General features: G+C 72.7%; 48 protein-coding genes. 29 read left to right on the top strand and 19 right to left on the bottom strand.

The window, feature by feature from the left end; translation table 11 throughout:
* The first annotated feature begins 198 nt into the window (after positions 1-198).
* The 11 genes from ADK86_RS28050 (at position 199) to ADK86_RS28000 (ending at position 9,183) form a co-directional block, all read left to right on the top strand.
* Entirely contained in the window at positions 199-399 is a 201-nt protein-coding gene (locus ADK86_RS28050; RefSeq protein WP_004571893.1) for a hypothetical protein, read from the top strand.
* A gap of 281 nt (positions 400-680) precedes the next feature.
* Positions 681-1,724 (top strand): Rossmann-like and DUF2520 domain-containing protein, encoded by a 1,044-nt coding sequence (locus ADK86_RS28045; RefSeq protein WP_053699127.1) that lies wholly within the window; start codon positions 681-683, stop codon positions 1,722-1,724.
* Positions 1,721-2,746 (top strand): pantoate--beta-alanine ligase, encoded by a 1,026-nt coding sequence (gene panC / locus ADK86_RS28040; protein WP_053699126.1) that lies wholly within the window; start codon positions 1,721-1,723, stop codon positions 2,744-2,746. The genes ADK86_RS28045 and panC overlap by 4 nt, the downstream gene beginning before the upstream one ends.
* Entirely contained in the window at positions 2,743-4,551 is a 1,809-nt protein-coding gene (locus tag ADK86_RS28035) for an L-aspartate oxidase (RefSeq protein WP_053699125.1), read from the top strand. Before panC ends, ADK86_RS28035 begins: the two co-directional genes overlap by 4 nt.
* Positions 4,548-5,582, top strand: a complete 1,035-nt coding sequence (nadC, locus tag ADK86_RS28030) for a carboxylating nicotinate-nucleotide diphosphorylase (protein ID WP_053699124.1) — start codon at positions 4,548-4,550, stop codon at positions 5,580-5,582. Before ADK86_RS28035 ends, nadC begins: the two co-directional genes overlap by 4 nt.
* Positions 5,583-5,587: 5 nt before the next feature.
* Positions 5,588-6,385, top strand: a complete 798-nt coding sequence (locus ADK86_RS28025) for a type III pantothenate kinase (protein ID WP_003982973.1) — start codon at positions 5,588-5,590, stop codon at positions 6,383-6,385.
* Positions 6,386-6,639: 254 nt separating this feature from the next.
* Positions 6,640-7,236: a hypothetical protein gene (locus ADK86_RS28020; RefSeq protein WP_053699123.1), complete on the top strand. Its 597-nt coding sequence runs from the start codon at positions 6,640-6,642 to the stop codon at positions 7,234-7,236.
* A gap of 46 nt (positions 7,237-7,282) precedes the next feature.
* Complete coding sequence (locus tag ADK86_RS28015) at positions 7,283-7,462, top strand: hypothetical protein (protein ID WP_003982975.1); 180 nt, start codon at positions 7,283-7,285, stop codon at positions 7,460-7,462.
* A gap of 245 nt (positions 7,463-7,707) precedes the next feature.
* A complete protein-coding gene (locus ADK86_RS28010; protein WP_053699122.1) occupies positions 7,708-8,166 on the top strand; it encodes a BlaI/MecI/CopY family transcriptional regulator in 459 nt (152 codons plus the stop codon).
* A gap of 9 nt (positions 8,167-8,175) precedes the next feature.
* On the top strand, positions 8,176-8,694 hold the full coding sequence (locus ADK86_RS28005) for an amino-acid N-acetyltransferase (protein WP_030600525.1): 519 nt from the start codon (positions 8,176-8,178) through the stop codon (positions 8,692-8,694).
* Positions 8,695-8,850: 156 nt separating this feature from the next.
* Positions 8,851-9,183 carry a histone-like nucleoid-structuring protein Lsr2 gene (locus ADK86_RS28000; protein WP_003982978.1) on the top strand — a complete coding sequence of 111 codons (333 nt, stop codon included), beginning with the start codon at positions 8,851-8,853 and terminating at the stop codon, positions 9,181-9,183.
* Here the strand turns inward: ADK86_RS28000 and ADK86_RS27995 are convergent.
* The gene (locus tag ADK86_RS27995; RefSeq protein WP_043978339.1) at positions 9,114-9,812 is read right to left on the bottom strand and encodes an SCO3374 family protein; all 699 of its coding nucleotides are present in this window, start codon (positions 9,810-9,812) and stop codon (positions 9,114-9,116) included. The genes ADK86_RS28000 and ADK86_RS27995 overlap by 70 nt on opposite strands.
* A gap of 509 nt (positions 9,813-10,321) precedes the next feature.
* Here ADK86_RS27995 and ADK86_RS27990 point away from each other — a divergent pair.
* Positions 10,322-12,841 (top strand): ATP-dependent Clp protease ATP-binding subunit, encoded by a 2,520-nt coding sequence (locus ADK86_RS27990; protein ID WP_003982979.1) that lies wholly within the window; start codon positions 10,322-10,324, stop codon positions 12,839-12,841.
* 345 nt (positions 12,842-13,186) lie between these two features.
* On the opposite strand, the gene ADK86_RS27985 is transcribed toward ADK86_RS27990, so the two are convergent.
* The gene (locus tag ADK86_RS27985) at positions 13,187-15,799 is read right to left on the bottom strand and encodes an NACHT domain-containing protein (protein ID WP_053699121.1); all 2,613 of its coding nucleotides are present in this window, start codon (positions 15,797-15,799) and stop codon (positions 13,187-13,189) included.
* Positions 15,800-16,376: 577 nt separating this feature from the next.
* Between ADK86_RS27985 and ADK86_RS27980 the strand changes: the two genes are divergently transcribed.
* Positions 16,377-17,066 carry a M23 family metallopeptidase gene (locus ADK86_RS27980; protein WP_053699120.1) on the top strand — a complete coding sequence of 230 codons (690 nt, stop codon included), beginning with the start codon at positions 16,377-16,379 and terminating at the stop codon, positions 17,064-17,066.
* 52 nt (positions 17,067-17,118) lie between these two features.
* On the opposite strand, the gene ADK86_RS27975 is transcribed toward ADK86_RS27980, so the two are convergent.
* A complete protein-coding gene (locus ADK86_RS27975; RefSeq protein WP_053699119.1) occupies positions 17,119-17,724 on the bottom strand; it encodes a TetR/AcrR family transcriptional regulator in 606 nt (201 codons plus the stop codon).
* A gap of 139 nt (positions 17,725-17,863) precedes the next feature.
* Here ADK86_RS27975 and ADK86_RS27970 point away from each other — a divergent pair, with 139 nt between their 5' ends.
* The 3 genes from ADK86_RS27970 to ADK86_RS27960 all read left to right on the top strand — a co-directional run bounded on the left by ADK86_RS27970 (position 17,864) and on the right by ADK86_RS27960 (position 20,683).
* Positions 17,864-19,477 (top strand): MDR family MFS transporter, encoded by a 1,614-nt coding sequence (locus ADK86_RS27970; RefSeq protein WP_053699118.1) that lies wholly within the window; start codon positions 17,864-17,866, stop codon positions 19,475-19,477.
* Positions 19,478-19,717: 240 nt separating this feature from the next.
* A complete protein-coding gene (locus ADK86_RS27965) occupies positions 19,718-20,158 on the top strand; it encodes a helix-turn-helix domain-containing protein (protein WP_053699117.1) in 441 nt (146 codons plus the stop codon).
* Positions 20,159-20,227: 69 nt separating this feature from the next.
* Positions 20,228-20,683, top strand: coding sequence for a VOC family protein (locus tag ADK86_RS27960; RefSeq protein WP_030600536.1), 456 nt, complete (start codon positions 20,228-20,230; stop codon positions 20,681-20,683).
* A 132-nt stretch (positions 20,684-20,815) separates the two neighbouring features.
* Here ADK86_RS27960 and cseC read toward each other — a convergent pair whose 3' ends face one another.
* From cseC to ADK86_RS27935, 5 genes are all read right to left on the bottom strand, one after another.
* On the bottom strand, positions 20,816-22,117 hold the full coding sequence (gene cseC / locus ADK86_RS27955) for a two-component system sensor histidine kinase CseC (RefSeq protein ID WP_003982986.1): 1,302 nt from the start codon (positions 22,115-22,117) through the stop codon (positions 20,816-20,818).
* Between the two features lie 8 nt (positions 22,118-22,125).
* A complete protein-coding gene (cseB, locus tag ADK86_RS27950) occupies positions 22,126-22,836 on the bottom strand; it encodes a two-component system response regulator CseB (RefSeq protein ID WP_030600538.1) in 711 nt (236 codons plus the stop codon).
* A gap of 9 nt (positions 22,837-22,845) precedes the next feature.
* Entirely contained in the window at positions 22,846-23,451 is a 606-nt protein-coding gene (locus ADK86_RS27945; protein ID WP_003982988.1) for a hypothetical protein, read from the bottom strand.
* A gap of 239 nt (positions 23,452-23,690) precedes the next feature.
* Complete coding sequence (locus tag ADK86_RS27940; RefSeq protein ID WP_030023568.1) at positions 23,691-24,242, bottom strand: SigE family RNA polymerase sigma factor; 552 nt, start codon at positions 24,240-24,242, stop codon at positions 23,691-23,693.
* A gap of 319 nt (positions 24,243-24,561) precedes the next feature.
* Positions 24,562-25,509: an A/G-specific adenine glycosylase gene (locus ADK86_RS27935; RefSeq protein ID WP_053699116.1), complete on the bottom strand. Its 948-nt coding sequence runs from the start codon at positions 25,507-25,509 to the stop codon at positions 24,562-24,564.
* Between the two features lie 205 nt (positions 25,510-25,714).
* Here ADK86_RS27935 and ADK86_RS27930 point away from each other — a divergent pair, with 205 nt between their 5' ends.
* A complete protein-coding gene (locus ADK86_RS27930) occupies positions 25,715-26,197 on the top strand; it encodes a pyridoxamine 5'-phosphate oxidase (protein ID WP_053699115.1) in 483 nt (160 codons plus the stop codon).
* A 55-nt stretch (positions 26,198-26,252) separates the two neighbouring features.
* Here the strand turns inward: ADK86_RS27930 and ADK86_RS27925 are convergent, their stop codons facing one another.
* Positions 26,253-26,837, bottom strand: coding sequence for a phosphatase PAP2 family protein (locus tag ADK86_RS27925; protein ID WP_053699114.1), 585 nt, complete (start codon positions 26,835-26,837; stop codon positions 26,253-26,255).
* A gap of 234 nt (positions 26,838-27,071) precedes the next feature.
* Here ADK86_RS27925 and ADK86_RS27920 point away from each other — a divergent pair, with 234 nt between their 5' ends.
* Both ADK86_RS27920 and ADK86_RS27915 read left to right on the top strand, forming a co-directional pair.
* Complete coding sequence (locus ADK86_RS27920) at positions 27,072-27,899, top strand: hypothetical protein (protein ID WP_053699113.1); 828 nt, start codon at positions 27,072-27,074, stop codon at positions 27,897-27,899.
* Positions 27,900-28,019: 120 nt separating this feature from the next.
* The gene (locus tag ADK86_RS27915) at positions 28,020-29,003 is read left to right on the top strand and encodes an NAD-dependent epimerase/dehydratase family protein (protein WP_053699112.1); all 984 of its coding nucleotides are present in this window, start codon (positions 28,020-28,022) and stop codon (positions 29,001-29,003) included.
* Between the two features lie 123 nt (positions 29,004-29,126).
* On the opposite strand, the gene disA is transcribed toward ADK86_RS27915, so the two are convergent.
* Together disA and radA are read right to left on the bottom strand one after the other, a co-directional pair.
* Positions 29,127-30,281, bottom strand: a complete 1,155-nt coding sequence (gene disA, locus ADK86_RS27910; RefSeq protein ID WP_030373403.1) for a DNA integrity scanning diadenylate cyclase DisA — start codon at positions 30,279-30,281, stop codon at positions 29,127-29,129.
* Between the two features lie 209 nt (positions 30,282-30,490).
* On the bottom strand, positions 30,491-31,933 hold the full coding sequence (gene radA, locus ADK86_RS27905) for a DNA repair protein RadA (RefSeq protein ID WP_053699111.1): 1,443 nt from the start codon (positions 31,931-31,933) through the stop codon (positions 30,491-30,493).
* A gap of 222 nt (positions 31,934-32,155) precedes the next feature.
* Here radA and ADK86_RS27900 point away from each other — a divergent pair, with 222 nt between their 5' ends.
* On the top strand, positions 32,156-33,991 hold the full coding sequence (locus ADK86_RS27900; protein WP_053699110.1) for a hypothetical protein: 1,836 nt from the start codon (positions 32,156-32,158) through the stop codon (positions 33,989-33,991).
* Between the two features lie 38 nt (positions 33,992-34,029).
* On the opposite strand, the gene ADK86_RS27895 is transcribed toward ADK86_RS27900, so the two are convergent.
* On the bottom strand, positions 34,030-34,863 hold the full coding sequence (locus ADK86_RS27895; protein ID WP_030373400.1) for a hypothetical protein: 834 nt from the start codon (positions 34,861-34,863) through the stop codon (positions 34,030-34,032).
* A gap of 91 nt (positions 34,864-34,954) precedes the next feature.
* On the opposite strand from ADK86_RS27895, the gene ADK86_RS27890 reads away from it, so the two are divergent.
* From ADK86_RS27890 to ilvD, 4 genes are all read left to right on the top strand, one after another.
* Complete coding sequence (locus ADK86_RS27890; protein WP_053699109.1) at positions 34,955-35,887, top strand: Ppx/GppA phosphatase family protein; 933 nt, start codon at positions 34,955-34,957, stop codon at positions 35,885-35,887.
* A gap of 57 nt (positions 35,888-35,944) precedes the next feature.
* Positions 35,945-36,757: a sugar phosphate isomerase/epimerase family protein gene (locus tag ADK86_RS27885; protein ID WP_033022812.1), complete on the top strand. Its 813-nt coding sequence runs from the start codon at positions 35,945-35,947 to the stop codon at positions 36,755-36,757.
* Positions 36,754-37,383 carry a TetR/AcrR family transcriptional regulator gene (locus ADK86_RS27880; RefSeq protein ID WP_234346067.1) on the top strand — a complete coding sequence of 210 codons (630 nt, stop codon included), beginning with the start codon at positions 36,754-36,756 and terminating at the stop codon, positions 37,381-37,383. The genes ADK86_RS27885 and ADK86_RS27880 overlap by 4 nt, the downstream gene beginning before the upstream one ends.
* 164 nt (positions 37,384-37,547) lie before the next feature.
* Positions 37,548-39,398 (top strand): dihydroxy-acid dehydratase, encoded by a 1,851-nt coding sequence (gene ilvD / locus ADK86_RS27875; protein WP_053699128.1) that lies wholly within the window; start codon positions 37,548-37,550, stop codon positions 39,396-39,398.
* 34 nt (positions 39,399-39,432) lie between these two features.
* Here ilvD and ADK86_RS27870 read toward each other — a convergent pair whose 3' ends face one another.
* The gene (locus tag ADK86_RS27870) at positions 39,433-41,808 is read right to left on the bottom strand and encodes a protein kinase domain-containing protein (protein WP_053699107.1); all 2,376 of its coding nucleotides are present in this window, start codon (positions 41,806-41,808) and stop codon (positions 39,433-39,435) included.
* 159 nt (positions 41,809-41,967) lie between these two features.
* On the opposite strand from ADK86_RS27870, the gene ADK86_RS27865 reads away from it, so the two are divergent.
* Positions 41,968-42,348: an SH3 domain-containing protein gene (locus ADK86_RS27865; protein ID WP_078952315.1), complete on the top strand. Its 381-nt coding sequence runs from the start codon at positions 41,968-41,970 to the stop codon at positions 42,346-42,348.
* 41 nt (positions 42,349-42,389) lie between these two features.
* Here ADK86_RS27865 and ADK86_RS27860 read toward each other — a convergent pair whose 3' ends face one another.
* Positions 42,390-43,133, bottom strand: coding sequence for a hypothetical protein (locus ADK86_RS27860; RefSeq protein WP_159393986.1), 744 nt, complete (start codon positions 43,131-43,133; stop codon positions 42,390-42,392).
* A 101-nt stretch (positions 43,134-43,234) separates the two neighbouring features.
* Between ADK86_RS27860 and ADK86_RS27855 the strand changes: the two genes are divergently transcribed.
* Positions 43,235-43,753, top strand: coding sequence for a hypothetical protein (locus ADK86_RS27855; RefSeq protein ID WP_053699105.1), 519 nt, complete (start codon positions 43,235-43,237; stop codon positions 43,751-43,753).
* Between the two features lie 17 nt (positions 43,754-43,770).
* Here the strand turns inward: ADK86_RS27855 and ADK86_RS27850 are convergent, their stop codons facing one another.
* From ADK86_RS27850 to ADK86_RS27835, 4 genes are all read right to left on the bottom strand, one after another.
* Positions 43,771-44,229: a nuclear transport factor 2 family protein gene (locus ADK86_RS27850; protein WP_053699104.1), complete on the bottom strand. Its 459-nt coding sequence runs from the start codon at positions 44,227-44,229 to the stop codon at positions 43,771-43,773.
* A 108-nt stretch (positions 44,230-44,337) separates the two neighbouring features.
* Entirely contained in the window at positions 44,338-45,747 is a 1,410-nt protein-coding gene (locus ADK86_RS27845; protein ID WP_053699103.1) for a M1 family metallopeptidase, read from the bottom strand.
* A 102-nt stretch (positions 45,748-45,849) separates the two neighbouring features.
* Positions 45,850-47,361, bottom strand: a complete 1,512-nt coding sequence (locus tag ADK86_RS27840; protein WP_053699102.1) for a SulP family inorganic anion transporter — start codon at positions 47,359-47,361, stop codon at positions 45,850-45,852.
* A gap of 169 nt (positions 47,362-47,530) precedes the next feature.
* Positions 47,531-47,926 carry a hypothetical protein gene (locus ADK86_RS27835; RefSeq protein WP_053699101.1) on the bottom strand — a complete coding sequence of 132 codons (396 nt, stop codon included), beginning with the start codon at positions 47,924-47,926 and terminating at the stop codon, positions 47,531-47,533.
* 211 nt (positions 47,927-48,137) lie between these two features.
* Between ADK86_RS27835 and ADK86_RS27830 the strand changes: the two genes are divergently transcribed.
* From ADK86_RS27830 to proC, 3 genes are all read left to right on the top strand, one after another.
* The gene (locus ADK86_RS27830) at positions 48,138-49,079 is read left to right on the top strand and encodes an ABC transporter ATP-binding protein (RefSeq protein ID WP_063789107.1); all 942 of its coding nucleotides are present in this window, start codon (positions 48,138-48,140) and stop codon (positions 49,077-49,079) included.
* Positions 49,076-49,834 carry an ABC transporter permease gene (locus ADK86_RS27825; protein WP_053699100.1) on the top strand — a complete coding sequence of 253 codons (759 nt, stop codon included), beginning with the start codon at positions 49,076-49,078 and terminating at the stop codon, positions 49,832-49,834. Before ADK86_RS27830 ends, ADK86_RS27825 begins: the two co-directional genes overlap by 4 nt.
* Positions 49,835-50,087: 253 nt before the next feature.
* Positions 50,088-50,897, top strand: a complete 810-nt coding sequence (proC, locus tag ADK86_RS27820; RefSeq protein WP_053699099.1) for a pyrroline-5-carboxylate reductase — start codon at positions 50,088-50,090, stop codon at positions 50,895-50,897.
* A gap of 86 nt (positions 50,898-50,983) precedes the next feature.
* Here proC and trpS read toward each other — a convergent pair whose 3' ends face one another.
* The gene (trpS, locus tag ADK86_RS27815) at positions 50,984-52,006 is read right to left on the bottom strand and encodes a tryptophan--tRNA ligase (RefSeq protein ID WP_053699098.1); all 1,023 of its coding nucleotides are present in this window, start codon (positions 52,004-52,006) and stop codon (positions 50,984-50,986) included.
* Positions 52,007-52,430 lie beyond the last annotated feature (424 nt).

The following is a 52,430-nucleotide window of genomic DNA, read 5'->3' as shown; positions in this document are numbered from 1 at the left end:
CCCCCACCCACCCCCCTCGTCGTGCCTTCATGCTGCTGTCTCGCGGCTGCTGTCCAGCGGCTGCGTCTCGCAGCCGCTGCCTCGCAGCCGCTCTCTCGCGACCAATAATGCGCACCCCCCTGACCTGCACCGCCCTCGTTTGACGGCTCCCGTCAAACGACGAGCCGTCAGCCGTCGGGCAGCCCCACTGTGGTGCCCATGAACGCATCCCAGCAGCACATGCTCGACGCCTACCGTGCCGCCCAGCGCGGCGAGCTCCCGCCCCCGCCGCCCGGCACCGGTGACCTCCAGGCCCTGCGTGAGATCCGCCAGTGGCTCCGCTTCCGGGCCGTTGTCACCCCGTCGGCGGACCGACCGCTGGCCCGCTTCCGGCGTGCCGTACGCCAGGCCCTCACCTGAAGGCTCGTACGTCCCGCATCACCTCACCCGATCCCTCCCCTCGATTCCGGCTCCCGCCCCGCTTCCACCCCAACCATGACGGGTCCCGACCCGCCCCTGCCACCCCTGTGGATAACTCGTCCGGGGCCGCCCGGCGGGCCTGTGGAAAACGTTCGGTGACGCGGTACGAGACGGCCATCTCACCCTGCGTACGACTCTGAAGGCCGCCGGAAGCACTCGCGTAGCATGGCCAGCGAATCGTCCGGTACCCCCCGCGGACTGGAACGGAAGGCCATCGCCGCGTGAACACAATCCCACCCACCGAGGCCCAGGACCGCCCCGCCCGGCTGACTGTCGGAGTCGTCGGCGCCGGCCGTGTCGGCCCTGCCCTCGCCGCGTCGCTGCAGCTCGCCGGACACCGGCCGGTCGCCGTGTCCGGCGTCTCCGACGCCTCCGTACGGCGCGCCGCGGCGCTGCTGCCCGACGTCCCGGTCGTCTCGCCGTCCGAGGTGCTGGAGCGCGCCGAGCTGGTGCTGCTCACCGTGCCCGACGACGCCCTCCCCGGGCTCGTCGCGGGCCTGGCCGAGACCGGCGCCGTACGGCCGGGGCAGCTGCTCGTGCACACCTCGGGCCGGTTCGGTACGGCCGTCCTGGACCCGGCCACCCGCGCCGGCGCGCTGCCGCTGGCCCTCCACCCGGCGATGACCTTCACCGGCACGCGCGTCGACGTACAGCGGCTGGCCGGCTGTTCCTTCGGGGTCACCGCGCCCGAACCGCTGCGGATGGCCGCCGAGGCGCTGGTCATCGAGATGGGCGGGGAGCCCGAGTGGATCGAGGAGGAGGCCCGCCCGCTCTACCACGCGGCCCTCGCGATCGGCGCGAACCACCTGGTCACCCTGGTGGCGCAGGCCATGGAACTGCTCCGGCGCGCCGGGGTCGGCGCACCCGACCGCATGCTCGGCCCGCTGCTGGGCGCGGCCCTCGACAACGCGCTGCGCTCGGGGGACGCCGCACTGACCGGCCCGGTCGCCCGCGGCGACGCCGGTACGGTCGCCGCCCACGTCTCCGAGCTGCGTAAACACGCCCCGCAGAGCGTCGAGGGCTACCTCGCCATGGCCCGTACGACGGCCGACCGCGCCCTCGCGCACGGCCTGCTGAAGCCGGAACTGGCCGAGGACCTGCTGGGCGTCCTGGCAAACATCGGCACCGGCCTCGCCAGCCCCCGCACCGGCCCCGCAAACCCCGGGACCGGCCCCGCGAGCGGCCACCAGGAGGGCCAGGGGCCCGATCACCCCGACGACCCCTCCTCCGGCTCTTCCGACCACCCCGAAGAAGGCGACCGATGACCGCCCCGCGCCCCCGCCTCGTGCACACCGCGGCCGAACTGCGGGCCCTGCCGGACCGCCCCGGGCAGCGGGCCGTCGTCATGACCATGGGCGCTCTGCACGAGGGGCACGCGACGCTGGTACGCGCCGCTCGCGAGCAGGTCGGGCCGGACGGGCTCGTCGTCGTCACCGTCTTCGTCAACCCGCTCCAGTTCGGCGCCGGCGAGGACCTCGACCGCTATCCGCGCACCCTGGAGGCGGACGTCGCGCTGGCCGGCGCGGCCGGTGCGGACGTGGTGTTCGCGCCGGGCGTCGACGAGGTCTACCCGGGCGGGGCGCCGCGGATACGGATATCCGCCGGCCCCATGGGCGACCTTCTGGAGGGCGCCAGCCGGCCCGGTCACTTCGACGGCGTCCTGACCGTCGTGGGCAAGCTGCTGCACCTCACGCGCCCCGACGTGGCCCTGTTCGGCCAGAAGGACGCGCAGCAACTGGCCGTCATAGAGCGCATGGTGAGCGACCTGAATTTCGGCGTACGGATCGTCGGCGTCCCCACCGTCCGCGAGGACGACGGGCTGGCGCTCTCCAGCCGCAACCGCTACCTCTCCGCCGCCGAGCGCCGTACCGCCCTGGCCCTGTCCCGGGCCCTGTTCGCGGCCCGCGACCGGCTCGCCGCCGAAGAAGCGCTGCGCGACCGCGCCTCCTGTACGGCGCGGACGGCGCACCGCGCGCACGACCGTTCCACGGCGCTCGCCGCCCTCGGTGAGGACCGCGCGGCAGCCGACGCGCACGCCCTCGCGCACGCCGTCGCCACCCCGCTGCGCGCCCCCGCGGTGGCCCGCGCGGCGGCCCACGCCGTCCTGGAGGACGCCGCCCGCCTCGACCCGCCGCTCGCGCTCGACTACGTGGCGCTCGTCGACCCGGCCGACTTCACCGAGGTCCCGGACACCTACGAGGGCGAGGCGGTCCTCGCGGTCGCCGCCAAGGTCGGCACCACCCGCCTCATCGACAACATCCGCCTCACGTTCGGAGCGCCCCGATGACCGGCACCGGCCCCACCGGCCCTGACACGCCCACCCGACGCGACACCCTCCGCCTCCAGGCCCCCGCCCCCGGCTGGTCCATCGAGGCCGACGTCGTCGTGGTCGGCTCGGGAGTCGCGGGCCTGACCGCCGCCCTGCGCTGCGCCGCCGCGGGCCGCCGCACCGTCGTGGTGACCAAGGCCCGCCTGGACGACGGCTCCACGCGCTGGGCCCAGGGCGGCATCGCGGCCGCGCTCGGCGAGGGCGACACCCCCGAGCAGCACCTGAGCGACACCCTCGTGGCGGGCGCCGGGCTGTGCGACGAGAACGCCGTACGCACCCTGGTCACCGAAGGCCCGGACGCCGTCCGCCGCCTCATCGCCACCGGCGCGCGCTTCGACACCACGCCCGGCGGCGACGAGATAGCCCTCACCCGCGAAGGCGGGCACCACCGCCGCCGCATCGCGCACGCGGGCGGCGACGCGACCGGCGCCGAGATCTCCCGCGCCCTGGTCGACGCCGTACGCGCCCAGGGCCTGCGCACCATCGAGAACGCGCTCGTCCTCGACCTGCTCACCGACGCCGAGGGGCGTACCGCCGGCGTCACCCTGCACGTGATGGGCGAGGGCCAGCACGACGGCGTGGGCGCCGTGCACGCCCCCGCGGTCGTCCTCGCGACCGGCGGCATGGGCCAGGTCTTCTCCGCGACCACCAACCCGGCCGTCTCCACGGGCGACGGCGTCGCCCTCGCGCTGCGCGCCGGCGCCGAGGTCTCCGACCTCGAATTCGTCCAGTTCCACCCGACGGTCCTCTACCTCGGCCCGGACGCGGAGGGGCAGCAGCCGCTCATCTCGGAAGCGGTACGCGGTGAGGGCGCCCACCTGGTGGACGCCGACGGCATCCGCTTCATGACCGGCCGGCACGAACTCGCCGAGCTGGCCCCGCGCGACATCGTCGCCAAGGCGATCATGAGCCGCGCCCAGGAACAGGGCGCCGAGCACATGTACCTGGACGCCCGGCACTTCGGCGCGCGCATGTGGGAGGAGCGCTTCCCGACCATCCTCGCCGCCTGCCGCGCCCACGGCATCGACCCGGTCACCGAGCCGATCCCGGTCGCGCCCGCCGCGCACTACGCCTCCGGCGGCGTACGGACCGACCTGTACGGCCGGACGACCGTGCCGGGCCTCTACGCGTGCGGCGAGGTCGCGTGCACCGGCGTGCACGGCGCGAACCGGCTCGCCTCCAACTCCCTCCTGGAGGGGCTGGTCTTCGCGGAGCGCATCGCGGACGACATCACGTCCGCCCCCGTCCGCCGCCCGGGACCGGCCGTCGAGCCCGCCGCCGCCCCCGTACCGCTGCTCGCCCCCGAGGCACGCACCACGATCCAGCGGATCATGACCGCGGGCGCCGGAGTGCTGCGCTCCGCCGCCAGCCTCACCGAGGCCGCCACCGCCCTCGCCCGCCTCCAGCGCGACGCGGCCGAAGCGGCCACCACAGCGGCCCAGGCCACCGCCCCGGGCCAGGCCGCCGCCCCGGAAGGCGCCCCCACCGACCGCCCCAAGCCGGCCGAGCCCGGTGTCGAGGCGTGGGAGGTCACCAACCTTCTGCTGGTCGCCCGGGTGCTGGTCGCCGGGGCGATGCGCCGGGAGGAGACCCGCGGCTGCCACTGGCGCGAGGACCACGCCGACCGGGACGATTCCCACTGGCAGCGGCACTTCCTCGTCACCCACCGCCCGCCGCACACCCTGCACACCCGTACGACCGACACCGCCGCGTTCCCCGCGACGACCGCCGCACCCGCGCCCGAAACGGAGCCGACCCAGTGAGCACTCCCGACGACCTCCCCCTGCACCAGATCGGCCGTCAGGACCAGGCCGCGCACCAGGAGGCCCCGGCTTCCGGCGGCGGCTGCGGCGACTCCTGCGGCTGCGGCGACGGCGACGGCGCGTACGAACTCGACCCGACGGCCTGCGGCCTCGACCCCGCCCTCGCCGCCCTCCTGGTCGAGGCCGGCCTGGACCCCGTACAGGTCGAGGACATCGCCCACGTGGCCCTCGCGGAGGACCTCGACCAGGGCGTGGACGTGACCACCGTCGCGACCGTGCCCGAAGAGGCCGTGGCCACCGCCGACTTCGCCGCCCGCCAGGCGGGCACCGTGGCGGGCCTGCGGATCGCCGAGGCCGTGCTGTCCCTGGTGTGCACCACCGAGTTCGAGGTGGAACGGCACGTCGAGGACGGCGACCGCGTAGCGGCCGGCCAGCAGCTGCTCAGCGTCACCGCCCGCACCCGCGACCTGCTCACCGCCGAGCGCACCGCCCTGAACCTGCTGGGCCGCCTGTCCGGCATCGCCACCGCCACCCGTGCGTGGGCCGACGCCCTGGAGGGCACCGGCGCCAGGGTCCGCGACACCCGTAAGACGACGCCCGGACTGCGTGCCCTGGAGAAGTACGCGGTGCGCTGCGGCGGCGGCGTCAACCACCGCATGTCGCTCTCCGACGCAGCCCTGATCAAGGACAACCACGTGGTCGCGGCGGGCGGCGTGGCCGAGGCGTTCAAGGCCGTACGCAGCGGCTTCCCCGGAGTGCCGATCGAGGTGGAGGTGGACCGGCTGGACCAGATCCCGCCGATCCTCGCCGAGGGCGCCGACCTGATCCTGCTGGACAACTTCACGCCCGGGCAGACGCGGGAGGCCGTGGCGCTGGTGGCCGGGCGGGCGGTCCTGGAGTCCTCCGGCGGGCTCACCCTGGACAACGCCCGCGCCTACGCCGAGACCGGCGTGGACTACCTGGCCGTGGGCGCGCTCACGCACTCCTCCCCGGTCCTCGACATCGGCCTCGACCTGCGCGAGGAGCGCTGACGCAGATGCTGCTGACCATCGACGTGGGCAACACCCACACCGTCCTCGGCCTGTTCGACGGCGAGGAGATCGTCGAGCACTGGCGCATCTCCACCGACGCCCGCCGCACCGCCGACGAACTCGCCGTGCTCCTCCAGGGCCTGATGGGCATGCACCCGCTGCTCGGCGAGGAGCTGGGCGACGGCATCGAAGGCATCGCCATCTGCTCCACCGTCCCCTCCGTCCTCCACGAGCTGCGCGAGGTCACCCGGCGCTACTACGGCGACGTGCCGGCCGTCCTGGTCGAGCCCGGCGTCAAGACGGGTGTGCCGATCCTCATGGACAACCCCAAGGAGGTCGGCGCCGACCGGATCATCAACGCGCTGGCGGCGGTGGAGCTGTACGGCGGCCCGGCGGTGGTGGTCGACTTCGGTACGGCCACCACGTTCGACGCGGTCAGCGCGCGCGGCGAGTACGTCGGCGGCGTGATCGCCCCCGGCATCGAGATCTCGGTGGACGCCCTCGGCGTCAAGGGCGCCCAGCTCCGCAAGATCGAACTGGCCCGGCCGCGCAGCGTCATCGGCAAGAACACCGTCGAGGCCATGCAGTCCGGCATCCTGTACGGCTTCGCCGGACAGGTGGACGGCGTGGTCCAGCGCATGGCGCGGGAGCTGGCCGACGACCCGGACGACGTGACGGTGATCGCCACCGGCGGACTGGCCCCCATGGTCCTCGGCGAGTCCTCGGTCATCGACGAGCACGAGCCGTGGCTGACACTGATCGGGCTGCGCCTGGTGTACGAGCGCAACGTTCCCCGGAGCTGATCCGTACGGGGCGGGCGGGCCCGGTCGTCGCGGGACCACCCGCCCCGTACAGGCCCGCCCCATTCAGGCCCGCCCCGAACCGCCCCGACTGGCCGGGCAAATTGCCCACTTGGTCCCTTGTTTAGGGAGAAGAGGCTTTTGCCCGTCAAGCCAAGCTCCGCGACACTTGCACCGTTCTAATCCCGTTAAGCGGATTTTGTCCGCCGGGGACGTAAGGTCGGGTCATGCCTACGCCATACGGATCCCGCGGCGGTATGGCCTTCAGCGCCGACGAGTTGCGCGTGCTGCGGCGCGCGCTCGCCGTCGCTCTCGGGCCGACGCGCCACACGACCGGTGCCCCGGACGCCCCGGCGGGCTATGACGCCGACGGCGCTCAGGAGGTCCAGGAATATCTGCGGCTGGCCGAGGCCGTGGACGAAGCGGTGCGCGAGGGCGGGCGGCTGCGCGCCTTCCTCCTGGCCGACCTCGTCCGCTACCGCGAAGCCCTGCCCGGCTCCGCCAGCGGCTACCTGGCGCATCTCCAGGAGGCCCTGGCGGTCGGCTACGACCCCGCCCCCGCCGATCTCGCCGCCCTGCGCTCGCTGGTCGCGGGCGCCCGGGGGCCGGCCGAAAGCGAGCGCCGCACCGCCCTGCTGCGCCGCTGCGAGAGCCTGGCCGAGCAGTTCGTACGGGCCCGGCTGCGCGCGCTCCCGGGCGGGAGGGGCGCCAAGGACCCCGAGCCCGCGCCCCGTCCCGCACCGGTGCGCCCGCAGCCGAAGGCGCCGCGTCCGGGCCGTCCCGTCCCCACGCCGGGCGAGGTGTTCCCGCCACGCCGCAAGCCCGCGCCGCCCCCCGCGGCCCGGACCGCCTGAGCGCTGCGTACTCTGGAAGCCTCACTCCCGAAGGAGGCCCCTGGTCATGGATTACGTCGCAGCGCTGGTACCGCCCGTGGTGATGGCCGTGGCGTTCGTCGCGCTCATCGTGACGATCGTGAAGAGCCAGGGCGGCGAGAACAAGTCCAAGGAGGACGCGGCGGTCGACGCCGCGCTGGCCCGCGCCGAGGGCGCCCGCCAGGAGCCCAAGGCCCACGGCGCCTGACCGCCGCCGGCCGGACCGCTCCGGCCGCTGCCGCCCGTCCCGGGCCGCCGACGGAATGCGTTTCTCCGTCCGGCGGCCGGACCGGTCGTGCGCACCGCATCCGTCCCGTACGGCCCGAGACCGCGTGTCCCGGGCCGTACGGCCTTTTTCCGGCGCAAATCAATCGGGTAAGAACCGGCATTCGCGACATCTCCCACTATTGTGCTGGTGTGCCACGACGCTTGGGTGATCTGGAAGACGCGGTCATGACGCGGGTGTGGGAGTGGAACCGCCCGGTCACCGTTCGGGAAGTCCTGGAAGACCTGCAGAAGGAACGGTCGATCGCCTACACGACGGTGATGACCGTATTGGACAACCTCCATCAGAAGGGCTGGGTGCGCCGGGAAGCCGAAGGGCGCGCCTATCGATATGAGGCGGTCTCCACTCGTGCCGCCTACGCGGCCGCACTGATGAACGAAGCGTGGTCCGCGAGTGACAACCCCGCGGCGGCTCTGGTGGCCTTCTTCGGCATGATGTCGCCGGAACAGCGCCATGCCCTACGGGATGCCGTACGGATGGTGCAGGGCGACGAACCGGCGGAACCCGCACCGCCCGCGCCACAAGCAGAGCGGGCGGAACCCGAAGCCGCCCCCGCACCTGCGGATGCGGGGGAAGCAGATGCGGGGGAAGTACCCGCGGCGGGTTCCGGCGACTCGGGGCGATAGCGTCGCCGCATGCCGCCGCTATCTAATGGAGTCACCGTCCGCCGCGCCAGGACCAGCGATGTACCGGCCGTACGCGGCCTCATCGACGCCTACTCGCAGGACGGCATCCTCCTCGACAAAGCCACCGTGACGCTTTACGAGGACATCCAGGAGTTCTGGGTGGCCGAGCGGGACGAGGACGCCGCGGTCGTCGCCTGCGGCGCCCTGCACGTCATGTGGGAAGACCTGGCCGAAGTGCGCACATTGGCCGTGGACCCGCGCCTGAAGGGCACCGGGGTCGGCCACCAAGTCCTCGACAAGCTGCTGCGCACCGCGGGCTGGCTCGGAGTGCGGCGCATTTTCTGCCTCACCTTCGAAGTGGACTTCTTCGCCAAGCACGGCTTCGTGGAGATCGGTGAGACGCCCGTCGACGGCGATGTCTACAGCGAGCTGCTGCGTTCCTATGACGAGGGCGTTGCCGAGTTCCTCGGTCTCGAACGAGTGAAGCCCAACACCCTGGGCAACAGCCGCATGCTTCTGCACCTGTGATCAGCGTTCTATGTCCGAATCGCGCCCCTATCTCATAGCTGTGGAAGCAAGCGTTCCCCGACTGCCGGCCAACTGAACCCTACCCAGGGGTTTGTGTTTTTCCCGGAAAAGCGGTTTGCTTTCCGTCGTAATCCACATTCGATGAAAGGGAAACCGGTGGCACAGAAGGTTCAGGTTCTTCTTGTCGACGACCTCAACGGCGGCGAGGCCCATGAGACCGTGACGTTCGCCCTCGACGGCAAGTCCTACGAGATCGACCTGTCCGACGACAACGCCCAGAAGCTGCGCGACTCGCTCGCCGAGTTCGTGAAGGCAGGCCGCAAGACCGGTGGCCGTTCCGGTGGCCGCGGCAAGGCACGGGCGTCTTCCGGCGGCAGCCAGGACACCGCGAAGATCCGCGCGTGGGCCAAGGAGAACGGCTACAACGTCAATGACCGCGGCCGGGTGCCCGCGGAGATCCGTGAGGCGTTCGAGAAGGCGAACGGCTGATCGCCGTACCCGCGATCTGTTTGTCTTCGAGCTTGACGACCGCGCAGCAATCGGGCCCGGTGGCATTCCGTGGCCGCCGCGCTCACGAGTCGTACGAGGTCGGGGGCGCGCCCCTGGCGATCAGCGAGGGGAATCCCGCGGCCCCCGTGCCCTGCCCCGGTCCCCGTGGTGGGCAGGCAAGCCTCGATCTCGTACCCCGGCTCGGGAGGCCGCACCCACCCCGCGGCCTCCCGCGGACCGGTTCCGCACGGCCATCGCGCGTGCGGCGCCGGCGGCGGTGACGGCGCGGGCATCCGGTCCCCGGTGCCGCGTGCGGTCAGATCCAGCCCCAGCGAGCCCCATTCCAGCCATTCCAGGAGACCGGCCAGCTCCTCGGCCGCACCGGCGGCCACGAGCATGAGCATCCTGGGGCCGGCGGTGCCGCTGCGGTCGATCGCCACGGGCCCGGTGCGGCCCACCCGCCCCAGCACGGCCCGGCCCGCGTCGGCGGGCAGGTCCAGGGCGTCGAAGCGCTCCCCGGTCAGCAGCTCCACCGGCTCCGTGCCGGTGGTCGGCCAGCGCAGCTCGTCCTCGTACCACTGCCGTACGGCGGCGAGGGGGAAGCGGGATCGCGGGATCGCGACGGGCATACCCGGAGCAACTCACCAAGCCCCGAGAAGTTACGCTGGGTTGACGTACGGGTACGTACTGTCGCCAGGGAAGGGGGTGGGCGGGGGCGTGACGGCGCATTGAACGGCGCTCGGGTGTTCGCCCGTAGCGGAGGGAAGAGGCCCGCGCCGCATGGAGTGTCAGTGGCGGCGGGTAAGACATTACCGGTGGGAAGAGACGGTGCAGCGGCGTGCGCAGCGCTTTTTCCGGAGCGGCGGCGGACTCCGGGCGGGCGTGTCGGTCAAGGGTGCGTTCGCCACGGGCGTACTGACCCGGGGCGTATATGCCTGGCCTGCGGGAACATCGTCTCGCACCATCGGGTTGGAGCAGATGTCGGCTGTTCGGCAGCAGATTTCCCCGCCGACGCGGGGGTGATCCGGACGGATGTCGGCAGTTGGAATGAGCTGTCCCGTCCCACGGGACTAGCATGCGGAAGGACAGGGAGGGGACCGACCCCTAACTGCCTGACCGCTCTGAGGAGCGATTAACGATGTTCGAGAGGTTCACCGACCGTGCGCGGCGGGTTGTCGTCCTGGCTCAGGAAGAAGCCCGGATGCTCAACCACAACTACATCGGCACCGAGCACATCCTCCTGGGCCTGATCCACGAGGGTGAGGGTGTCGCCGCTAAGGCCCTGGAGAGCCTCGGGATTTCGCTCGAGGCGGTCCGCCAGCAGGTGGAGGAGATCATCGGCCAGGGGCAGCAGGCCCCGTCCGGCCACATCCCCTTCACCCCCCGTGCGAAGAAGGTCCTGGAGCTGTCGCTCCGCGAGGCCCTTCAGCTCGGCCACAACTACATCGGTACGGAGCACATCCTGCTCGGCCTGATCCGCGAGGGCGAGGGCGTCGCCGCCCAGGTCCTCGTGAAGCTGGGCGCCGATCTGAACCGGGTGCGGCAGCAGGTCATCCAGCTGCTCTCCGGCTACCAGGGCAAGGAGGCCGCCACCGCAGGCGGCCCGGCCGAGGGCACGCCCTCGACCTCGCTGGTCCTGGACCAGTTCGGCCGCAACCTGACGCAGGCCGCCCGCGAGACCAAGCTCGACCCGGTCATCGGGCGCGAGAAGGAGATCGAGCGGGTCATGCAGGTGCTGTCCCGCCGTACCAAGAACAACCCGGTCCTCATCGGCGAGCCCGGCGTCGGCAAGACGGCGGTCGTCGAGGGCCTGGCCCAGGCCATCGTCAAGGGCGAGGTGCCCGAGACCCTCAAGGACAAGCACCTCTACACCCTGGACCTGGGCGCCCTGGTCGCCGGCTCCCGCTACCGCGGTGACTTCGAGGAGCGCCTGAAGAAGGTGCTCAAGGAGATCCGCACCCGCGGCGACATCATCCTGTTCATCGACGAGCTCCACACCCTGGTGGGTGCGGGTGCCGCCGAGGGCGCGATCGACGCCGCGAGCATCCTCAAGCCGATGCTGGCCCGCGGTGAGCTGCAGACCATCGGTGCGACGACGCTCGACGAGTACCGCAAGTACCTGGAGAAGGACGCGGCCCTGGAGCGCCGCTTCCAGCCCATCCAGGTCGCGGAGCCGTCGCTGCCGCACACCATCGAGATCCTCAAGGGCCTGCGCGACCGTTACGAGGCGCACCACCGCGTCTCGATCACGGACGAGGCCCTGGTGCAGGCCGCCCAGCTGGCCGACCGCTACATCTCCGACCGCTTCCTGCCGGACAAGGCGATCGACCTGATCGACGAGGCCGGCTCCCGGATGCGCATCCGCCGGATGACCGCGCCGCCGGACCTCCGCGAGTTCGACGAGAAGATCGCCGACGTGCGCCGGGAGAAGGAGTCCGCGATCGACTCGCAGGACTTCGAGATGGCCGCGGGCCTGCGCGACAAGGAGAAGCAGCTCCTGGCCGCGAAGGCGAAGCGGGAGAAGGAGTGGAAGGCCGGCGACATGGACGTCGTCGCCGAGGTCGACGGCGAGCTGATCGCCGAGGTCCTGGCCACGGCCACCGGCATCCCGGTCTTCAAGCTCACCGAGGAGGAGTCCTCGCGGCTGCTGCGGATGGAGGACGAGCTCCACAAGCGCGTCATCGGCCAGAAGGACGCCATCAAGGCGCTGTCGCAGGCCATCCGCCGTACGCGGGCCGGTCTGAAGGACCCCAAGCGCCCCGGTGGCTCGTTCATCTTCGCCGGTCCGTCCGGTGTCGGTAAGACGGAGCTGTCCAAGACGCTCGCCGAGTTCCTCTTCGGCGACGAGGACGCGATGATCTCCCTCGACATGTCGGAGTTCAGCGAGAAGCACACGGTCTCCCGGCTCTTCGGTTCGCCCCCCGGCTACGTCGGCTACGAAGAGGGCGGCCAGCTCACCGAGAAGGTGCGCCGCAAGCCGTTCTCCGTCGTGCTGTTCGACGAGGTGGAGAAGGCCCACCCCGACATCTTCAACTCCCTGCTGCAGATCCTGGAGGACGGTCGTCTGACCGACTCCCAGGGCCGGGTGGTGGACTTCAAGAACACGGTCATCATCATGACGACCAACCTCGGGACCCGGGACATCTCCAAGGGCTTCAACCTGGGCTTCGCCGCCCAGGGCGACACCAAGAGCAGCTACGAGCGGATGAAGAACAAGGTCAACGAAGAGCTCAAGCAGCACTTCCGGCCCGAGTTCCTCAACCGTGTGGACGACACGGTGGTCTTCCACCAGCTCACCGAGGAAGACATCATCCAGATCGTCGACCTCATGATCGCCAAGGTGGACGAGCGCCTGAAGGACCGCGACATGGGCATCGAGCTCAGCGGTGAGGCCAAGAAGCTGCTCGCCAAGCGCGGCTACGACCCGGTGCTGGGCGCCCGCCCGCTGCGCCGGACCATCCAGCGCGAGATCGAGGACGCTCTCTCGGAGAAGATCCTCTTCAGCGAGCTGCGCCCCGGCCACATCGTGGTCGTGGACATCGAGGGCGAGGGGGAGAACGCCAAGTTCACCTTCCGCGGCGAGGAGAAGTCGGCGCTGCCCGACGCCCCGCCCGTCGAGTCCGCGGCCGGCGGCCCGGACCTCTCGAAGGACGCGTGACGCCTCCGGCGCCCGCCGCCTGAGCGCTACGGCACCCGCCGCGGCCCGGAACCTGCTCCAGGTTCCGGGCCGCGGCGTTGTCGTGTCCGGGTACCGGCCCGCGTGGAAGCGTATTTCCGCATCGGGCGCGGACGGATATCCGAAACCGCGGATGGGGGCCTTCCGGCCGGCACGGGAGCGGCTGCGGCTATTGCGCGCGGTGCAAAAGCAAATCGCCATTCCGGATTGCTCCGCCGATGTCCGGGGCAAATGCGGAAGGAGATATTCCGCGACCCGAAGTCTCCAAGGCGGCGACCGGGACCGGCTCCCGTTCTTGCAGGCGTACGGCCCTATAGGACCGCGATATCACAGCTCGACCACGCGGACCCCGTCCGGAACGCCGGTCACCGGCGGCAGCCTGCCGCTGAGCCGCAGCTCCTCCAGCCGGGGGAAGGCGGCCAGCCACGCCATCGAGGTCCCCAGGCCGTATGCCAGCCAGAGCCGCACCAGGCCGTCCGCCGGGACGATGCCGTCGATCAGCTCGGCCACCGTGAACTCACCGGCGATCTGGAGGCACGGCCGGCCGCCGAGCTCCCGCAGGGCGTGCAGCTCCTCCGTGTCCGCCACGGGGAAGAACAGTTCGTCCGGGTCCAGGTGGGCGATGATCTCCCGGGCGTAGCGCGCGGTGTCGTACCGCCGCCAGGCGCCCGCCAGCTGCGCCCGCACCTCCGGGTACGTCCGTTTGCGCAGCCCGGCCAGATAGTCGATCGCCATGTCGTCGGCGATGGACGTGGCCGTGACCGCGAGCAGATACGCCTCGCCGTCCGAGACCTCGGCCGGATCCGGCAGCATCTCCAGGACGATCGGGCCGATCCAGCCCAGCGCGCGGGCCCCGGCCACGGTGCTGGGGCGGACCATGTCGCGGGTGAAGCGCCGCACCCGGTGGCGCACCTCCGGGTCCAGCTCGGTGGCGTGTCCCACGCAGGCCGCGGCGAGCAGCTTGCGGTGCCGGGCCTCCGCGGCCCGGATGCCGGGGCGCGGGGCGAGCAGGCCGTTCAGCAGCGCCGCGCACTCGTCGGGGCGGGCCAGCGCCACGGCCATCCGGATGACGTCCTCCCACTCGGAGAGGTGGGCGTGGTTCAGCAGCAGCCCGAAGTCGTGGCGCTGCACGGTGGCGCGGGCGGCCAGGAAGTCCTGGAAGGTGCGGTGCACGAAGTCGACGGTGCCCGGGGCCGGTTCGCGCAGCAGTCCGGTGCGGTTCAGCAGGTGGCGGTATATCTCCTCGGGGCCGCCCTGGCGCGCGGCGTCGGGGATGGCCGGCAGGTGCTGCGCGAGCGTGTCGACGGCGATCTCGCGGTCCATCTCCGAACGCCCGTTGACCAGCATCCAGTGGGCCAGCTTCTGCAGCAGCTGGATCTTGGGCTGGCGCGGCAGGTCGATGCCGTCGGTGGTGCCCATGGCCCGTTCCCGGTCCCGCCGCTCCAGCAGCATCGACAGGGCGGCCTCGTACAACTCCTTGCGCCCGTTGGGCAGATAGCCGCGGCGGTCGCGGTGCAGGGCGCAGATCATGCCGCACATCAGCGGGTTGGTGGCGAGGCGGCCCAGGTCGCGGGTGATGCGTACGGCGTTGAGGAGCGTGCGTTCGTAGTGCGGCAGGCGGTCCAGGTCGTCGGGTGCCTGCTGGGCCGCGGCGCGGTGCCAGCGCTGGATGAACGCGGCGATGTCCTCGCGGCTCATCGGGGCCAGCGACAGTTCGGTGAAGCCGTCGGCCGTCAGCCAGTCGGCGCGGACGGCGGAGGGCCGGGAGGTGACGATCCAGACGTTGCCCGGATACAGGGCGGTCCAGTCGCGGAGCTTGCGGCGCAGCGCCTCGCGCTCGTCCTCCGGGGCCTCGTCCACGCCGTCTATCAGCAGCAGGGCCCGCCCGGCCCGTAGTACGCGATCGGCCCAGCCCGGCGGCTGCGCTTCGGCGCCTGGATAGCAGACGGCCGCCAAGAAGGCGCCGGGGGAGGGCAGGCCGTGGTGGGCGAAGCGGCGTACTGGCAGGAGGAAAGGGACGCGGCCGTAGAGCGCGCGGCGGAGCGTCGGGGGCAGCTCGCCGCGCGCTGTGGCGACGGCCAGCCACTGGAGCAGCGTGGTCTTGCCCGAGCCGGCCACACCCCGGACAAGGACGCGGCACAGGCCGGACAGGGCGTGCTCGGCGGGGACGGCCGGTTCGGGCGCGCCGCCGCGGTCCGCGGCGGGTGGTTCCGGCTCGCAGCGCAGGCCCAGGTAGGCGGCGTCCAGCGGCCAGCTGTCGGGGGAGTGCACGAGGTCCAGGCCGAAGATCGTCAGGTGGCTGTGGAGGACGGCGGTGTCCAGGGCGTACTGCGTCTCGAAGGCGGCGTCCTCGGCGGACCGGGACGGCAGCCGGGCGGCCAGCGCGCCGACGGTGTCGTCGATCCTGCCGAGGGTGCGCCGGTTCTCCACGACGGTGCGGGCGACGAAGCCGGTCAGCTGGGTGAAGTAGTTCAGGATGTGCAGTGCCGCGGTGTCCACGAGGACGGCGTGCAGTTCAGTGCCGTCACCGGTCAGCTCGCGGGCGGCGTCCGGGGCGGCCCGGCGCAGCTGCCGGGCGAGTTCGCCCGCCTCCAGCCGGACGTCCTGGGCGATCTCGGTGTCCAGGTCGCCGAGTGCCCAGAGCGTACGGGAGAGGGCGTCCGTTACGGCCCGGTCCTCGTCGGGGGCCACCGGCCGCTCGCGGGCCGGGCCGGTGGCGCCGGGCAGCGGGGTCACGGCGCGCTCGACCAGTTTGGCGGCGATCCGCCGCACCTCGCGCTCCCCGAGGGTGCGCTGCTCGCCCCGGAAGGAGACCAGGCGGGCGATCCGTAACGGCCGGCCCACCAGGAAGGCGCCGGGCCCCGGCCGGACGAGGAGTTTCCTGATGAGCGGGCCCACGGCCTTCGGTGCCAGCCGGGCCATGATGATCATTGGATCCATGCGGTGATCCCCCATCACCTGTGCGGCGCCGGGCGCCGCCGGATGTCCAGCCTAGGGGAGTCGGCGGTTCCCGGGAGGCCGCTCGGCCAGGTGGTGGCGTACGGGCGGGCGGGGCGCGCGGGGAGTTTCCGTACGGGGTCTTTGGTCCCGGTACGGACCGGCGAAAGACCCGCCGCGCGGCCGGGAAAACCCGGGGCGCGGTGACATGCCGCACAGGCCCCCGGCGGCCTACTACGCGGAATAGCGGACGCTTTCCGCAGTACGGCGGGGCGGTCCGGACGCGGTGGCCGACGCGGGCGGGGCGGAGGGCGGCCGGGGTGCCGGGCGACTGCGTACGGGCATGCAAAGCCGCAGGTCAGCGCGTGGAAGGCGGAGGCGCGCATCGGCCGGAAGAGGGAGGCGATCGGTGTGTTTGAGACCTGGGGCGGAGGGTATCGGCGGAGATTTATTTCCCCGGCTTTTGCTACGGGATGAGGTAGTAGAAGCGCCTATTGGCAACATGTCGGATTCCGGTTACCAAGGATGAGCGATCCCGGTCGACGGCCGGGACCCCGTCTTTTCCGGAGGTAGTTCCCGCATGACGAAGCACCACCCCCTGCACCGCCCGACGACGAAGTCCGTTCTCCGTACCCGCACCTCCGTGCTCGCGGCGGGCCTGGGCATCTCCGTCGCCATGGGCGCCGGGGTGGCGATGGCGGCCGGCGGCGACACGCAGGCGATCGCGCTGAACGGGCTCACGTCCGACATCCGCTCCTCGGTGAGCGCGCAGGCCGACGCCCAGCAGAAGGCCGCCGCGGCGGAGAAGCAGGCGGCCGAGAAAGCCAAGAAGGAAGCCGAGGAGAAGGCCCGCTCCTGGGTCAAGCCGGTGGACGACTACAAGCTGGGCATGACCTTCGGGCTGGCCGGCAAGCACTGGGCCCACAACCACAGCGGCCAGGACTTCGTGGTGCCCAGCGGCACCGCCGTGCACGCCGTCCACGGGGGCACCGTGGTCAAGGCCGGCCCGAACGGCGGCGGCGACGGCCCCGCGTACGGCAACGCGATCGTGATCAAGCACGACAGCGGTACGTACACCCAGTACGCGCATCTGACCAGCGCCGAGGTCAAGGTCGGCCAGACCGTGGAGACCGGCCAGGAGATCGCGAAGTCCGGCAGCACCGGCAACTCGACCGGCCCGCACCTCCACTTCGAGGTCCGTACCGGCCCGAACTACGGCTCCGGTGTCGAGCCGACCGCCTTCCTGAAGGCGCGCGGCGACGGCGTGTGATCCGCCCGGCGGGCGGTGCCTTCGGCGGGTGGTGCCCCGGTAGGCGGTGTCCTCAGCGGGCGGTGCCCGGCGACAGGGTCTGACCGTGGCTCCCCGGCTGGGCCGCGGTGACCAGTTCGGTGGCGACCTCCAGGATGGCCTTGCGCTTGTCCTCGGGGTCGCCTTCGAGCGTCTGCATCGCGAACAGGCCCGCGTGCATCGAGAAGATCGCGGTGATGCAGCGCACCTGGTCCGTCAGCTGTGCCTCCGGCTCCCTGAGCAGCCCGGTGAGCCGGATCATCCGCTGCTTGAAGGTCTCCCCGATGCTCAGGTCCCGTACGGCCGCCTGGTTCTCCTGCATGAAGCGGAACAGCGGCTCGGCGGAGCGCAGCGCCTCGCTGTAGCGGCGCAGGATCTCCTGCTTGGTCTCCAGGGTGCGCGGCTGCGTGCCGGCCCACTCGATCAGGTCGTCGATCGGCCGGGCCAGGTCCTGGAAGAGGCCGATGACGATGTCTTCCTTGGTCTTGAAGTGGTAGTAGAGCGCCGCCTTGGTGACGTCCAGCCGCTCGGCGATCTCGCGCAGCGAGGTCTTCTCGTACCCCTGCTCGGCGAACAGCTCCAGGGCGACGTCCTGGATGCGCTGGCGGGTGTTGCCCCTGCGCGGGTGCGGTGTGCCCATGCTGCTGTTCTCCTGCGTCGATCGTCCGGGCCGAGGTCACGGGGGTCACTCGGAAACTTACTTGACGCCCGGCTAGTTGTTCCTTACCTTCTTCACTGTACTGAACTAGCCGGGCGGCAAGTAAGTGGGAGAAGCGAAAATGGGGAAGTCGCAGACGGAAGCGACCCCAGCGGGGGACATATCCAAACCGGCGGACGGCGGGGGGAAGCAGCCGGCCAGCGTCCGCGTGGTGCTGTTCGCGCTGATGATCGCCATGCTGCTGGCGATGCTGGACAACATGATCGTGGGTACCGCCATGCCCACCATCGTGGGTGAGCTGGGCGGGCTGAGCCACCTGTCCTGGGTGGTGACCGCGTACACGCTCGCGACCGCCGCCTCCACCCCGATCTGGGGCAAGCTGGGCGACCTGTACGGCCGCAAGGGCGTCTTCCTGACGTCCATCGTGATCTTCCTGATCGGCTCCGCGCTGTCCGGCATGGCCCAGGACATGGGCCAGCTGATCGGCTTCCGCGCCGTACAGGGCCTGGGCGCGGGCGGTCTGATGGTCGGCGTCATGGCGATCATCGGTGATCTGATCCCGCCGCGCGAGCGCGGCAAGTACCAGGGCATGATGGCCGGTGTCATGGCCGTCGCGATGATCGGCGGCCCGCTGGTCGGCGGCACCATCACCGACCACCTCGGCTGGCGCTGGAGCTTCTACATCAACCTGCCGCTCGGCGCGATCGCCCTGGTCATGATCACCGCCGTGCTGCACCTGCCGAAGAAGCGCTCGCAGGCGCGCATCGACTACGTCGGCGCCGCACTGCTCACCGTCGGCATCACCTCGCTGGTGCTGATCACCACCTGGGGCGGCACCGAGTACGACTGGCTGTCGAGCCAGATCATCGGGCTCGGCGCGGTCGGCGTCGTGGCGCTGCTGGCCTTCGTCCTCGTGGAGACCAAGGTCCGCGAGCCCGTCCTGCCGCTGCACATCTTCCGCAACCGCAACTTCAGCCTCGTCACGGTGATCGGCTTCCTGGTCGGCTTCGTGATGTTCGGGTCGATGACCTTCCTGCCGCTGTTCCAGCAGACCGTGCAGGGCGCCTCGGCCACCAACTCCGGGCTGCTGCTCCTGCCGATGCTGCTCGCGATGATGGCCGTCTCGCTGGTCGCGGGCCGGGTCACCACCAACACCGGCAAGTACAAGATCTTCGTGGTGGGCGGCGGCGCGCTGATCACCGCCGGGCTGGCGCTGCTGTCCCTGATGGACACCGGCACCACCCGCTTCACCTCGGGTCTGTACATGGCGGTGCTGGGCGCCGGCATGGGCTTCCTGATGCAGACCACGATGCTGATCGCGCAGAACAGCGTCGAGATGAAGGACATGGGCGTCGGCTCCTCGTCCGCCACTCTCTTCCGTACGATCGGCGGCTCCTTCGGCGTCGCGATCTTCGGGGCGATCTTCAACAACCAGGTGCAGGACGTGATGAAGGAGCGGCTCGGCGCCGCGGGCGCGAAGGCGACCGCGGGCGGGGGCCAGATGGACCCGAAGAAGTTGGAGCAGCTGCCGGCCGCGATCAAGGACGCGTACATGCACGCGGTCTCCGGCGGCACCCACCAGGTCTTCGTCTGGGGCGCGCTGATCAGCGTCATCGGTTTCGCCGCGGCCTGGTTCCTCAAGGAGGTGCCGCTGCGCGGCGGCCCCGCCAAGCCCGCCGACAAGCCGGAGGGCGACGCGGCCCCGGTCGTCGCCGCGATGGCGGAGCCCGTCTGATCCGGAACTGAATGCGCAGGCCAGCGGCCCTCGGCGGACACGCCGGGGGCCGCTGCCGTGTCCGCGGGGAAGCCGCCGCCGGGCCGTTGTCAGTGGTGCGTGCCAGCATCGGAATGTGAACGGCGACGGGGCGGTGGACGCCACCGGGACGGGGGACGGGCGGACGGGCGCGCGGCGAGCGGCGCCACCGTCCCGGTCCCCCTCGCCCGGCTCCGGCAACTGCGGCTGGCGAAGGACGTGATGGACCGCGACTGGGCCTCCCCGCTGGACCTGGACGCGGTCGCGGCGCACGCCGGGTATTCCCGCTTCCACTTCATCCGCGCCTTCAAGCAGGTGTACGGCCTGACCCCCGGCCAGTATCTGAGCCGCCGCCGGATCGAGCGCGCCGAGGAACTGCTGCGCACGGCCGATCTCTCCGTCACGGAGATCTGCTGGCTGGTCGGCTTCGGCAGCCTGGGCACCTTCTCCGCGCGCTTCAAGAAGCAGACCGGCCTGACCCCGAGCGACTACCGGAAACGGCACGTCGGGCGGGGCGCCGGGCTGATACCGGGCTGCTATGCCCTGCTGTGGTCCGGCGGCTTCAAGTCCTTCGGGAGCCGGGAGGGGGAAGGGCCCGGGAAGGGGGACGGAAAGGGGGCCGGGACCGGGCCGGGAGACCGCAATTCCGGAGAAGGCGGGTAGCCGGCGGGCTGCCTACGGTGAAACCGGGACGCGCGGGAAGGGCCGCGCACGAGCCATGGGAGACACGTCATGATCAAGGGTTTGGCCATCACCACCGTATGGGTCCTCGACCAGGACCGGGCGAAGGAGTTCTACACCCAGAAGCTCGGCATGGAGGTCCGTACGGACATGCGGATGGGCGGCGAGGACGGCATGCGCTGGCTGACCGTCGGCGCCAAGGACCAGCCGGAGGTGGAGCTGACGCTGATGGTCCCCGGCCCGCCCGGCATGGACCCGGAGGCCGGGGAGAGCCTGAAGCAGCTGGTGAGCAAGGGGCTGATGGGCGCCGGGGTGCTCCGGACGGACGACGTCAAGGCCGACTACGCGGCGCTGAAGGCCAAGGGGGTCGAGTTCCTCCAGGAGCCGCAGGAGCGCCCGTACGGCACCGAAGCGATCTTCCGCGACGACTCCGGCAACTGGTTCTCGCTCACCCAGCCCAGCGAACAGCTCGACCTGAGCAAGGGGTGGGGCGACTGCGTGGAGTAGACGGGCGGCGCCGCCGCGTACGTACCGGGCTCCGGCCGTGCCACCGGACCCGTCGGTCACCGGCCCTGCCGGACCCGCCGCACACCGGCCCGGCCGGACCCACCGGTCACCGGACCTGCCGGACCCGCCCGCTCACCGGTCCGGCAGCTGGATGACCGGGAAGCTGCCGGTGCTCGTCGGCGCGTTCTCCGGCAGCCACAGCACGGACACCGCGCCGGTCGAGCCGTCCGTCAGCTCGTCCGCGTTGCGGAAGGTCAGCCGGGCGCCCAGCACCCGCGCCTGGCCCGCCGCGATGGTCAGGCCGAGCCCGTGGCCGCGCCCGGCCCGGTCGCTGCTGCCCGTACGGAACCGGCTCGGGCCCTCGCGCAGCAGCGCTTCCGGGAAGCCGGTGCCGTGGTCGCGCACGCGCACCACGCGCCCCTCGACCGTGACCTCGATCGGCGGCTTGCCGTGCCGGGCCGCGTTGGCGATCAGGTTGCCCAGGATGCGTTCCAGGCGCCGGGGGTCGGTGGAGACCTCCGCGTCCCGCAGGATGTCGATCTTGATGTCGGGGTTCAGCGCCCGCACCCGCCGGGTGACGAACTCGCCCAGCGCCACGTCCTGCAGCTCGGCCCGCTCCGCGTAGCCGTCCAGCCGCGCCACCTCCAGCACGTCCTCGACGAGCGTGCGCATCGCCTGCGCCCGGTCCCGTACCAGCTCCGAGGGGCGGCCCGGCGGCAGCAGCTCGGCCGCGGTGAGCAGCCCGGTCACCGGGGTGCGCAGCTCGTGGGCGATGTCGGCGGTCACCCGGCGCTCCGCCTCGATGCGCTTCTGGAGCGCGTCGGACATCGCGTCCACCGCCCAGGCCAGGTCGTCCGTCTCGTCCCGGATACGTCCGCCGACCTCGTCCCGGATGCGTACGGAAGTGTCGCCGTCGGCCAGCTTCCCGGCCGCCGCCGCGGCCTTGCGCAGCCGCTTGGACAGCCGTCCGCCGATCAGCACGCCGAGCGCGCAGCCGCCGACCACGACCGCCGTCGAGCCGATCAGCAGCGCCTGGTCGAGGTCGTCCAGCACGGCGAACCGGTCGGGGAAGTAGCCCTGGATGGACAGCACCCGGCCGCCCGCCACCGGCGCCGCCGCCCACACCTTGGGCGTGGTCTGGCCGGTGTCCTCCAGATAGGTCGCCCGCTTTCCCTTGGCGACCTCGTCACGCAGTGCCTTCGGCAGCGCCGGGTCGTCCAGCTTGGCGCCGAAGCGCAGCTGGTGCGTGGTTTCGTAGATCTTCTGCGTGAAGTTGAGGCGCTCGGTCTGCACATCGCGGCTGTTGTCCAGCATCGAACCGCGGGCCGCGTTGTGCACGACGAGGCTCAGCGCGATCGCGACCAGCGCTCCGACGAGCGCGATCGCGGCGCTGAGCTTCCACCTCAGCCCCGTACGCAGGGCGAGCCTGACCACCGCAGGAGTCAGCCTCTCAGCTTGTATCCGAAGCCGCGGACGGTCTCGATCCGGTCCTGGCCGATCTTGCCGCGCAGCCGCTGTACGTGGACGTCCACGACCCGGGTGTCACCGCCCCAGCCGTAGTCCCACACCCGCTCCAGCAGCCGGTCGCGGGAGAGGACCGTGCCGGGCGAGTTCGAGAACTCCAGCAGCAGGCGCATCTCGGTGGGCGTCAGCGCGACCGGCCGGCCGCCTTTGCGCACCTCCATGCCCTCCGTGTCGACCTCCAGATCGCCGAAGCGCAGCACGGCCTCGGCGGGCTCGGCCGCCTCCGACCCGGCGGCGTGCGAGCCGTCCGGGCCCGAGGCGTGCCCGAAGCGGCGCAGCACCGCGCGGATCCGGGCCACCAGCACGGCGCCGTCGAACGGCTTGGTCACATAGTCGTCGGCGCCGGCCTCCAGGCCGAGCACCACGTCGATGGAGTCCGCGCGCGCCGACAGCATGATCACCGGCACGGTCGACTCGTCACGGATGCGGCGGCACAGGCTGACCCCGTCCAGGCCCGGCACCATCACGTCCAGCAGGGCGATGTCCGGCCGGTTGGCGCGGAACGCCTCCAGTCCCGCCAGGCCGTCGGGCATGGCGGTGACCACGAAGCCGTCCCGCTCCAGGGCGAGCTGCGTCGCCTCGCGGATGACGTCGTCGTCCTCGACGAAGAGGACATGGGTATCGGCCATGCGGTGTTCTCAATCCTCCGGTCCCGTCGGGTCCGCGGGCGCGGGCTCCGTGCCCCCGGTCTTGCTGTAGTCGGTGTGGTACCGGGCGTACTCGACGAAGCGGCTACCCGTCCAGCGGTAGGTCATCACATCCTCGCCGGAAGCGCAGCACAGGTTGTCGTCGGAGTTGTAGGTCTGTTTGGAGACCTCCAGCTCGCCCTTGTTGACGCTGGCGTACACCGAGGGCTGCTCGTTGGCGAAGACATTGTCGTAGTCCCCGCCGTCCTTGCGGTAGACGTAACTGCCGATGCCGACCGAATCCGCGCAGGTCATCACGTTGACCACGACGTCGGGGTCCTTGCTGCCGGTGAGCTTGGCGTAGGTCACCTCGACCGGGTACTCGTCCGCGGCGCAGGGCTTGGCGAGGGACTTCTTGACGTCAGCGCCGACCTTCGGATCGTGCTTCATCAGGTCCACCGCGTCGACCTTCCGGTACGCGACCGAGGCCGAGGGGGACGGGGACGGCGCCTGGGCGGAGCGGCCCTTGGGCGCCGGGGTGCTGCTCGCCGAGCCCTCGGTCCGTACGCCCTCGCCGCCCGGATTGCATCCGGCCAGCAACAGCGAGAGGGCGGCCATCGATGCGATGGCCGCTCCGGTGGTCGTGCGGAAGGCTCCGGTCCGCCGGGACCGGAGCCGTGCCGTGTGTTTCGGGCGGAGCCGTTCGGAGGCCGGGCGCCCCGGGCCCGGCCCCGGCCCTTTCGGCCGGCACCGGGCGGTCGGCGCGCTCCCGGCCGTCCCGCCTCCGGCCAACCTGTTCCTGGTCAAACCGCTCCCGCTCACAGTCCCTCTGGCCAAGCCGCCGGTGCCGCAGCCGGTCAGGCCGCGCACCGCTCCCGCTCCTGCTCGCCGCGCTCCAGCATCCGCGCGTCGATGTCGCGATTCTCCAGTTCCTGGCGCAGCCGGGCCAGTGCCCGGTGCAGCGTGCTCTTGACCGTACCGGTGGACATGCCCAGCGCCGCCGCGGTCTCCTCGGTGCTCATCTGCTCCCAGTGTCGCAGCACGACGACGCTGCGCTGCTTGGGCGCGAGCACCCCGAGGATGTCCATCAGCAGGGCCCGGTCGGCGCGCTGCTCGGTGCCGTCGTCGACGCTGGCGTCCGGGAGCTGCTCGGTGGGCACCTCCTCCAGCTTGCGGGCGCGCCACCACTCCGTACGGGTGTTGATCATGACCCGGCGCAGATACGCGTCGGCCAGCGACTTGTCGGCGATGCCGTCCCAGCGCCCGTAGGTGCGGACCAGGGCCGTCTGGAGCAGGTCCTGGGCGTCCACCGGGTCGGGCACCAGGCGCCGGGCGCTGCGCAGCAGGGCCTCCTGCCGCGTACGCACGTACTCTTCGAAGTCCAGTACCTTGCCGCCGCTGGTCGCCATCCCGACGCCTCCGATCCGCTTGCGTTCCCCACGTTGACCGTGCCGGAGGTCACCTCCAGCACGAGGAAGACGCTACGGAGGGGGTGTTGCGGCGTAATGTGCGTCGGCCCCACAGGCAGTGCACGGAAAACCGTCGGTTGTGTAACAGCGGGCCGGGTGTCATACCTGCGACGGACCGGGGCCCGGCGCGTGTCCTTCTTGCGAGGGACGGCGGGGGCGGCCGGAAGAGCCATGGGCCGCGGGCCGGGCGGGCGGCGGGGCACCGGCCGTCACAGAACCGTCATCCGCCGCCCGGCAGCCGCCTGTCACACAGCCGTCATCAGGACGCGCCGGGCCCGAGCGGCAGGCGGTACTGGCCGCCCGCCAGCGGCTCCACGAGGCCGTCCGCGACCAGGCCGTCCAGCGCCCGCGCGCGCTGCACCGGCTCGTCCCACACCGCGTCCAGTACGGCCTGCGGCACGGGTCCGACCGCTTCGCGCAGGACGGCGAGGAGCTTGCCGCGCACCTGGCGGTCCGTACCGGCGTACGTCTGGCCGCGGCGCGGGGGGCCGTCGTGTGCGGGTGAACCCGCCAGCCGCCAGGCGCACTGCGACGAGATCGGGCAGCGCACACACTCCGGGCCGCGGGCGGTGCACACCAGCGCGCCCAGCTCCATCGTGGCGGCGGCCCACTTCGCCGCGGTCGGCTCGTCGTCGGGCAGCAGCGCGCGGGCCAGCTTGCGTTCGGCGGCGGTGGTGGCGTTCGGCGGGTACTGCCGGCCGCCGACGGCGCGCGCGAAGACCCGGCGGACGTTGGTGTCCAGTACGGCGTGCCGCTGCCCGTACGCGAAGGAGGCCACGGCCGCCGCCGTGTACTCGCCGACGCCGGGCAGCGCGAGGAGCTGGGCGTGCTCGCGCGGTACGTCACCGCCGTGGCGCTCCTGTATCGCGGAGGCGGCGGCGTGCAGGCGCAGCGCGCGGCGCGGGTAGCCCAGGCGGCCCCAGGCGCGCACCGCCTCGCCGGGCGGCTCGGCCGCCAGGTCGGCGGGGCGCGGCCAGCGCGCCAGCCACTGTTCGTACACCGGCAGCACTCTGCTGACCGGCGTCTGCTGCAGCATGAACTCGCTCACCATCACACCCCAGGCGCCCGCCTCGGGGCGGCGCCAGGGCAGATCGCGGGCGTGCTCGTCGAACCAGTCGGTGACGGGGCCGTGCAGCCGGGCCCCTTCGGCGGCTTCGTCGGCGGCGGTGACAGGGGCGGCGCCGGTGGCGGCAGGAGTGGAAGTCATGGCACTGCCGATCCTGGCACGACGGCGCTCCGCCGTGAAACGCACCGGGCCCGCGCCGCGAAGTGCCCACCCGCTCGCCGGAATGCCCGGCCCGGTCCGCGCCCTCCCACGAGGTGCGACAGGGCCCGGTCCGTGGCCCGTGGGGCGCGCGGGGTGAGGATGTCCACATGATGTGGATGCCGACCGGACCGGCGGGAGAGCCGCGATGACCACCGCAAGCGACTGCCCGGCCACGATCCGCCGGGCCCTGGCCGCGCACACGACGCTGACGCTCGCCTACGCCGACGACGAGGGGCCGCAGGCGTGCGCCGTGCTGTACGCCACAGCGGACGGCCCGGCGCCCTCGCTGGTCCTCGTCACCGCCGAGTCCACCCGGCACGGCCGGGCCTTCGCGCGGGCCGCCGGAACCGGGCCCGGCGCCCGCGTCGCCTTCACGGCCCAGCGCGACGGGCAGGAGTGGACCGCGCTGACCGGGGTGCAGGGCCGGGGCGTCTGCCGCCGGCTGACGGGCGCGGACCGGGCGGCCGGGTGGCGTACGTACCTGGAGCGCTTCCCCTTCGTCGCGGCCGACGAACGGCTCGCGGGGGCGCTGGAACGTACCGCACTTTGGGAAGTCCGCCCGGACTGGCTGCGGTTGATCGACAACGGGCGCGGCTTCGGACACAAGGAGGAGTGGTACGCGCCGTAATTACAGGGGTGATGGGCGGGGGCGTCCTGGGAGACGCCCCCGGCCGGAAAGCGGGCTACGCCCGCACCAATATCTTCCAGCGCCCCGCCGCCAGCCGGACGACCAGCGAGGTCAGCGGCCCGGCGAGCAGCGTCACGCACAGCGTGGCGGTCAGGGTGCCGAGCGCCAGGCCGGCCACCACGTCGTGCGGGTAGTGGACGCCGACGAACACCCGGGAGAAGCCGGTCAGCAGCGCGATCGGCAGCACCAGCCAGGCCGCCGCGCGCCAGGCGAACACGATGCCGACGGCCAGCGCCGCCGCGATCGTCGAGTGGTTGCTCGGGAAGGACCAGTCGCCCTGCGGCGGGCACTGCACGATGGAGGCGGCGGCCCCGGCCACGGCCCGGCAGGGCCGCTCCTCGTCCACCAGGCTCTTGACGATCTCACTCACCAGATACGCGACGGCCGTGCCGACCGGTACCAGGATCGCCAGCGCGACCAGCCGCTCCTCCCCCTTCCTGGACCGCCACCAGCCGAAGACGGCCAGCGCCATGAGCAGCAGGATGCCGCCTTCCGTGCCGCCGGCGGCCAGCGAATGAATCCAGCCAGGGGTGTCGTGCGCGAAGTCGGTGACGACGCGATAGAGATCGGTGCTGTACATGAACGCATACGGTACGGACTGTTACGTCAAAGCCGCATCTGGCGAACGTCAAGGGGTGCCCCTGACGAAAGTGGGGTGGCGGGCGGGGGGGGGGTGCGGACGGCCGGGGATCACGAAGGGGCCACGGCCCCGGGCGGCGCGGGACCCCGTTTCCGTGCCGATGATCTGAAAAGTTGCGGCTTCGTGCGGCGGGTACTGGCCGGTGTGACAGCTGATCTCTCGTAGAGTTTCCGCGTGGGATCTCTGCGCAATCCGATCGGGCCGCTTCCCTCCTCCATCTACTGGCGGCGGAGGGCCGTTGCGCTGGCCATCGTCGCCCTGCTCGTCCTGTTGGTGGTGTGGGCCCTCAACTGGAGCGGCGACGACGGCAAGGCCGGCGGCGAGGGCAAGGGGCAGGGCGCGCCGGGCCCTGCCACGTCCATCACGCCGGGGCCGAACGCGACGGATTCCGGGAACAGCCAAAAGCCGGGCGGCCGCGACGAGTCGGGCGGCGGCAGCGGCGGGTCCGGCTCGGGTTCCGGCGGCGCCGGCGGCTCGGACGGCGGTGCCGCCGGTTCCGGCGGTGGTACGGGCGGCAGCGGCGGCGCCTCGGGCTCCGGCGGCGCGCCCATAGGAGTGGGCAGCGGCGCCGTGACCGTGCCGGCCGGCTCCGCGCTCCCGAACTGCGCGCAGGACGACACGAAGTTGAAGCTGCGCAGCCTGAAGAACACCTACGAGCCGGGCGAGAAGCCGAAGTTCGAGGTCACGGTCGAGAACGCGGCCGACAGCGCCTGCAAGGTGGACCTCGGCCGCGGCTATGCGGCGCTGACCATAACCGAGACCTCCGAGGACGAGCGGGTCTGGTCCTCCGGCGACTGCCCGCCCGGCAGCGGCAGCAGCGCTCCCGTACAGGTGCCGGCGGGCGGCTCGGTCACCCGGACCGTCGAGTGGGACCGCAAGCCCAGCACCTCCGAGTGCGCGACGCCACAGGCCGAGCCGGTCGGGCCCGGTACGTACCTGGTCGAGGCCAAGGTGGGCGGGCTGGCCGCGGTGCGGACGTCGTTCGTCCTGGCCAAGGACTGAACCACCGCCCCGGAGACGGGTGTTCGAACGTGGCCGGACATCGCCCCTCCCGCCGGTGCCGATTGCGCTGAGAGCGTGCATCCATGGCCCGCCCGGCCATGATCCGGCACAGTCGGCCGCATGAAGCTACTGATGCTGGGCGGAACGGAGTTCGTGGGGCGCGCGGTCACCGAGGCCGCGCTGGCCCGCGGCTGGCAGGTCACGGTCTTCCACCGGGGACAGCACGCCCCGGTGCCGGGAACGGCCGTCGTGCACGGCGACCGCACCGACGCGGCCACCCTCACCGCGCTCGCCGACGGCACCTGGGACGTCGTCGTGGACACCTGGGCCTGGGCGCCGACCGCGGTCCGCGACGCGGCCCGGCTGCTCGCGGACCGGGCCGGGCGGTACGTGTACGTGTCCACCGGCTCGGTGTACCGGCACCCGGCCGGACCCGGGCACACCGAGGCCAGCCCGCTGGTGGACGGCTCACCGGACGCGGAAGCGGTGGCGTACGCGGAGGACAAGCGCGGCGGCGAGCTGGCCGCGCTGGCGGCCTTCGGCGAGGACCGCACGGTGCTGGCCCGCGCCGGGATGATCCTCGGGCCGTGGGAGAACATCGGCCGGCTTCCCTGGTGGCTGACGCGCATCGCCCGCGGCGGCCCGGTGCTCGCGCCGGGCCCGCGGGACCTGGGCCTTCAGTACATCGACGTCCGTGACCTGGCCGAATGGGTCCTGCACGCCGCGGAGGCCGGACTGTGCGGCCCGTACAACCTCATCAGCGAGCCCGGGCACGCCACGATGGGCGAACTGCTGGAGGCGTGCGTGGCGGTCACCGGCTCGGACGCAGAACTGCGCTGGAGCGGACCGGAGGAGATCCTCGCGGCGGGCCTGACCCCCTGGACGGAACTGCCCGTCTGGCTGCCGCCGGGCGAGCTGTACGACGCCATCCACCGCGGCAACCCGGCCAAGGCGTTCGGCGCCGGACTGCGCTGCCGGCCGGTCGCGGAGACGGTGGCCGACACCTGGGCGTGGCTCCGGAAGCTGGACGGGCCGCCCCCGCTGCGGCCCCGGCAGCCGGTCGGACTGGCGCCGGAGAAGGAGGAGGCGTTTTTGCGCGGGTGAGATTCCGGGCGGGTGAAGTTCCTGCGTGGGTGAGGTGAGACCCGGCGGCGTGCGGGCGTACGGACGCCCGCACGCGGGACGCCGTTACGGGCCCGCCACATCCCGTCCGGAAACCGGCAGTCCCTACACGTACCGTTCGAGAATCGACGACTCCGCCAGCCGGGACAGCCCTTCCCGTACGGACCGGGCGCGGGCCTCGCCGACGCCGTCCACCGCCTGGAGGTCGTCCACGCTCGCCGCGAGCAGCTTCTGCAGCCCGCCGAAGTGGTCGACCAGCCGGTCGATGACGGCGCCCGGCAGCCGCGGCACCTTCGCCAGCAGCCGGAAGCCGCGCGGCGAGACCGCCGAGTCCAGCGTCTCGGGCGAGCCGCTGTAGCCCAGGGCGCGCGCCACGATGGGCAGTTCCAGCAGCTCGGCGTGGCTGAGGGCGTCCAGCTCGGACAGTGCCTCGGGCACCGTACGGGAGCGCTTGGCGGTCGGCTCGGGGACGTAGTCGCGGGCGACCAGCTCGCGCTCCGGCTCGACGCCCGCGATCAGCTCGTCCAGCTGGAGGGAGAGCAGCCGGCCGTCCGTGCCCAGCTCGACCACGTACTCGGCGATCTCGGTCGCGATGCGGCGCACCATCTCCAGCCGCTGTGCGACCGCGGTGACGTCCCGGACCGTGACCAGGTCCTCGATCTCCAGCGCGGACAGGGTGCCGGCGACCTCGTCCAGGCGGAGCTTGTAGCGCTCCAGGGTGGCCAGGGCCTGGTTGGCGCGGGAGAGGATCGCCGCCGACTCCTCCAGGACGCGGCGCTCACCGTCGACGTACAGCGCGATCAGGCGCATCGACTGGCTGACCGAGACGACCGGGAAACCGGCCTGTATCGAGACGCGCTGGGCGGTGCGGTGGCGGGTGCCGGTCTCCTCGGTGGGGATGGAGGCGTCCGGGACCAGCTGCACACCGGCCCGCAGGATCTTGGTGATGTCCTTGTCCAGGACCAGGGCGCCGTCCAGCTTGCACAGCTCGCGCAGCCGGGTCGCCGAGAACTCCACGTCCAGCACGAAGCCGCCGGTGCACATCGACTCGACGGTCTTGTCGAAACCCAGGACGATCAGGCCGCCGGTGTTGCCGCGCAGGATGCGCTCCAGGCCGTCGCGCAGCGCCGTACCGGGCGCAACCGCGCTCAGCGAGGCCCGCATCAGGCTGTCCGTACCGCCGCCGTCGCCCGACCTCCGGGTGGGCGGCCCCCAACCGGACCTGCCACCAGACGACGATGCCCGGTCGTTGGCTGCCACTGCACTCCTCCGTCGCAAGGTCTGTCGGTGCCGCAGGCCGCCCGGCAGATGCCTTGGTCACGCAGCTCACGGGCTGCGCGGGCCGACGGCATGACTTCATTGACAGGCGAGACCGGGGCAAAGTCTACCGGCGCCCAGGCTAGAGGCTGTCTGTAAAAGCACGCCGTCCGTCCTTGGGACGGACTGCCGCCCGTGTGGCGGGCACCGCGTCACGAGGCAGGGGCATCACCACCCGGACCGGCCTGTCCGGCCGGGGCCTTCTCGCGCGCCTCCCGGCGCGGGCGCCTGGGCAGGACGCGCAGCGCCTCGCCCACATCGGCCACCTCCAGCACCCGCATGCCGGGCGGGATCTTGCCCGGGTCGGCCGGGACCAGGGCGTGGGTGAAGCCGAGGCGGGCCGCCTCGGCCAGCCGGCGCTGTACGCCCGTCACCCGCCTGACCTCGCCGGCCAGGCCCACCTCGCCGATCGCGACCAGGTTCTTCGGCAGCGGGGTGTCGCTGGCGGCGCTGGCCAGCGCGAGCGCCACGGCGAGGTCGGCGGCCGGCTCGGTCAGCTTCACGCCGCCGACCGTCGCGCTGTAGATGTCGCGCTTGCCCAGGGCGGCGATGCGCCCGCGCTGCTCCAGCACGGCCAGCATCATCGAGACCCGGGAGGTCTCCAGGCCGGAGGTGGTGCGGCGGGGGGAGGGGATCTGGGTGTCGACGGTCAGCGCCTGCACCTCGGCGACCAGCGGGCGGCGGCCCTCCAGGGTGACCGTCAGGCACGTGCCGGGCACCGGCTCGTCGCGGCGGGTCAGGAAGAGGCCGGACGGATCGGCCAGACCGGTGATGCCCTCGTCGTGCAGCTCGAAGCAGCCGACCTCGTCGGTGGTGCCGTAGCGGTTCTTCACACCGCGCACCAGGCGCAGACGGGCGTGCCGGTCCCCTTCGAAATTCAGTACGACATCGACCAGGTGTTCCAGGAGGCGGGGGCCCGCGATGGCGCCGTCCTTGGTGACGTGGCCGACCAGCAGGGTGGCCATGCCGCGCTCCTTGGACGCGCGGATCAGGGCGCCGGCGACCTCGCGGACCTGGGCCATGCCGCCGGGCGCGCCGTCGATCTCGGGGGAGGCGACGGTCTGGACGGAGTCCACGATCAGCAGGGACGGCTTGACCGAGTCCAGGTGCCCCAGGACGGCGGACAGGTCGGTCTCGGCGGCGAGGTAGAGGTGGTCGTCGATGGCGCCGATGCGGTCGGCGCGCAGCCGCACCTGGCTCGCGGACTCCTCGCCGGTCACATACAGCGTGCGGTGGTCGTCGCTGGCGGCCTTGGCGGCCACGTCCAGCAGCAGGGTGGACTTGCCGACGCCGGGCTCGCCGGCGAGCAGCACCACGGCGCCGGGGACCAAGCCGCCGCCGAGCACCCGGTCCAGCTCGTCCACGCCCGTGGAGCGGGCGGTGGCCCGGCGGCCGTCCACCTGGCCGATGGGCAGCGCGGCCGTCGTGACGCGGCCGGGCGCGGTCGTACGGACGGCGGGGGCGCCGCCGAACTCCTCGACCGTGCCCCACGCCTGGCACTCCGGGCAGCGGCCGAGCCACTTCGCGGTGGTCCAGCCGCATTCGGTGCAGCGGTACGAGGGCCGCTCCTTGGCCGAGGATTTACGAGTCGCCATGGGGTTCACCGTAGCCGTGGGGTGTGACAACGCGGGCGGGCGGCGCCGACGGGAAGGGGCCGGTGGGGCGCGTGCGGGCGGCCGGTGCGGGACGTGAACGAGAGCGTCGAGTGGGAAACCAGGTTCTCGGGTCCCCTTTCGAGCGAGAAGACCACCCGTACGGATTAAAAGAGGCCATGCGGCGCGATAGGCCCCGCATCACCCCCCTACCGTCGCCGGGTGATGAGCAGCAGGTCCGATCACCCCACGCACGCCACCGGCGCACATCAGGCGCACGGCGACGGCCGCCGCGCCCTGCCGAGCCTCCCCGAGCGGTACGAACCCCACCTGGACGGCCTGTTCACCTACTGTCTGTCCGTCCTGTGCGAGCACGACGCGGCCACCGCCGTCCTCGGCGAGGTGCTCGCCGTCGCCGAGCGGCACCACGGCCGACGGCCCCCCGACGCCGCCCTCTACCGCTCCTGGCTGTACGCGCTGGCCCGGTGGGCCTGTCTGCGGCGGCTCGCGGACCGGACCCCGGACGGCGGAACGGACCACGGTACCGGGGTTCCCGCGGAATCAGCGGCCCCGCCCGCCGGGGCCGGTACGGACCCCGCCACGAACCACGGCGTCACCACCTTCGGTACGGGCGCGTCCACCGGGTTCGGCGCCCCGGCCGGTCCCGGCGGCGCCCCCGACGCGGCGCGCCGCCGCCGCGAACTGGCCTCCCTGGCCTGGCCGGAGGCCGCCGGCACGACCCCCGAGCAGCGCGAGGCGCTGGAGCTGTCCGTGCGCCACCGCCTGTCCACCGAGGAGGTGGCCGCCGTCCTCGGAGGCGACCTCGTCGCCACCCGCACCCTCCTGGCCGCCGCCTCCTGCGAGGTCGAGCGCACCCGCGCCGCGCTCACCGTCGTCGAGTTCGGCCGCTGCCCGGATGTCGCCCAACTCGCCGGCGACACCCAGATGCTGCTGGGGGTCGCGCTGCGCCGGGAGCTGGTCCGGCACGTGGACGACTGCGCCGAGTGCCGCCGTACGGCCGAGCGGGTCACCGCGCACGGCCCCTGGCCGGGCACCGCGCCCCTCGGCCACGGCGCGTTGTCGGTGGTTGCCGCCCCGCGTACGGCCGTGTGCACGGCCATGGCGGCGGCGCGCAACTCGCGTTCGGGGCGCGCCGAGGGCGTGGCGGGCGCGGGCGCCTCGCCGCGCTCCGGGCGTGCGGGCCGCTCCGCTGGCGTAAACGGTTCTCCTCGCTACGACCGGCGCGGCTTCCCCGTCCGCCCCAAAGATCCGGCGACCCGCCGGCGCCGGGCGCGGACCCGGGCCGTGACCACGACCGTGCTCGCCACCGTCCTGGCGGCGCCGGTGCTCGCCCTGTGGGCCGCCTACCGTGGCGCGCCGATGACCGGCGAGTCCGAGGGTCCGTCGGTGACGGCCGGCGAGGCGGACGGCCCCGGCGCGCTCGACGGCGACCCGTACGAGAACGCGGGCAGCGCGCGGGCCCGCGGAGCGCACTCCGCAGCGAGCGGCCTGCCCGCCGTCTCGGTGCAGGTGGTCGGCGCGGACGGGATGCCGCTGCGCCCCGGCGAGCCGGACCGTTCCCGCACCGGCCCCGGGCGGCTGACCGTCACGGCCCGGCCGAGCGGTTTTGGTACGGCCGTCACGCTCACCGCGTCCGGCGGCGAGCCGGTCCACTGGTCGGCGCGGCCGGGCGCGCCGTGGCTCCTGCTGAGCAGCACGGGCGGAGTGCTCGCCCCCGGCGAGTCCGTCACGGTCGTGGTGACCGTGGACCACGGCCGCGAACCGGACGGCTACTGGAACGCGCGGATCACGCTCGCCCCCGGCGGCACGACGGTGACCCTGGAGGGATGGGGCGAGGGCGGCCACCGGCCGGGTCCCGGGCGGCCCCCGGGCCCCGGCCCCGGCCACCACCCCGGCCCGAGGCCGACCCCACCGGCGCCGGACCCGACGCACCACCCGACCGCTTCGCCCGCCCCCAGCTCCTCACCCACGCCCACGCCGGGGGAGCCGACCACGGGCCCGAGCCCGTCACCGTCCGATACGACGGGACCGGCGGGCTGAGCGGCGGGCACGCGCGGCGTACGGCCCCGAAGCGACGGCTACTTGGGGTCCGCCGGATGCGGCGCCATCGGCAGGGTCGCCGCCAGGCGCTCCTCGCAGAGTTCCACGAGCCGGTCGTAGCCCTCCTTGCCCATCAGCTCGGTCAGCTCCGGCCCGTAGGACACGTACACCGGCTCGCCGGCGCCGTGTGCCGAGGTCGCCGACGTGCACCACCAGTGCAGGTCGTGGCCGCCGGGGCCCCAGCCGCGGCGGTCGTACTCGCCGATGGTGACCTGGAGGACGCGGGTGTCGTCGGGGCGGTCGATCCAGTCGTAGGTGCGCCGGACCGGCAGCTGCCAGCACACGTCCGGCTTGGTCTCCAGCGGCTCGCGGCCCTCGCGGAGCGCGAGGATGTGCAGCGAGCAGCCGGCGCCGGCCGGGAAGCCGGGGCGGTTCTGGAAGATGCACGAGCCCTTCCAGCGCCGGGTCTGGCGGTCGCCGTCCTCGTCCTCCTGGGTCCAGCCGGTGGAGGTGCCGACATCGTGGAACTGCCACAGGTCGGGTGTGAGCCGCGCCACGTGCTCCGCGACCCGCTGCTCGTCCTCCTCGTCGGAGAAGTGCGCGCCGAGCGTGCAGCACCCGTCGTCCGCGCGCCCCGCCTCGATGCCCTTGCAGCCGCTGCCGAAGATGCACGTCCAGCGGGAGGTGAGCCAGGTCAGGTCGCAGCGGAAGACCTGCTCGTCGTCGGCGGGGTCGGGGAAGGTGACCCAGGCGCGGGCGAAGTCCAGACCGCCGACCTCGTCGGCCCGAGCCCCTTGCGCCTCCCGTGCCGCGCGCTGCTTTTCCGCCTTCTTCAGGGCTTTGTTCTGCTTCGCCTTGTTCGTCTTAGCCACTACTCCAGCGTAAGACGGCCGGTACGCGGATCGGCCCTCCGAGGCCGGGGCCTCGCCGTCGGTTCCCGGCCACGCGCAGTAGGTTCAACGTATGAGACTCGGTGTCCTCGATGTGGGTTCGAACACGGTTCATCTGCTGGTGATGGACGCGCACCCGGGTGCGCGTCCGCTGCCGGCCTACTCCCACAAGGCGGAGCTGCGGCTGGCCGAACTCCTCGACGAGGACGGCGCGGTCGGTGCCGCGGGCGTGGAGCGGCTGGTGGCCACGGTACGGGCCGCGGTGCAGGTCGCGGAGGACAAGGGCGTCGAGGACGTGCTGCCGTTCGCCACCTCCGCGATCCGCGAGGCGGCCAACGGGGAGGACGTGCTGCGCCGGGTCGAGCAGGAGACCGGCGTACGCCTCGGGGTGCTGTCGGGCGAGGACGAGGCCCGGCTGACGTTCCTCGCGGCCCGCCGCTGGTTCGGCTGGTCGGCGGGGCGGCTGCTGGTGCTGGACATCGGCGGCGGCTCGCTGGAGATCGCGTACGGGCTGGACGAGGAGCCGGACGCGGCGGTGTCGCTGCCGCTCGGCGCGGGCCGGCTGACCGCGGGCGACCTGCCGGGCGACCCGCCGGAGCCGGAGGACATACGGGCGCTGCGCAAGCGCGTACGGGCCGAAATCGCACGGGTGGTGAGCGATTTCACGCGCTTCGGGACTCCCGACCACGTCGTGGGCACCTCCAAGACCTTCAAGCAGCTGGCCCGTATCGCCGGTGCCGCCCGGTCCGCCGAGGGCCTCTACACCCAGCGTGAGCTGGACCGTAAGGCGCTGGAGGAGTGGGTGCCGAAGCTCGCGGCGATGACCGGCGCGGAGCGCGCCAAGCTGCCCGGCGTCTCCGAGGGCCGCTCGCGCCAGCTGGTGGCCGGGGCGCTGGTGGCGGAGGGCGCGATGGACCTGTTCGGCGTGCGCACGCTGGAGATCTGCCCGTGGGCGCTGCGCGAGGGCGTGATCCTGCGCCATCTGGACCACCTGCCTCCGGCGTAGGGGCGCGGCCCCCGCCCGTCGGCGGCGGCCCGTACCCTGTCCCTCGTGACGGAGCCAGTGGTGCGCATCCCGGATGCGAAGGTCGCCCTGTCCACGGCCTCGGTGTATCCGGAGTCGACGGCGACGGCCTTCGAGATCGCCGCGCGCCTGGGCTACGACGGCGTCGAGGTCATGGTGTGGACCGATCCGGTCAGCCAGGACATCGAGGCGCTGCGCCGGCTCTCCGACTACCACGGGGTGCCGATCCTGGCCGTGCACGCGCCGTGCCTGCTGATCACGCAGCGGGTGTGGTCCACGGACCCCTGGGTGAAGCTGCAGCGCGCTCGCAACGCCGCGGAGAAGCTCGGCGCGTCGACGGTGGTCGTCCATCCGCCCTTCCGGTGGCAGCGCAATTACGCCCGCGAGTTCGTGCGCGGAGTGTGGCGGATGGAGAGCGAGACCGACGTGCGGTTCGCCGTCGAGAACATGTATCCGTGGCGCTACCGGGACCGCGAGATGCTGGCGTACGCGCCGGACTGGGACCCGACCAAGGACGACTACCGCCACTTCACCGTCGACCTCTCGCACACCGCCACCTCCCGCAGCGACGCGCTGCACATGGTCGACCGGATGGGCGAGCGCCTGGCGCACATCCACCTCGCCGACGGCAACGGCTCCAACAAGGACGAGCACCTGGTGCCGGGGCGCGGCTCGCAGCCCTGCGCCGAGCTGCTGGAGCGGCTGGCGGCCACCGGTTTCGCCGGGCACATCGTGGTCGAGGTCAACACCCGGCGGGCGATGTCCGGCGCCGAGCGCGAGGCCGATCTCGCGGAGGCGCTGGCGTTCACCCGGCTCCACCTGGCGTCGCCGACGTGGGTGCCGGGGTCGTGACGGACGGCCCTGCCGTGGCCGGGGGTGCCCGCAGGCGCGGCCGCCCCTCCCGTACGGATTCCGCGGGCGGCCCCGGCGCGCGCGAGCGCATCCTGACCGCGGCCCGCGCCGAGTTCGCCGCGCGCGGCTACGAGAAGGCGTCGATCCGCGGTATCGCCAAGGCGGCGGACGTGGACCCGGCCCTGGTCCACCACTACTACGGCACCAAGGAGCAGGTCTTCGAGGCCGCGGTCGAGATGTCCTTCGCGCCCGCCCTGAACGCCCCCGAGGCGGTGCTCGACGGCGGCCTGGACGGCGCGGGCGAGCGGATGACCCGCTTCGTCTTCGGCGTCTGGGAGAACCCGGTCACCCGCGAACCCCTGCTGGCGATCGTGCGCAGCGCCCTGACCAACGACGTGGCCGCCGCGGTCTTCCGCAAGCTCATCGCCCGCCAGCTGCTGCGCCGGATCGCCGGCGAGCTGGCCGTACCGGACGCCGAGCTGCGGGCCGAGCTGGCGGCGGCGCAGCTGGTCGGTACGGCCCTCATGCGGTACGTGATCAAGCTGGAGCCGCTGGCGTCGGCCGACCCGGAGCGGATCATCGCCCGGGTGGCGCCGGTGGTGCAGCAGCATCTGACCGGGCCCTGACCAGCCGGGAGAGCCCCCGGTATGTGTCCGCCCAGCGGTCACCTGTCTCACATGCCGGATTCACTGTCCAGATCTTGGAGCCGGGGCGTAGTCTCGACTGATTCACATACGTACGCGCACTGGGCGTACGGGAGATGTACACGCACCCGAGGGAGTGGATCCACGTGCCCGAGCTGAGGTCCCGCACCGTCACCCATGGCCGCAACATGGCCGGCGCCCGCGCGCTCATGCAGGCGTCGGGCGTAGCGCGCGAGGACTTCGGCAAGCCCGTGATCGCGGTGGCCAACAGCTTCACCGAGTTCGTGCCGGGCCACACCCACCTCCAGCCGGTCGGCCGGATCGTCAGCGAGGCGATCAAGGCGGCCGGCGGCATCGCCCGCGAGTTCAACACCATCGCGGTGGACGACGGCATCGCCATGGGCCACGGCGGCATGCTCTACTCGCTGCCGTCCCGCGACCTGATCGCCGACTCCGTCGAGTACATGGTCGAGGCGCACTGCGCGGACGCGCTGATCTGCATCTCCAACTGCGACAAGATCACCCCGGGGATGCTGATGGCCGCGATGCGGCTGAACATCCCCACCGTCTTCGTCTCCGGCGGCCCCATGGAGGCCGGCCGCGCCACCCTCGTCGACGGCACCGTCCGCAAGCTGGACCTGATCAACGCGATCTCCGACGCGGTCGACGAGAACGTCTCGGACGAGGACATCCTCCGTATCGAGGACAACGCCTGCCCGACCTGCGGCTCCTGTTCCGGCATGTTCACCGCCAACTCGATGAACTGCCTGACCGAGGCCATCGGCCTGTCGCTGCCCGGCAACGGCTCGGTGCTGGCCACCCACACCGCACGCAAGGCGCTGTACGAAAACGCCGGCCGTACGGTCGTGGAGATCACCAAGCGGTACTACGACGAGGACGACGCGACCGTGCTGCCGCGCAGCATCGGCTCCCGCGCCTCCTTCGACAACGCCATGGCCCTGGACATCGCCATGGGCGGCTCCACCAACACGATCCTGCACCTGCTGGCCGCCGCCCAGGAAGCCGGGCTGGATTACGACCTGGAGGACATCAACGCGGTCTCGCGCCGGGTGCCCTGCCTGGCCAAGGTCGCGCCGAACGTCGCGCCGGGCGGCACGTACTACATGGAGGACGTGCACCGGGCGGGCGGCATCCCCGCCATCCTGGGCGAGCTGTACCGTGCCGGGCTGCTCAACGAGGACGTGCACACCGTGCACAGCTCCTCGATGGCCGACTGGCTCAAGATCTGGGACGTGCGCGGCGGCTCGCCCTCCCCGGAAGCCGTCGAGCTGTGGCACGCGGCCCCCGGCTGCAAGCGCTCCGCCACCGCCTTCTCCCAGTCCGAGCGCTGGGACACCCTCGACCTGGACGCCGAGGGCGGCTGCATCCGCGACGTCGCCCACGCCTACTCCGCCGACGGCGGCCTGGCCGTCCTCAAGGGCAACCTCGCCGAGGACGGCTGCGTGGTGAAGACCGCGGGCGTCGACGAGTCGATCTGGACGTTCGAGGGCCCGGCCGTGGTCTGCGAGTCGCAGGAGGAGGCCGTCGAGAAGATCCTCGGCAAGCAGGTCAAGGAGGGCGACGTGGTCGTCATCCGCTACGAAGGCCCCAAGGGCGGCCCCGGCATGCAGGAGATGCTCTACCCGACGTCCTTCCTCAAGGGCCGCGGCCTGGGCAAGGCGTGCGCGCTGGTCACCGACGGCCGCTTCTCCGGCGGCACCTCCGGCCTGTCCATCGGCCACGCCTCGCCCGAGGCGGCCTCCGGCGGCACCATCGCCCTGGTCGAGGACGGCGACCGCATCCGTATCGACATCCCGAACCGCACCATCGAACTCCTCGTCCCCGAGGAGGAGCTGACGGCCCGCCGGGAGGCGCTGGGCGGCGTGTACGCGCCGAAGCAGCGCGAGCGCAAGGTCTCGCAGGCCCTGCGCGCCTACGCGGCGATGGCCACCAGCGCCGACAAGGGCGCGGTGCGCGACGTGACGAAGCTGGACTGAGCCCCCGTAACGCCTCTTGAGAGCCCCGCCCGCCTCACCAGCGGGCGGGGTTCTCCGCGTTCGCGGCGAAGACCGAGCCGTCCGGCGCGGCCGCGTAGATCCGGCCGTGCCGCGGGTCCGGCAGCGGCGCGGGCAGCTTCTCCAGGTAGCCGCTGCGGCCGGTGGCCAGCCGGGGCGGCGTCTGGCCGAGCAGCGCGCCGCGCCGGGTGTCCACGGCCAGCAGCCGGCCGTCGGCGCCGGTGAAGTACAGCCGCTCGCCCCGCGGGTCGAGCACCGGCGCGGAGGCCCGGCTCACCGACGTCTCCATGGTCCACCGCCGGTCGCCGACCGCCTGGAGGGTGCCGCCGGCCGCGAGCACATACGCCGTCTCCCCGCGCACCACGGCTGCCGCGTCGTCCACCGGCGCGGCCAGCGGCAGCCGCCGTACCCGGTGCGTACCGGGGTCGTAGCGGACGACGGCCGCGGTACGGGTGACGATCAGCGGGTCGGCGGCGGCCAGGTAGACCGAGCCGGACGCGCCCGCGCCCACCACGGTGAGCGAGCCGGGCAGCCGCCGCTCCCAGCGGACCGTGCCGTGCGCCGGGTCGATCGCGGTGACCATGGTGGTGGCGCCGTCGGCCGCGACGGTGGCCGCGTAGGCGGTACGGCCGTCCCCGTACGCGGTGAACTGCCCCAGCGGCTGCGCCGAGTAGCGCTGGTGCCACAGTTCCTCGTGCGTGGCGCTGTCCAGGGCGGTGACCATGCCATCCGCCGCCGTCAGGAGCACGGCGCCGCCCACGAACCGGACTTCGGGTCCGTACCCGGCCAGGCTCTTGCTCCAGCGCGTCGCGCCCCGCCCGCCGGCCGACGGGTCGAGCGCTTCCAGCCGCTTGCCGTCGGGGGACCGTACGTAGAGCAGCCCGCCGGAGAGGACCGGCGCGCTCGGCGGGGTGTCGCTCTCGCGCACCGGCTCGCCCGCGCGCCGCCACGTCACCGTGCCGTTCCCCGGATCGACCCGCGCGGCCTTCAGGCCCCGCTCGACGCAGAAGAGGGCAGGAGCGTCGGCGGAGGCGCCGTACGTGCAAAAGGGCATCTCGGCCGGGTGGCCGGCGGGCCGCCGCATCAGCGGGGTGTGCCAGGGGCGGAAGGCCGCGGCGGTGCCGTCGGTGGTGTGCGTCTGGAGCGCCGGGTCGTCGTCGGAGTCCAGCATCTGCACGCCCGTGAAGATGCCCGCACCGGCCAGCACCGCCGCCAGGGCGGCCCAGGCGGCCCAGCGGCGGCGCGCGCCACGCCCGGCGCGGCCCGCGTCCTTCTCGTCCGGAGGAGCGGCGGCAGCGGGCTCCGCACCCCCCGCGCCGGCCTTCTTCTCCGCCTCCGCTTCGGGTTCCGCTTCCGCTTCCGTCCCTGCCCCGGCTTCCGGCTTCCGGTCCCGTACGTGCGTCTCCTCGCCCGGGTCCGGCGCGGCGGACGGCACGGGCGCCGGAACGATCCGTACGGGCTCCCTCAGGGCCTCCCCTTCGGCCTCCCGCTGAGCCGGTACGCGCACGTCCCCCGCAGCGGGGGCGTCCGCGAGCAGCACGCCCAGGTCGTCGTGGATCTCCGTGGGCATCTCGGTGTGCAGCATCCGCATCAGCACGTCCGGCGTCGGCCGGTCGGACGGCCGCTTCGCCAGACAGGTGCGGATCAGCGGCGCCAGATCCTCCGGAACACCCGTCAGGTCCGCCTCGTCGTGCACCACTTGGTACGCGACGATGTACGGGCTCTCCGAGTCGAACGGCCCCCGCCCGGTCGCCGCGTGCACCAGCACCGACCCCAGCGCGAAGACGTCCGCCGCCGGGCCCACCTCGCGCGGGCGCTGGAACTGCTCGGGCGCCATGAACGGCGGCGTACCGATGAGCTTGCCGGTCTCGGTGCGCATCTCGCTGTCCGAGGGGCGCGAGATACCAAAATCGATGACCTTGGGGCCGTCCGCGGCGAGCAGCACGTTGCCGGGTTTGAGGTCGCGGTGCACCACGCCCGCCCGGTGGATGTCGCGCAGCGCCTCGGCCAGGCCCGCGGCCAGCCGCCGCACCTCGGCGGGCGCCAGCGGGCCGTTGCGCTTGACGTGCTCACCGAGGGTCGGGCCGGGGATGTAGAGGGTGGCCATCCAGGGGCGGTCGGCGTCCGGGTCGGCGTCCACGACCGGCGCGGTGAACGCGCCGCTCACCCGCCGCGCCGCCGCCACCTCCTGCCGGAACCGGCCGCGGAACTCCGGGTCCTGGGCGAAGTCGGCGTGCACGACCTTCACCGCCAGGCGCAGCCCCGACGACGACCGCGCCAGGTGCACCACGCCCATTCCGCCGGAGCCCAGGCGCGCGTCCAGGCGGTACCGGCCGGCGTATTGCGGACGTTCCGCTTCCGGGTCCGCCTCGGAACCGCGCAGCGGCGGCATCTTCCACCCCCGTGTCCATGAGCCGCGGATGCGACGCACGGAGCCTAGTCGATGGTGCGTACGGGACAGGTGAGGCTTGCTAGCGTGCGCGTTGCACCGGCCGCGGCCCGCGGACCGGCCCGCGACACCGGAACCAGAGCATTCAACGGGGGAGTACGCATGAACGGCACACAGGAGAACACCGTCGGCACGGCGGGCGGCACCGGCGCCGACGAGGCCGCGGTGGTCGCGGAGGCGGAGGCGGTCACGGAGGCCGAGGGCGTGGCCGCCGGGGCGATGGCGGCGACCGCGGCCACCTACCAGGTCGCGCCCGGCTACCAGGTCAACGTCCGCAGCGGCCCGAGCACCGGCGCCTCCGTCGTACGGCAGCTCCCGTACGGGGCGCGGGTCTCCATCCGCTGCCAGCGCCGCGGCCAGCGGGTCAGCGGCCCGTACGGCACCACCGACATCTGGGACTGCATCGCGCCCGGCCAGTACGTCTCGGACAGCTACGTGCACACCGGCAGCGACGGCTTCGTGGCGCCGAACTGCGCGAACTAAGCGGCGGGGCCGGGCGCGTCCGCCCGGCCCTCCGGCCGCCGTCACCCGGCAGCGGCCTGCCGCAGCTTCTCGGCGGCCTGGGCGGTCAGGGACTCCACCAGCCCGGGGTCGTCGCCGGCGACCCCGGGGAACGTGACGATGGTGATGCCGGTGCCGACCCGGATCACGACCTCGTCGAACCGGTTGCCGCCCACCCGCAGGCGGACGCCCACCGACTCGTCACCGCGCCGCGGCACGCTGAGCACCCCGTAGCTCACCGCGTACGGCCCCGCCGTGGCCGTCGCGCACTTCTGCCGCAACTGCCTGACCTGTTCGAGCTGCTGGGCGGCGCCCCGTACGTCCGGGTACGCCTTGACCTCGAACATCAGCGAGCGCCGGGCCATGGGATTCTCCATCGTGCGGCCGACCGCGGCGCTCGGCCGCACGGCACGGAAGGAATCGGCGACCACCCGGTCGCACGCCGCGTCGCCCTTCAGGTCGTGAATGCCGTGATCGTCCTTCTCCACCGCGGGCGACAGATCCTCCTTCGCCACCGACCAGCCCGCCGGCAGATCGATGGTCGAGAGCATCGCGCGGGCTGCCTGGGGGCCGGTGAGGGGGCGTGGTGCAGCGGAGGCGCCGGGCGTCGTGGGGGTGCCGGTCGCAGTGCGTGCGGGGCGGCTGCCGGCGGCCGTGGGGCTGTCGTCCGAGGGGCCGGGCGCCGAGCCGCCGCACCCCGCGACGGTGACCGCCAGCAGGGGCAGCGCCCCGATCGCCGTGGCCCTTCGTCCGTATCGCCTGCGCATACTGACCCTTCCCCCGGTTGGCATGTACAGGCGGATGCTATCGGGACGCGCACAGCCCACCGCCACCCCGGCCGCCCCGGCCCACCAGGGATAATCGCCCCATGAGCGACGAGACACGGCCCGCCCCGGACCGCTCCGGCCCCGAGCCGGCCCCGATCCGCTTCTTCGGGACGACCTGGGTGCACCACGACAGCGGCTACGGCCTGCGCCGGGCCGGGGTCGCCGTGGGCTCCCTGGCACTCGCCGCCGCCGGCGCGGTGGTGCTGCGCTTCGCCTTCCAGGGCCTGGAGATCGCCGAGGTCGGCTCGTTCCTGAACGCCCTGGTCGTGGCCTGCTTCGCGGTGTGCAGCGCGGTCGCCTTCCGCCGTACGTGGGAGCGCCTGACCCGCCCCGCCGCCGAGGTGGCCGCCAACCGCCCGGCCGACCGCTCCGCGCAGAGCCTGCTGCTCATCGGCTTCATCGGCTCGCTGCTCGCCTACTTCTGCCGCGCCCTCGTCGAAGCGCCGGGGGAGGGCGTACGACGCGCCGAGTACGAGGAGGAACGCGCGCGCCACGAACGCCGCCGGACGGCGCGCACCGGCAACCCGGCAGCCAAGAAGACGAAGAAGAAGCGCGGCTAGAACGGGGCGCGGCCGGCTCAGCTTCCGGGAGTACAGGCCGCGGCGATTGCCAAGCTGTCCTCGTAGACGTGATGCCGCACGATCGCCCCGTCCCGCACGGTGAAACGCAGCGCGAAGGGCGACCGAAACGCCTTGCCGGTGGCCCGGACCGTCCCCCACAGATGCCCGGTCAGCACCGCCTCAGGGCCCGAGATCACGAGCGCGTCGATGGACGCGCCACCCGCGCCAGGAACGGTGTGTTCACGCAGCTCACGCCAGTGTGCGGCGACATCGTCCCGCGTCGCGCGCGGCCGCAGCCACGGCACCACCGGATTGTCGGCACACATCCAGTCGACTTGCTCCGCGTAGTGCGCGGCGATGCGCTCGGGCGTCGCTTCCGGGTCGGCGACCGTGGCGAGGTAGGCGTCGACCACGGCACTCGTCGCGGCGCTCTCGTTCTCTGTGGCTGCCGTCTGCACGGCGTCAGTGCTGCTCATGCGGACGATGCTGCCGCCTGCCCGGCCAGCCGTCGATTACCTCACAGGTAATGCGACAGGCCATGCCATGGCTCTGGCCCGCTCGGACCCGCCCCGTCCCCATGCTCCTCAGTACTCCCAGTCCGGCTTCCCGTCCCCGTACAGCCAGTCGTCGAAGAGGTCCGTCAGGTCGACGTCCGTGCGGTCCGCGCAGAAGTCGATGAACTGCTGGGTGTCGGCGCTGCCGTGGCGGTGTTCCGCCGGCCAGTCCTTCAGGATCGAGAAGAAGACCTTGTCGCCGACGGCCTTCCGGAGCTGCTGGAGGACCATGCCGCCGCGCTTGTACACGGGGTCGCCGGTCACGTTCTTCGGGCCGCCGGGGTCGCCGGGCGGGAAGCCCCAGATCTCCTCGTCGTCCTCGTCCGTCGCGTACAGCGCGTCGAACTGCTGCTGTGCCGTGCGGCCGCCCTTGTCCTCCTCCCACAGCCACTCCGCGTACTGCGCGAACCCCTCGTTGAGCCAGATGTCCTGCCACGTCTTCGGCGTCACCGAATCGCCGAACCACTGGTGCGCGGTCTCGTGCACGAGCGTGCCCTCGTCCGGCGCCCCGGCATAGACGGGCTTGGTCTGCGTCTCCAGCGCGCCCCAGCTGATCCGCTCGGGCGTGTGGTCGACGATGGCTCCGGCGCTGGAGAACGGATACGGGCCGAACCGTTTCACCGACCAGTCCAGGATCGCGTCCAGCCGCTCCAGCGGCTTCGCGCTCTCCTTGGCCTCCGCCGGGTCCACCGCCGTGTACACGGGCAGCCCGCTCTTCGTCCGCGACTCCTTGACGGTGAACTTCCCGATGGTCGCGGTGGCGAGGTAGGAGGCCATCGGCTCGCCGTTGTGCCACTCGAAGGTCGTGCGCCCCTTCGCGCTCCTACGGCCGCGCAGTTCGCCGTTGGCGACGGCGGTGTACCCGTCCGGCACGGTGATCCGGAAGTCGTACGCCGCCTTGTCGCCCGGGTGGTTGTTGCCGGGGAACCACGTCATGGACCCGGCCGGCTGGCCGGCGACGAACGCCCCGTCCTCGGTGCGCACCCAGCCCTCGGTGGAGCCGTCCTCGTCCGTCATCTCCTCCGGCGTGCCGTCGTAGTCGACGGTCGTACGGAACGTGGCGCCCTTCTTCACCGTCCGCGGCGGCCGGACCGTCAGCTTGTGGCCCTTGCGCGAGAACTCCGCGTCCTTGCCGTCCACCCGCACGCCGTGCACCTTCATCCCCTGGAGGTCCAGCTTGAAGGAGGCGAGGTCGGCCTGTGCGGTGGCGCTGATCTCGGCGGTGGCGTCGAGGGTGCCGCCGCGTACGTCGTAGTCCAGGTCGAGCCCGTAGTGGCCGACCTCGTACCCGCCGTTGCCGAGGGCGGGGAAGAGCGGGTCCTGCACGCTGCCCGCGCCCTCCGTGCCGTCCAGCCGGGACGCGCTCGTACAGGAGGACAGCAGCAGGGCGACGGAGAGCGCGGCGGTCGCACCACAGGAGCGGAGAGGCCGGCGGATCACGGGGCTCCTCGGGTCGTCGGACGAGTGGATCAAGCCTCCCGACCCTACGGCCCTTTGGCCCCGCAACGCCGCCCCCTTCCGCTTAACGACGCTTATGCACAGTTATGTCCGGATAGTGGAGCCGGTACCGGCATCAGGGACGGGGCCGGCACCGGTATCGACCGGTTCCGGCCCGTCCCCCGGCCGCCGCCGCTCCGCCCAGCTGCCGAGCGCCGCCGCGCAGGCGCGGTCCAGATGGCGCAGCCCGGAGAGGTCCAGTACGACGGCGCGCTCACGCGGCAGCGCCTCCAACTGGTCCAGCAGCCTCGGCAGCCGCAGGAACGTGGCATTCCCCAGGGCCCGTACGAGAATGGGCCCCGCCCCGGGCCCGCGGTCCTCCAGCCCCGACACCTCCAGGTGCGCGTGCGAGGTCTCCCAGGCGGACTTCGCGACCGCCATCAGCAGCCCGATGACGACCCCCTCGAACAGGTTGGTCACCACGATCGCCACCGCCGTCCCCGCGAGCACCACGGTCTCGCCCCGGTGCTCCCGCCACAGCGGCACGAGATCCCGTACGGGTACGAGCTTCCAGCCCGCGTGCACGAGCACCCCCGCCAGCGCCGCCAGCGGCACGACGCCCAGCGCCGCCGGGAACGCCGCCGCGAACAGCAGCAGCCACACGCCGTGCAGCACCCGCGACGCCTTCGTCCGCGCCCCGGCCCGTACGTTCGCGGAGCTGCGCACGATCACCGCGGTCATCGGCAGCGCGCCGAGCAGCCCGCACGCCGCGTTGCCCACCCCCTGCGCCATCAGCTCCTTGTCGTAGTCCGTGCGGGGCCCGTCGTGCAGCCGGTCCACGGCCGCCGCGCTGAACAGCGACTCGGCGGACGCGATCAGCGCGAAGGCCAGCACGGTGCCGACCGCGCCGGCCTCCGCCAGCCGGGCGAAGTCCGCCCCGCCCGGCGGCTGTACGGCGGACAGCAGCCCCTCGACCTCCACCCGCGCCACCGGCAGCCGGAGCACGGCGACGGCGACGGTGGCCAGGACCACGGCCGCGAGCGGCGCGGGCAGGACGCGGGCCGCCCGCTTCCAGCGCGGCCACAGCGCCAGTACGGCGATGGTGCCCACGCCGATCGCCGCCGCCGTCAGCGCCTGGTCCGACCAGATCGTGTCGGCCGCCAGCTCCGGCAGGCCGCCGAGGTTGCCGAGGCCGCCGCCGGGCGGCTTGGCGTCGGTGAGCGCGTACAGCTGACCGGCGATCAGGACCAGCCCGATGCCCGCGAGCATGCCCTGCACGACGGCCACGGAGATCGCGCGGAACCACCGCCCCAGCCGCAGCGCCCCCATGACGAGCTGCAACACCCCGGCGGCCAGCACCAGCGCGCCCAGCGCGCTCAGCCCGAACTCCCGCACCGCCTCGTACACGAGGACGGTCAGCCCGGCCGCCGGACCGCTCACCTGGAGGCTGCTGCCGGGCAGGAAGCCGGTGAGCAGCCCGCCGACGATGCCGGTGACGAGCCCGAGTTCGGCCGGGACGCCGGAGGCGACGGCCACGCCGACGCACAGGGGCACGGCGACCAGGAAGACGACGAGGGAAGCGGTGAAATCCGGGCGTATGGCCATGATTTTTCGCATGCTGCTGCCTCCAGCGCGTTGCGGTGGACCGCACGGCACGAAGGTGCGCCGTGCGGGGGAGAGGGACGGATGTCCGGGTGGCTCCGTGAACTCGGTGCTGCGCGCGGGCGGGGGACGGCCCGTGGAGCGCCTGGCGTGCTGCCGGTGTCCGGCGGCCGGCGGGCGCCGCTCAGCAGCGGAAGACGCGATGACTGACGGGCAGTTGACCCGACCTCGTCAGGGGTATGGCGCGGGTGCCGGCGGCCGGGCCGGCCGGTGACGGCCCCTCGGCGGGCGGGACGGTCGGGGCGCCCGCGCACCTGGTCGGGTCGCCGGTCCGGGAGCCCGGCATGCCGGTCGCCGAGCGGGTGGCGCGGCCGGTCGGGCAGCGCTCGGCCGCCGGGTCCACCGGGCCGCCGTCCTCGTACGCGTACGGGGTCACGGCGGACCGTACGCCGCTCCCGGGCGCGGCCGTACTCCCGGCCGCGACCGTGTTGCGGCTCTCGGCCGCCCGCCCGTGCGCCTTCTCGGCACCGACCGGGAACGCCAGCAGCGCTGCCATGAGGAACAGCAGCACGCGGCGCATGGCGTCAGCCCTCTCTTCCGGTGCGGATGGTTGGGCGGTCAACTTCATTCTGTCCAGCGGTACATGACTTTGCGCGAGTCGCTGTGTAACCGTCATGTAAACGCGGAGTCAGCGAAAAGGAACGGTCGATTCCGATCACTACGGCATCCACCGGAGTGCGCCGCCGCGCGGACACCTTGACGTCCCGGGCCGTCCGCGCAATATTCAACACATGATGAATTACGGTCGCGCCCCGGCCGGTACGGGCACCGCAGCCCCGACCGCCCCCGCCGCCGTCCGGGCCCGCGCCCTCACCGTCGTACGCGGCCACCGCACCGTCCTGGACGACCTCACCTTCGACGTCCCGCACGGCCGGATCACCGGACTCCTCGGCCCCTCCGGCTGCGGCAAATCCACCCTGATGCGCGCCGTCGTCGGCACCCAGGCCAAGGTCGGCGGCACCCTCGACGTACTCGGCCGCCCCGCGGGCCACGCCCGCCTGCGCCCCCGCATCGGCTACGTCACCCAGGCCCCGTCCGTCTACGACGACCTCACCGTCCGCCAGAACCTCGACTACTTCGCCGCCGTCCTGCACCCGGGACGGGCCGCCCGCGCCACCCGCCGGGAACAGGTGCGCCGCGCCATCGAGGACGTCGCCCTCACCCGGCACACCGACGCCCTGGCCGGCCATCTCTCCGGCGGCCAGCGCAGCCGCGTCTCCCTCGCCGTCGCCCTCCTGGGCACGCCGGAACTCCTCGTCCTCGACGAACCCACCGTCGGCCTCGACCCGGTGCTCCGCCGCGACCTGTGGCAGCTCTTCCACCGCCTCGCCACCGAACGCGGCGCCACGCTCCTGGTCTCCTCCCACGTCATGGACGAGGCCGAACGCTGCGACCGGCTCCTCCTGATGCGCGAGGGCCGCATCCTCGCCGAGGACACCCCCGACGCGCTGCGGGCCCGTACCCGTACGGACACGGTCGAGGAAGCCTTCCTCCACCTGGTGGACGCGGCAACGGCGGCGGAACGCGCCACCACGCACGCCGAGACGGCCGCTCCCGCCCCTGGCCGGGCCGAGGCGACCGCTTCCGCCACCGGACGGGCCGAGGCGGTCGCTCCCGCCCCTGGCCGGCCCCAGGACCAGCCCGCACGACCCTCCGAGGAGCGCCCCGCATGACCACCGCAGCGCCGCCCTTCTCCGCGGCCCGCGCCCTGGCCACCGCCGCCCGGGTGCTGCGCCAGCTGCGCCACGACCCGCGCACCATCGCCCTGATGCTGGTCGTCCCCTGCGTGATGATCGCCCTGCTGCGGTACGTCTTCGACGCGCGCCCCCGGACGTTCGACAGCGTCGGCGCCTCGCTGCTCGGCGTCTTCCCGATGATCACGATGTTCCTGGTGACCTCGATCGCCACCCTCCGCGAACGCACCTCGGGCACCCTCGAACGCCTCCTCGCCATGCCCCTAGGCAAGGCCGACCTGCTCGGCGGCTACGCCCTGGCCTTCGGCGCCCTCGCCGTCGTCCAGTCCGCCCTCGCCACCGCCCTGTCCGTATGGCTGCTGGACCTGGACATCAGCGGCTCCCTCTGGCTGCTCCTCCTGGTCGCCGTCCTCGACGCCCTCCTGGGCACCGCCCTCGGCCTCTTTGTCTCGGCTTTCGCCTCCTCCGAATTCCAGGCCGTCCAATTCATGCCGGCGATCCTGATGCCCCAGCTCCTCCTGTGCGGCCTGTTCACCCCACGCGACACAATGCAGCCGGTCCTCAAAGCATTCTCGAATGTCCTGCCGATGTCCTACGCGGTGGACGGCATGACCGAACTCCTCACCCACCCCACCATCACCACCGCTTTCCTCCACGACATCACCATCGTCACCGCCTGCACCCTCGGAATCCTGGCTCTGAGCACGACTACGCTTCGGCGGCGTACGAGGTGAGGGGCGGGCGGGGCGACTTGTGCGGGGCACCTGCTGGCGTTGGCTGGGGGGATTGAGGACGAGCCCGCCGGGCGATCACGGCGTCCAAGACCAACCTCGCCCACCCACACCACGCCACCCCACCCCTGCCCACAACGTGAACGCCCCCACCCGCCGAACCCCCACGATGCGACGATGACCGGGCAGCAACAACGGCCGGCCGCCCGGGCGGCCACCAGACCCCCGAAGCCCCACCGGCGAGGTGAACCGCAACATGACCCAGAAGGTCGCCGTACTCGGCACCGGAAAAATCGGCGAAGCCCTCCTCAGCGGCATGATCCGAGGCGGCTGGGCCCCCACCGACCTCATGGTCACCGCCCGCCGCCCCGAACGCGCCGACCAGCTCCGTACCCGCTACGGCGTCACCCCCGTGACCAACGCCGAGGCCGCCAAGTCCGCCGACACCCTCATCCTGACGGTCAAGCCGCAGGACATGGGCGCCCTCCTCACCGAGCTGGCCCCGCACGTCCCCGCCGACCGCCTCGTGATCAGCGGCGCCGCCGGCGTTCCGACGGCCTTCTTCGAGGAGCGGCTGCCCGCGGCCACCCCGGTCGTACGTGTCATGACGAACACCCCCGCCCTCGTGGACGAGGCCATGTCCGTGATCTCCGCGGGCACCCACGCCACCGCCGCGCACCTCACCCGCGCCGAGGGCATCTTCGCCACCGTCGGCAAGACGCTGCGCGTCCCGGAGTCCCAGCAGGACGCCGCCACCGCCCTTTCCGGCTCCGGCCCGGCGTACTTCTACTTCCTGGTCGAGGCGATGACCGACGCCGGCATCCTGCTGGGCCTGCCGCGCGACAAGGCCCACGACCTGATCGTGCAGGCGGCGATCGGCGCGGCGACCATGCTCCGGGACAGCGGCGAGCACCCGGTGACCCTGCGCGAGAACGTCACCTCGCCCGCCGGCACCACCATCAACGCCATCCGCGAGCTGGAGAACCACGGGGTACGGGCCGCCCTGATCGCCGCCCTGGAAGCGGCCCGCGACCGCAGCCGCGAACTCGCCAACGGCAACGGCTGACCCACTCCGTACGCCCGGGAACCGGCCTTGCGCCCACTACGCACGTAGTACGTACAAGGCCGGCCTGTACCCACCGGACCCCGGGCTCACCCCACCGGCAGCAACCCCACCCCCCGATACGCCGCATCCACCCGTGGCCGCGCCATGCCCCGCGCCCGCTCGGCCCCGTCCCGCAGGACGGAGTCCACGTACCCCGGGTCCGCCACCAGCTCCGCGTGCCGCTCCCGCACCGGCCGCAGCAGCTCGACCACCGCCTCGGCCGTGTCCTTCTTGAGCGCTCCGTACGAGTCGTACGCACCCGCCAGCTTCTCCGGATCGCCCCCGCCGCACGCCGCCAGTACGTCCAGCAGGTTCGCCGCCCCGGGCCGCCCGGCCCGGTCGTACACGACGTCCGCCCCGGAATCCGTCACCGCGCCCATGACCTTCTCGCGCACGGCGTCCGCCTCGTCGAGCAGATGGACGACCCCCGCCCCGCGGGCATGCGACGTTCCCATCGCCGCCACCGGATCTTGGAGATCCATCACCCGCACGGCCACCGCCGGACGCGTCACCTTCGGCACCACGAACGTGTGCCCGTACCGCTGGTTGAAGCGGATCGCCAGTTCCCGCGTCAGCTCCAGCTGCTGCGCCTGGTCCTCATCCACCGGCACCTCGTCGGTCCCGTACGCGAGGATGTCGGCCGCCATCAGCGCCGGACACGTCAGCAACGACAGCCGAACGCTGCCGCCCCGCGCCCGCTCGCTCGCGGCCTTCTCCCTGTACTGGGCCATGCGCCGCATCTCATCGTCGTCGGCCGTGCACTCCATCAGATACGCCAGCCGTGTGTGCTCGGCGACGTGACTCTGTACGAACAAGGTGCACCGCCGTGGATCGAGCCCCACCGCCAACAACAGCGTGACGGCCTGCCGGCTGAGCCTGCGCACGCGCGCCGGATCGTGGTCCACGGTCAGCGCGTGCAGATCCACGACGCAGAACAGGGCCTCCGCACGGTGCTGGTCCTCGTCCGCCCAGCGGCGCAAGGCGCCCAGGTAGTTCCCCAAGGTCAGATGCCCGGTCGGTCGCACTCCGCAGAAGATCCGCGTCTTCTCCCGCCGCTCTCGCCGCGTCATTTCCCGTCTCCCGTCCTGCCGGTCCCGGGACCGCCGCGCCACCACCGGCCGGCTGCGAGGAGATACGCGAAACGGCCGCCGGGGCGGCGGCCGTCGTCTGCATGCGCTGGGGGCGGCCGCCGTCAGGCGGGCCACCACTGCTGTGCGAGCGCACGCGTTGTCATACGGGCCACCGTACGCTTCCGACCGCCCCCGGACGCGGGTTTGAAGCCCCCCAGGGCCTCGTGTAGTGTTCTCCGAGTTGCCACGGAGCCAACAGGCACCGTGACGACCCCTCACGCCGCACCGGCGGCACAATCACCACCAGCACGACTCCCGAACGGGACGGATTTCGGCATGCCGGAATTCCGGCCCACCGACTCGATTATGAGCCGGACGGGAAAAGCCGCTAAAGTAGTGATCACGCCGGAAGGCGCGAACAACC

It is taken from the genome of Streptomyces sp. NRRL F-5755 (genome assembly GCF_001279365.1).
GTDB classification, from domain to species: Bacteria; Actinomycetota; Actinomycetes; order Streptomycetales; family Streptomycetaceae; genus Streptomyces; species Streptomyces rimosus.
This window is presented reverse-complemented; position numbering and strand designations above follow the sequence as displayed.

What these genes read in the sequence shown, in the direction of transcription:
- ADK86_RS27975 (WP_053699119.1), bottom strand. Translation starts at nt 17,724, where the DNA reads ATGGGCACACCGCACCCGCGCAGGGGCAACACCCGCCAGCGCATCCAG.
- ADK86_RS27865 (WP_078952315.1), top strand. Translation starts at nt 41,968, where the DNA reads ATGAACGGCACACAGGAGAACACCGTCGGCACGGCGGGCGGCACCGGC.
- ADK86_RS27970 (WP_053699118.1), top strand. Translation starts at nt 17,864, where the DNA reads ATGGGGAAGTCGCAGACGGAAGCGACCCCAGCGGGGGACATATCCAAA.
- trpS (WP_053699098.1), bottom strand. Translation starts at nt 52,006, where the DNA reads ATGACGCGGCGAGAGCGGCGGGAGAAGACGCGGATCTTCTGCGGAGTG.
- ADK86_RS27960 (WP_030600536.1), top strand. Translation starts at nt 20,228, where the DNA reads ATGATCAAGGGTTTGGCCATCACCACCGTATGGGTCCTCGACCAGGAC.
- ADK86_RS28015 (WP_003982975.1), top strand. Translation starts at nt 7,283, where the DNA reads ATGGATTACGTCGCAGCGCTGGTACCGCCCGTGGTGATGGCCGTGGCG.
- ADK86_RS27930 (WP_053699115.1), top strand. Translation starts at nt 25,715, where the DNA reads ATGACCACCGCAAGCGACTGCCCGGCCACGATCCGCCGGGCCCTGGCC.
- ADK86_RS27990 (WP_003982979.1), top strand. Translation starts at nt 10,322, where the DNA reads ATGTTCGAGAGGTTCACCGACCGTGCGCGGCGGGTTGTCGTCCTGGCT.
- ADK86_RS27940 (WP_030023568.1), bottom strand. Translation starts at nt 24,242, where the DNA reads ATGGCGACCAGCGGCGGCAAGGTACTGGACTTCGAAGAGTACGTGCGT.
- ADK86_RS27925 (WP_053699114.1), bottom strand. Translation starts at nt 26,837, where the DNA reads ATGTACAGCACCGATCTCTATCGCGTCGTCACCGACTTCGCGCACGAC.
- panC (WP_053699126.1), top strand. Translation starts at nt 1,721, where the DNA reads ATGACCGCCCCGCGCCCCCGCCTCGTGCACACCGCGGCCGAACTGCGG.
- ADK86_RS27840 (WP_053699102.1), bottom strand. Translation starts at nt 47,361, where the DNA reads ATGCGAAAAATCATGGCCATACGCCCGGATTTCACCGCTTCCCTCGTC.
- ADK86_RS27825 (WP_053699100.1), top strand. Translation starts at nt 49,076, where the DNA reads ATGACCACCGCAGCGCCGCCCTTCTCCGCGGCCCGCGCCCTGGCCACC.
- ADK86_RS28050 (WP_004571893.1), top strand. Translation starts at nt 199, where the DNA reads ATGAACGCATCCCAGCAGCACATGCTCGACGCCTACCGTGCCGCCCAG.
- ADK86_RS27995 (WP_043978339.1), bottom strand. Translation starts at nt 9,812, where the DNA reads ATGCCCGTCGCGATCCCGCGATCCCGCTTCCCCCTCGCCGCCGTACGG.
- ADK86_RS28020 (WP_053699123.1), top strand. Translation starts at nt 6,640, where the DNA reads ATGGCCTTCAGCGCCGACGAGTTGCGCGTGCTGCGGCGCGCGCTCGCC.
- ADK86_RS27900 (WP_053699110.1), top strand. Translation starts at nt 32,156, where the DNA reads ATGAGCAGCAGGTCCGATCACCCCACGCACGCCACCGGCGCACATCAG.
- ADK86_RS27915 (WP_053699112.1), top strand. Translation starts at nt 28,020, where the DNA reads ATGAAGCTACTGATGCTGGGCGGAACGGAGTTCGTGGGGCGCGCGGTC.
- ADK86_RS27935 (WP_053699116.1), bottom strand. Translation starts at nt 25,509, where the DNA reads ATGACTTCCACTCCTGCCGCCACCGGCGCCGCCCCTGTCACCGCCGCC.
- ADK86_RS28025 (WP_003982973.1), top strand. Translation starts at nt 5,588, where the DNA reads ATGCTGCTGACCATCGACGTGGGCAACACCCACACCGTCCTCGGCCTG.
- ADK86_RS27890 (WP_053699109.1), top strand. Translation starts at nt 34,955, where the DNA reads ATGAGACTCGGTGTCCTCGATGTGGGTTCGAACACGGTTCATCTGCTG.
- ADK86_RS27945 (WP_003982988.1), bottom strand. Translation starts at nt 23,451, where the DNA reads ATGGCCGCCCTCTCGCTGTTGCTGGCCGGATGCAATCCGGGCGGCGAG.
- ADK86_RS27835 (WP_053699101.1), bottom strand. Translation starts at nt 47,926, where the DNA reads ATGCGCCGCGTGCTGCTGTTCCTCATGGCAGCGCTGCTGGCGTTCCCG.
- ADK86_RS27855 (WP_053699105.1), top strand. Translation starts at nt 43,235, where the DNA reads ATGAGCGACGAGACACGGCCCGCCCCGGACCGCTCCGGCCCCGAGCCG.
- ADK86_RS28005 (WP_030600525.1), top strand. Translation starts at nt 8,176, where the DNA reads ATGCCGCCGCTATCTAATGGAGTCACCGTCCGCCGCGCCAGGACCAGC.
- ADK86_RS27860 (WP_159393986.1), bottom strand. Translation starts at nt 43,133, where the DNA reads ATGCGCAGGCGATACGGACGAAGGGCCACGGCGATCGGGGCGCTGCCC.
- cseB (WP_030600538.1), bottom strand. Translation starts at nt 22,836, where the DNA reads ATGGCCGATACCCATGTCCTCTTCGTCGAGGACGACGACGTCATCCGC.
- ADK86_RS27965 (WP_053699117.1), top strand. Translation starts at nt 19,718, where the DNA reads ATGGACCGCGACTGGGCCTCCCCGCTGGACCTGGACGCGGTCGCGGCG.
- proC (WP_053699099.1), top strand. Translation starts at nt 50,088, where the DNA reads ATGACCCAGAAGGTCGCCGTACTCGGCACCGGAAAAATCGGCGAAGCC.
- ADK86_RS28035 (WP_053699125.1), top strand. Translation starts at nt 2,743, where the DNA reads ATGACCGGCACCGGCCCCACCGGCCCTGACACGCCCACCCGACGCGAC.
- ADK86_RS27980 (WP_053699120.1), top strand. Translation starts at nt 16,377, where the DNA reads ATGACGAAGCACCACCCCCTGCACCGCCCGACGACGAAGTCCGTTCTC.
- ADK86_RS27985 (WP_053699121.1), bottom strand. Translation starts at nt 15,799, where the DNA reads ATGGATCCAATGATCATCATGGCCCGGCTGGCACCGAAGGCCGTGGGC.
- ADK86_RS27830 (WP_063789107.1), top strand. Translation starts at nt 48,138, where the DNA reads ATGATGAATTACGGTCGCGCCCCGGCCGGTACGGGCACCGCAGCCCCG.
- ADK86_RS28010 (WP_053699122.1), top strand. Translation starts at nt 7,708, where the DNA reads ATGACGCGGGTGTGGGAGTGGAACCGCCCGGTCACCGTTCGGGAAGTC.
- ADK86_RS27850 (WP_053699104.1), bottom strand. Translation starts at nt 44,229, where the DNA reads ATGAGCAGCACTGACGCCGTGCAGACGGCAGCCACAGAGAACGAGAGC.
- radA (WP_053699111.1), bottom strand. Translation starts at nt 31,933, where the DNA reads ATGGCGACTCGTAAATCCTCGGCCAAGGAGCGGCCCTCGTACCGCTGC.
- ADK86_RS27870 (WP_053699107.1), bottom strand. Translation starts at nt 41,808, where the DNA reads ATGCCGCCGCTGCGCGGTTCCGAGGCGGACCCGGAAGCGGAACGTCCG.